The following is a 56,357-nucleotide window of genomic DNA, read 5'->3' on the forward strand; positions in this document are numbered from 1 at the left end:
TCTACCCCACCGTCGATGACGGCGTGAAGGGTGTGGCTTTTGTCGAAGCCTGCGTCGCGTCTTCCAAGAAGAACGGCGCATGGGTCAAGGTCTGAATTTACCGATCCACATCGCCCCATGAAAAGGTGCCGAGGCGGGGTCAAGCCGCCTCGGCGTTTTGTTTATTTTTGATCAGGTAGCAGCCGTGCGGCCGCGCTTCAGCAGATTGTCGACGCTCAACGGTCCGGCACCTGCCGCCACCAGATAGAGAAACACGAAGCAGAACAGGATCGCCGCGACGCCGCCGTTCTGGGCGGGGTAGATGCCTTTCGATGCATGCCCGATGAAATAGGCGAAGGCCATCAGGCCGGAGAGCACGAAGGCTGCGATGCGGGTCTGGAATCCCACCAGGACCAGGAAGCCGAGGGTGAGTTCGAGAAGGCCGGCAATCCAGGGCAGCGAGCCTGCGGGCGGCACGCTTGCTGCAACCGGAAAATGCAGGATCTTCTGCGTTCCGTAGCTGAAAAGCACAAGTGACGAGACGATGCGCAGCAAGCTCAGCAGATGGATCGAAGACAGCATTGGATTCCTTTCATATTTGTGATGCCATTTCCCGTGTAAGGATCGCGGTCTCAACGGCCAAGTCACGACTGCTGACATTGCCGTTATGAGGTCGGCTGCGTGGTGGGGGAGGGGCGGCTGCAGCGGCGTTGCAGCTGTTCTGTTTTTCCTCCTGCAACGTTGCAGTTTTTCTCGCCGCCAGCCTGTACTTTGCCTTCAGGCTTGGCTAAATCCGGCGCAAACGGTTCAACCCGAGAGATAGGATTTCCTGATGATCGATCCGAAAAAACTCGCAGACCGCTTTCCCGGTGACTTCACCTTCGGCGTTGCCACCGCCGCCTTCCAGATCGAAGGCGCCAGCAAAGCCGATGGCCGCAAGCCGTCCATCTGGGATGCTTTCTGCAATATGCCCGGCCGCGTCCATAATCGCGATAACGGCGACGTTGCGTGCGATCACTACAATCGCCTGGAACAGGACCTCGATCTCATCAAGGAGATGGGTGTCGAAGCCTACCGGTTCTCGATCGCCTGGCCGCGCATTATCCCCGACGGTACGGGTCCAGTGAACGAGGCCGGCCTCGATTTCTACGACCGGCTGGTTGACGGCTGCAAGGCACGCGGCATCAAGACCTTCGCGACGCTCTACCACTGGGACCTGCCTCTGTTGCTTGCCGGCGAGGGCGGCTGGACCGCGCGCTCGACCGCCTATGCGTTTCAGCGCTATGCCAAGACGGTGATGAACCGCCTTGGCGATCGCCTCGACCGGGTTGCGACTTTCAACGAACCCTGGTGCATCGTCTGGCTCAGCCACCTCTACGGCATCCATGCTCCGGGCGAGCGCAACATGCAGGCCGCCCTTCATGCCATGCATTACATGAACCTTGCCCATGGTCTCGGCGTCGAGGCGATCCGCTCGGAAGCCCCAAATGTGCCCGTCGGGCTTGTGCTCAACGCCGCCTCGGTCATTCCCGGCTCCGACAGCCCGGCCGATCTTGCCGCCGGCGAGCGTGCGCATCAGTTCCACAACGGCGCCTTCTTCGATCCCGTCTTCAAGGGCGAATATCCTAAGGAATTCGTCGAGGCGCTCGGCGACCGCATGCCCGTCATCGAGGATGGCGACCTGAAGCTCATCAGCCAGAAACTCGACTGGTGGGGCCTGAACTATTACAAGCCCGAGCGGGTCACCGACGATGCCGAACGCAAAGGCGATTTCCCCTGGACGGTGGAGGCGCCGCCGGCAAGCGACGTCAAGACCGATATCGGCTGGGAAATCTATGCGCCGGGCCTGAAGCTCTCGATCGAGGATCTCTACCGCCGCTACGAACTGCCGGAATGCTACATCACCGAGAACGGCGCCTGCGACAACACAGATGTCATCGACGGCGAGGTCGACGACACGATGCGCCTCGACTATGTCAGCGATCACCTCGAAATCGTTGCCGGCCTCATCAAGGACGGCTATCCCCTACGCGGCTATTTCGCCTGGAGCCTGATGGACAATTTCGAATGGGCGGAAGGCTACCGCATGCGCTTCGGTCTGGTCCATGTCGATTATGAGACCCAGCTACGCACGGTAAAAAAGAGCGGCAAATGGTATCGCGAACTTGCGACAAAATTCCCGAAGGGCAATCACAAGCCGGGTTAGAGGCGCGTCCTCAGGCGGCGACACAAAAATAGCTCGTCAGAAACCTGCAACAGCCGGTTGCTTAAACGTTTTTGAACCCTTGGCTGGCAAAGTCCGACGGTCAGGGAGTCGTAATGCAGACCGCCGGAAAGTCGCAGAGAAAAGGATTGGGAATAGGCCGTCACATCACCGTCACGGGCGTGCTTTTTTCCTTCGCCGTCATCGTCGCTGTCGTCACCATCATGGTGCTGACGGCGCTCGAACGCGTGTCCGAAAATGCCAATCTCCTCGATGACGAGCGCTCGCGCGAAACGACGGTCGGCGCAGTGAAGACCTTCGAGGATCAGCTCGGCGCGACGCTCGACGATTACGCCGCCTGGGACGACGCCGCCGTCAACGTCTACGCGCCTGATGGCATGGCCTGGACGGTGAGCAATTACGGCGAGATGTCGGTCAACAGCTCGCTGTTCGACATGGCGATCGTCATCGATGGTGAGAAGAAGGCAATCATGGCCTATCGCGACGGCAAGCCGATGGAGGAGCCGCTCACGGATTTCTTCGCGCCGTCGCTCTGGACCCTGCTCGACACGGTGAAGGCGGCCGGTCCGGCCGATCGTCCTCAGGCGGTCGGTTTCGTCACCACCAAGCGGGGCATTGCCGCCGTCGGCGTGGCATTGGTGCGGAAAAAGTCTGGTGCGCTTGACGTGCCCGCCGACCAGCATCGTTATCTCGTTTTCGCTCGCCATCTCGATGACGACAGGGTGACTGCTCTCGGCCAGACCTATGTCATCGGCGGGCTGAGGCTGGCGCCGCCGAGCTTTGCGGCCGACTATCTCGTACCGATCGTCGATCCGACGGGGGCAACGCTCGGCAAGCTCGTCTGGGCCTCGCGTTCACCCGGCGATATCGCCTATGCACAGGTGCGGCCGATGGTCATCCAGGCGCTCGGTCTCGTCGGATTGTTTTTCGTAGTGCTGCTGGTCATCGGCTGGCTTGCCGGCCGCCGCCTGAAGGCAGAGGAAGGCAGCGCCCGCGAGGAGGCGCTGCGCGACAGGCTGAGCGGCCTTTCCAATCGGGATGGTCTCGGGCTCGCCGTCGATCGTTTTGTCATCGAAGCACGCCAGACAAAGCGCAATGTGCTGCTCCTCTACCTCGACCTCGATGGCTTCAAGGAAGTCAACGACAGCTATGGTCACGGCACCGGCGATCAGTTGATCCGTGCGGTCGCGGCCGGGCTCGCTGTGCTCATTCCGCAGGGTGCGGTTCTCGCCCGTATTGGCGGCGACGAATTTGCGATCGCCTTTCTCTCCGACAGCGAAAATGCCGCCGCCCTGCAGCTTGCCGAACAGATCCTCGATTTTCTCGTCGAGCCATTGGAGATCGGTCGCCGTGTCGTCGTCGTCGGGGCAAGCATTGGTATCGCCATGTCGCCTTTCGGTGCGATCGGGCGTGAGGAGCTGGTGCGCCGTTCCGACCTTGCCATGTACAAGGCAAAGGAGGCCGGCCGCGCGCGCATGACGCTCTACGATCCGTCGATGGATGCCGATCGAGAGCAGCGCAATGCGCTGGAACTCGACCTTCGGATCGCTATCGAAAGCGGCGACCTGACGCTTGCCTACCAGCCGCTGATCGATGCGGCGACGCATGCGATGACCGGCGTCGAGGCGCTGGTGCGCTGGAACCGTCCGGGCCATGGCCCTGTATCGCCCGAACTGTTTATCCCAATTGCCGAGACCAGCGGCCTCATCGAATCGCTCGGTCTGTTCGTGCTACGCAAAGCCTGCGAGACGGCGAAACAATGGCCGGACCTCAACGTTTCGGTCAACGTCTCGCCCGGCCAGTTCCGCAATCCCGCCTTTACCGACTATGTGCGCTACGTGCTGAAGCAGACGGAGATTGAGGCCGGCCGCATCACGCTCGAGATCACCGAAGGCTACATGATCCAGAATCCGCAGCGCACCCGCCAGTCGATCGAACGGTTGAAGGGGCTGGGGGTCAAGGTGGCGCTCGACGATTTTGGTTCTGGCTTCTCCTCGATCGGTTATCTCAGGCAGTTCGGCTTCGACCGCATCAAGATCGACCGTTCGCTGGTCATGGGTGTCAACGAAGACAAACGCCAGCGCGAGATGCTGCAGGCGACGGTGGCGCTCGCCCGCTCGCTCGACATTCCGGTGACGGCCGAAGGCATCGAGACCGAGGAGCAGGCAATAGCCATGCGCCTTTTCGGCTGCGACTGCCTGCAGGGCTATTGGTTCGGAAAGCCTGTGACATCAGACCTTATCACCGAGATGCTGAACGAGCGGCGTGCAGCCGGGCCGGAAACTCGGCGCCGTATCGGCGCAGCCTGACCGGCGGCCCGATCATCCTCAGGCAGCAAGGCTGGTCCAAACGGAACCCCGGCTCAGCTGCCGATATGCCGTTGGCCGCGCTTTTTCGCGAGGGCGATCTGGTGCTGCCGCTGACGGTAGCGCAGCCGGTCTTCCTCCGTGCGCGAGTGGTAGCAGTGGCTGCAGGAAACGCCTTCCTCGTAGAGCGGCGAGCTGATTTCCTCGGCGGTGATCGGGTTGCGGCAGGCGTGGCACAGCCTGTGTTCGCCTTGCTTCAGACCGTGCTCGACGGAGACGCGCTCGTCGAAGACGAAGCAGGCGCCATCCCAGAGGCTTTCCTCCTGCGGCACTTCCTCCAGATATTTCAGGATGCCGCCCTTCAGATGATAGACCTCGTCGAAGCCCTCAGCCTTCATGAAAGCGGTGGCCTTCTCGCAACGTATTCCGCCGGTGCAGTACATGGCGACCTTCGGCTTGTTGTGCAGGCCGGTATTGTTGCGCACCCAATCGGGAAATTCACGGAAAGTCTTGGTCTTCGGGTCGAGCGCGCCGCGAAAGGTGCCGATTGCCGTCTCGTAATCGTTGCGGGTGTCGATGACGATGGTATCAGGATCGGAAATCAAAGCGTTCCAGTCCTTGGCCGCCACATAGGTGCCGACCACCTTGTTGGGGTCGATGTCCTCCACGCCCATGGTGACGATTTCTTTCTTCAGCTTCACCTTCATGCGCAGGAAGGGCATTTTCGAGGCGCGGCTTTCCTTGTGCTCCAGGCCCGAAAATTCCGGCTGGGCGCGCAGGAAGGCGAGCGCGGCGTGAATGCCGGCATCCGGGCCCGCGATCGTGCCGTTAATGCCTTCATGCGCCAGAAGCAGCGTTCCCTTGACGCCGTTCTCCTCGCAAAGCGTCTGCAGCGGCGCTTGCAGGCTGGCAAAGCGCGGCACGGAAACGAAATGGTAAAGTGCGGCCACGAGGAACGGGCTGGTGTGGGTCAGGCTGTCGGTCATGGGCCGGAAATACAGAAAATCGGCGGGCCGCGCAATTGCCTTCGCCAGCGGCGGCCTTGATCGCTGATCGATTACGCTCGCGCCTGCCACGCGGAAAACGGCCGCACGCCGAAACTCCGGTCGGGGATGTCGTCGAGAACGTTGATGAACTCGATCGAGTGCCCGTCCGGATCCTTGAAATAGATCGACAGCGCCGGCATCCAGCCGAGAACCACCGGTTCCGTCACCGGTTCACCGGCAAAGCCGAGAGGTTCCACACCCTTTGCCCTGAGAATGGCGGGCGCCTGAAGCACGCCGTTGGCGGTCATGCGGAAGGCGATATGCAGCCGCATCTTCAGCGGCCCGGTTCCTGTTTCCCAAAGGCCGAGCATGCCGGTCTTCCTGTCGTCCACCCAGAGGAAAGCGACTTTACGCTCCTCGAATGAGGCGGCAGGTTCGAGCCCGACGACATCGCGGTAGAAATCCGTGGAGGTCTTGAGATCGGCAACGGTCAGATGGGTCTCGTAGAGCCCGAGCACCTTCGGCATCGCGGCATTTTCGGCGGTCATTTTTTCCTCGCGGATCAAGTCTCTGCTTGTTCGACCACCGCAGGCTAGGACCTCAAGATTGGTTGAGGTCAACAGGTTTCCCCGCGAAAATCTTCAGATGCTGAAGCAATCGGAAATGCAGAGCAGCGCACAAGCACTTCCGGTTTCGCCGTCTCTCAACTCCCGGCCATCAGCCAGAGAAGCTCGATGCGCTGCGCTTCCTCGTCGGCATCATCGGCGAAGACGGCTTCGGCTTTGATCAGCGCTTGCCGCCGGTCTTCCTGCTGGCGGAAGATGATGATGTCGAGCAGATGCGCCAGGTCGTCATTGCGAGTGAAGAGCTGCGGTTCGGCCTCGACCAGTTCGGAGAGCACGGTGAGATCGTGGATGTGACCGAGATCCTCGACGAGTTCCTTGGCCGCATCCCGCTTGGCCTTCATCGCGCCCGGCCAGACGTCGCGCAAAAGGGTATGGTAGAGCCGATAGTCGTAGGTGCGTTTGCGCAGATCGTGGAAATCGTCGGCCGATGCCTCGCCGTGGCAAGCCGCAAGCGCGGCCTTGGCCTTGCGCGCAGTGCGGCGCCAGCTCTTCGCCAGCATGCGTGCATTCTTGCGGTGGCCGCCATCAAAGGAGACTGCGTCCAATGCGGCGATCGCCTCCTTCAGAACGCCGGAGGTTTCCGCGAGCCGCTGTTCCAGGCCGCTTTCGGCTTCGGCCATCCAGTCACGGCGTCCTTCGAGAATGGTGACGATGCGGCCGAGCGCCTCGCTCTCCTCGTTCCCGCGGGCTGCATGATGCAGATATTGAGCGGTGCCGATGAGGGCGGTAGCGTCGCGGATCGCCGAAAGCGAGCGTGCGGCATCGCGCAGCCGCGCATTTTCCTGGGCCTGAAAATCCGGCGTCTCGCGGGCCACGAGGCGATAGAGCGAGCGTAGTCGCTTCAGGTTCTTGCGGAAAGAATGGATCGCCTCATGCGCGCCGTCCGGGCGTTCCCCGAGGACAGTGACGGCGTGTTCCAGCTGCTTGGTCGCGACGCTGCGGAACGCTTCGGTGAAATCGGCGTCAGGCCGAATGCGATAGGCCATGCCTGTCGTGCCCGTATTCTGTGGCAAGCGCCTGGTTGGAATAACGGAAATCGCCGGTCACTTCGCGGCCGAGCCAGGCGGGCAGGGCCGGATCATCGGTTTCCGCCGTCATTTCGACCTCGGCGATTACCAGTCCACGATGCTCGCCGGTAAAGACGTCGACTTCCCAGACGAACCCCTCATGCGGAACGCGGTAGCGCGTCTTCTCGATGACGACGCCGATCGCGTTCTGCAACAGCTCTTCGGCGTCGGCGATCGGTATATCGTATTCGAATTCGTCACGGGTGATGGTGCTGCGGCCGATCTTGATCGTCAGTCTCGCCTTCTTGCCGTCGAGGACGCGTACCCGCACGGAACGATCGTCCATCGAGGCGATGTAACCCTGCCTGAGGACAGATTTCGTCTCGACAGCGGAACGCCATCCATCGCTGCGTACGAGAAACTTCCGCTCGATCTCTTTCGCCATACCGGTGAACCTTTTGTGACGATTGCGGCACGGTAGACCAATTTCCGCGCATTTCCTACCCATCTTGTCATATGGCCTGGTTTTATCTCGACAAGGTTCCGCCGGGGCGTTATTCGGGATCCGAATTCAATCGTTTCAAGGAAGTCGCACGACCATGGGCGAGAAAACAGAGAAGCTCCTTTCCATCCTGAAACTCCAGCCGGTCGTTCCGGTTTTGATCGTCGACGATGCCAAGTCGGCGGTGCCGCTGGCCCGGGCGCTCGTCGCGGGCGGGCTGAAGGCGATCGAGATCACCATGCGCACGCCGGCAGCACTCGAGGCCGTGCGCGCTGTCGCAGCCGAGGTCGAGGGCGCCGAAGTCGGCGCCGGCACGATCCTCAATGTCGCCCATTGGGAGGCTGCCGTCGCGGCCGGTTCGAAGTTCATCGTCAGCCCGGGCACGACGCAGGAGCTGCTCGATGCCGCTGCCGATTCCGACGTGCCGCTGCTTCCGGGGGCCGCGACCGCCAGCGAAGTCATGGCGCTGCGCGAAGAAGGCTACCAGGTGCTGAAATTCTTCCCGGCCGAGCAGGCCGGTGGCGCCGCCTATCTCAAGGCGCTGTCCTCGCCGCTTGCCGGCACGCTATTTTGCCCGACCGGCGGCATTTCGCTGAAGAACGCCGATGATTATCTCTCGCTGCCGAACGTCATCTGCGTCGGCGGCTCGTGGGTGGCGCCGAAGGAACTGGTCGCGGCCGGCGACTGGGCTGGCATTACCAAGCTCGCGGCAGAGGCGGCAGCGCTGAAGGCCTGAGTTTCGGCAGGGGGCGGGCGAGCCTGACGGCTCGATCCCGCTCCCCCTATTTGTATTTCAGCCGTCGCAAACCTATGTTCTCCTCCAGTTTCAAACAGGGAGACGACGAGGAATGTTCGACGCAAAGAAGCTTCTCGACCAGTTCTTGGGTTCACAGATGCCGGGTCTCGGCGGTTCGGTCCGCGACAGGGCCGGCGACGCCGTGCAGACGGCAAAGAACAATCCGCTGGCGACTGGCGCCATTGCCGCCGTGCTTCTCGGCACCAAGACCGGCCGCGGTATTGCCGGCAATGCACTGGCGATCGGCGGTCTTGCCGCGATTGCCGGCCTCGGCTACCAGGCCTACAAGAATTACCAGGCGGGACAGGCGCCCGCAGCCCCCTCGGATGCACCGTCGGCAAATAATCCGGTTCTCCTACCGCCGCCTGCCGAATCCGGTTTCGGACCGACATCGCCTGCCGGCAGCAATGAATTCGTCCTCGTGCTGATCCGCGCGATGATCGCCGCCGCCAAGGCCGACGGCCATATCGACGATGCCGAACGCGCCCTCATCATGGACAAGGTCAAGGCCGCCGATGTCAGCGGCGAGGCAGCGGCCTTCATCGAGCATGAACTCGCTTCGCCGACGGATATTGATGCGCTCGTTGCCGCCGCGACGACGGAAGAACAGCGCGTCGAGCTTTACACCGCCTCGCGGCTGACCATCGACCCGGATTCGCGCGCCGAGCGCGGTTATCTCGATCTGCTTGCCGGCCGCCTCGGCCTTGCCGACCAACTGGTCGACCATATCGAGGCAACGGTGTCCTCGGCCAAGGTGACCTTGTCACAGTGACATCTAAAGCATGTCGCGCAAAACTGTGCAGCGGTTTTGCGACAACGACATGCGTTGGAAATAAGGACCGAAAGCGCGAGGAGCGAATCTGAAAGATTGCGACGCGCTTTAGGCCGGTTGCCTTTGTTGGGTGGCTGGCCTATCCACTCTTGCGAAAAAGGGAGTGGACATGCGCGATCTTGCAAATTTCAAGGGCTGCCCGGCGCCGAAGCCGGTCACACTGAAGGGCCGTTTCGTTACCGTGGAGCCCTATCGGCGCGCCGAACATCTCGAGGCGCTGTGGGACGGGCTCGGCGGCATGGGCATCAATCCGCTGCTTCTCTATTTCGCCCAGGACGACTTCTCCGGTATCGACGATTTCGCCAACTGGCTGGAAAGCGCCTACACCAAGTCCGGCTGGCTCACCCATATCTTCCGCGACAACGCCACCGGCAAGATTCAAGGCATGGCCAATTACATGCGCGCCGACCCGGCGAACGGTGTCGTCGAGATCGGCGGTGTGGCGCATGGCGTCGAGATGAAGCGTTCGCCGCTTTCAACCGAGGCGCATTATCTGATGGCCAAACACGTCTTCGAGGATCTCGGATACCGCCGCTACGAATGGAAATGCGACAATAACAACGAAGCGAGCAAGACGACGGCCGCCCGTTACGGCTTCAGCTTCGAAGGGGTCTTCCGCCAGCACATGATCTCCAAGCATCGAAACCGCGACACCGCCTGGTTCTCGATGATCGATGCCGAATGGCCGATGATCAACGATGCCTTCGAAGCCTGGCTTTCGCCTGGGAATTTCGACGCCGAGGGCAACCAGATCCGCCGCCTGCAGGATGTCCGCGCCGATCTTGAAAAGGAAAGGCTCGTATGAGCCCGGAAAGCCGCTCGCAGGCAACCGCCGCCGGCATCATCCTGCTTGGCGCCGCTCTCGTCATCTATTTCCTGCCGACCATCGTGCTGTGGATCGGCAATTTCTCGCCGACGCTGGCGATCGTCGTCGGCGTCTGCCTGATCCTGGCATTTTTTGCAGTTTTCTGGCTGCGGGCGCGCTACCAGCGCAGCCGGGGGAAATAGGTCCAGAGCATTTCCGTTGCTCTCCGAGTCACGGAAATGCTCGATCGTTGTTTTGCGCAAGTCCGGACGCAAAACCGCTGCGCACTTTTGCTGGAATTGCTCTAGCCCTGCAGCGAGGCCCCGAGCAGCAGAGCGCCCATCAGCATGACAAGCACGGCGCCGAGGATTTCGATGGCGTTGCCGATCCAGATCGAGGCGGTCGAGCCGCGTCCGGAGAGGCGGACGGCCGCACTCTTGGCGGTGACGGCAAGTGTGGCAAGCAGGGAAACGGTGATCGCCGTGCCAAGCGACATGGCGGCGACCGAAAGCACGCCGCCGAGATAGAGCCCGTTCAATAGCGAGAAGGTCATGACCAGAAGTGCGCCGGAGCAGGGGCGCAGACCGACGGCAACGATCGCCGACCAGGCCTCGCGGACGCTGAACCTGTCGCCGCCGAGCAGGGCCGGATCGGGCACATGGGCATTGCCGCAGGTCTCGCAGACAATGCCGGGAACGAAGGTGTGGCCGGCTTCCACAGCCTGCGCCTTGCCGTTGAAGGCATAGGCCTGGCGTTCGGCGGCATTGTCCTTCCAGTCGAGCATCATGCTGACCGGACCGGCAGGCGTCGCCATCAGCCGGCGGCGCGGCATGTTGCCCACCATCGAGCGCAGTTTGCGGAACAGCAACCAGCCGCCGAACAGGATGACCATGACGAAGCTTGCGATCTCCATCGCGTGCGTCGCCGCCGTCAGCGTGATGCCGGTGCCGCGCAGCACCAGCCAGGCGCCGCCGACCAGCGCCACCGCTACCACGCCCTGGACGAAGGCCGAAATGAAGGAAATCACCACGCCGCGCTTCAATTCTACCTCGTTGGCGATCATGTAGGAGGAGATGACCGCCTTGCCGTGGCCCGGACCGGCGGCATGGAAGACGCCATAGGCGAAGGAGAGGCCGATCAGCGATGCCAGCTGCCACGGGTCTTGGCGCATCGCCTTCAAGGCGCCGGTCAGCGCCCGATAGAAGGCCTGCTGCTCATAGTTCACATAGAGCAAAAGCGGTGCGAGTGGCCCGCCTGTCGGCTGGAAGCTTGGTTCCGCCGTGCCGATGCCGAGCGGCGATTGCGCATGAGCGAGACTTGCAGCCGTCACCAGCGTAAGGGTCGCTGCGGAAAGGATGAGGGGCAGGCGTTTTGTCAGCATGTGACCTCCAGCCGGGTGGCGAAGAGTTTGGACATGTTGGTGCCGGTCGGATCGTTGAAGAAGGCGTCGGTCAGCGACTGTTTGTTTTGCGAGATCACCTCGTCGGCATCCGGCCGCACCACCTGATGTTTGCAGGCCTTGAAGCCGTCTCCGACGATTGCCAGCTCGTTGTCTGTGGGAAAATCGATCGAGGTGTAGAGCGTCGGGTCGTAGACGCCGAAGGTGAGCCTGCCCTTCAGCGGCATCTTCTCCACCGGCTTCACCGCGAAGAACATCAGCAGCTGGCCATCCTTGTAGTCGACATGGATGATGTCGGGCTTCTGGACGGTGATGTTCTTCCCGTTGATCGTCAGGTTCATGTAGTAGTCGTAATCGGCAAGCGACTTCTTGACCGTGTTGCCGACGTCGGTCAGCTCGTTCGGCTCCAGCTTCAGGTCGGTGTTCTTGTCGAAATCCATGACCACAGAGGACGAAAAGACCTCGTCGAAGCGCCAGACATTGCGCAGTTCCTCGACATTGCCGTCCTTGCCGGCCACGACTTCGAGACGCGCCTCCACGAAGATGTGCGGATGGGCAAAGGCTGCGGCCGGTGCCAGCGAAAGAAGCGCGGCGATCAGTATCGTTGATTGTCTCATCTATCCCGCTGCTCTGTTCGCTGCCCCTGACTTCTTGCCAGAAATTGGGACGGAATTGGGACCGGGCTCGGCATCGGATTCGCCGGACCGGATGTTGATCCGGGGCGGAATGTCGCATCGCTCCGTGAGGCCGTCGCCCTACGGATGCTTCTTGAACCAGTTGTGCAGGTAATCGACGAAGATCCTTACCTTGGCCGGCAGGTAGCGCCGGTGCGGATAGACGGCATAGATGCCGCGGTCGGTCGGGATGTAATCATTGAACAGCGTTACCAGTTCGCCGCTCTCGATCGGTTTGCGGGCGATGAAATCCGGGATGAAGGCTATGCCGATACCGGCGAGTGCCGCGCGTAATGTCGCATGCGGACTGTTGACCTCTATCGGTCCGGAAACGGCGACGGCGAACGAGGTGTTGTCGGGATTGTGGAAACGGATGCTCGCCTGGGTGCGCGCATTGGTGTCGACGATGAAGGGGACGTTGGAAAGGGCCGTCGGGTGATCGAGATCGGGATAACGCTCGAGAAACTCGGGTGTGGCGCAGATATGGATGCGGAAATCCGAGATCTTGCGGGCGATCATGCCGGAATCTTCGAGCTTGGTGATGCGGATCGCCACGTCGAAGCCTTCCTCTATCAGATCGACGAACCGGTCATCGGCAGCGATCTCCAGCGAAAGGTCGGGGTTCTCCTTGGCGAAATCGATCAGCGACTGGCCGACATCGGCATCGACGAACGTGCGCGGCACGGAAATGCGCAGCCGTCCCTTGAGCTGTGCATTGTTCTCACGCACGAGATCGGCGAGGTTGTCGATCTCCTTGAGGATATCGGAAGCGGTGCGATAATAGGTGTGGCCAGCTTCAGTCATCGAGAACTGCCGGGTGGTACGGTTGAGCAGCAGCGCGCCGAGCTCATCCTCCAGTTCACGCACATATTTGGAGAGCAGCGCCTTCGAGCGGCCGGTGCGCCGCGCCGCAGCGGAAAAGCCCTCGGCTTCGACGACATCGATGAAAGCACGTATGCGGGTCAAGGTATCCATGGCACCCCTCGGGCTGTTTCGGAATGTTGAACAAATTGGCTTGTTTTGTTCAATTATTTTTTTGGCCCAAGATCAAAAAATCGCTTGATTATGAAGGCGAATATTCTTATTTCCCACTCAGCCCAAAGTCGCACGTGCCCATGGGTGTCCGCCGAACCCTCGAATTGGTGAGGAAATCGGTAAGGTACCTGGAATTAACCCCTCCAGTCGCTATTCCGGCCAACCGGAAAATGCGAGGACGCCTGAAGCAACGACGGTGCGGGCCTTTTTGTTCTCTCCCTGCTTTCCATCAGCGGGGGTTACTGAAGAGGCACACCATCATTGCCGGAAGTGCGGTTGGGATTCTCCCTCCAATCCATGGCAGACAAAGCCGAACTTACACCGCATCGCGGCGTTGGTTCACTATCCGCGCATCGAGCGCTTGCTATGGTTCCGGGGTCTCCACCGGCTGGTTCCAATGCGAGCTATCGTATGCCCTTTGTCCTCCGGTTCAAACCGGAGCTCTGGAATTGGAAGAGGGAATCGATATGACCACCCAGCGCATCCGCGACTTTCTCGCAACCCGACGTCCCGATGGTCCCTGCCTCGTGGTTGACCTCGACGTCGTTCGCGACAATTTCCACGCCTTCCGTCACGCCATGCCGGACAGCGCCATCTACTATGCCGTCAAGGCCAACCCGGCCCCGGAAGTGCTGAAGCTGCTCGCGGGCCTCGGCTCCAATTTCGATTGCGCATCCGTTGCCGAAATCGAAATGGCGCTCGAAGCCGGCGCGACTGCCGCCCGCATTTCCTACGGCAACACGATCAAGAAGGAACGTGACGTTGCCCGCGCGCATGCGCTCGGCGTCAGCCTCTTTGCCGTCGACAGCCATGAGGAAGTCGAGAAGATTTCGCGCGCCGCTCCCGGCGCCCGTGTCTTCTGCCGCGTGCTCACGGATGGTGAAGGCGCTGAATGGCCGCTGTCGCGCAAGTTCGGCTGCGTTCCGCAGATGGCTGTCGACGTTCTCGTCTACGCCCATCAGCTTGGCCTGCACTCCTACGGCGTCTCGTTCCATGTCGGTTCGCAGATGACCAAGGTCGATGCCTGGGATTCGGCGCTCGCCGATGCCAAGCGCGTCTTCGTATCGCTTGCCAAGCAGGGTATCCACCTGCAGATGGTCAACATGGGCGGCGGCTTCCCGACCAAGTACCTGCGTGACGTTCCGTCCGCAGAAGCTTACGGCAAGTCGATCTACCAGGCGCTGCGCACGCATTTCGGCAACCAGATCCCGCAGACGATCATCGAGCCGGGCCGCGGCATGGTCGGCAATGCCGGTGTCATCAAGGCGGAAGTCGTTCTGATTTCGAAGAAGTCGGACAATGACGATGCCCGCTGGGTCTTCCTCGACATCGGCAAGTTCGGCGGTCTCGCCGAGACGATGGACGAAGCCATCCGCTATCCGATCCGCACGGATCACGACGGCGATGAGATGGAGCCCTGCGTCATCGCCGGCCCGACCTGCGATTCGGCCGACGTGCTCTACGAGAAGAACCTTTATCCGCTGCCGATCTCCCTTTCGATCGGCGACGAGGTTCTGATCGAAGGCACCGGCGCCTATACGACGACCTATTCGGCGGTCGCTTTCAACGGTTTCGAACCGCTGAAGGCTTACGTCATCTAAGGTCGTTTCCGCCGGCCCCGTAACCAGCCGGGGCGGCAATTTCACAATTTTCCTTCATCGCCGCTGATAACGGTATTGGGTACGGGAGGCCAAGATGGCCGCTGTTCTTGATTCTGTCCGCGCATTCTTTGCGCCCACCACTTTCACCATCGACGCCGAAAATCCCTCGGATGTCGTTGCTCGTGAAAACCTGCTCGACCGCGTCATGGGCGCGGATCGCCGCAAGAAATCGTCGGAGAAGATCCGCCGCAACCGGGTTCCGGCCGAGGGTCTTGCGCTCGTCGCGCGCGATCGCGACGGCCGTGTCATCGGTACGGTGCGGCTCTGGAACATCGAGGCCGGCGTCAATGACGAAGGCACGCCGATCAATGCACTGCTGCTCGGGCCGCTCGCTGTTGCCTCGCAGCATGGCGGCAAGGGCATCGGCGCGGCGTTGATGCGCGCGGCGGTCCTCGAAGCGAAGAATCGCGGGCATGGCGCCGTCCTGCTCGTCGGCGATGCGGCCTATTACGAGCGTTTCGGCTTCTTTGCCGAAAAGGCCTGCCATCTCGTCATGCCGGGTCCGTTCGAACGCTCGCGCTTTCTTGCGCTCGAACTCACGGAAGGCTGGCTTGACGGCGCGGCCGGCATGATCGTCCCTTCGGGGCGCATGCTGGCCAGCGCGCCGGTTCGCCGCGCAGCCTAGCGGATCGACCCGAAAAGACGCGCGGCTCTGTAAGGCTGCGCCGACCGGCCGGCCAGGTCGGGAATTCTTCCCCCGGCTGGTACTGTCCGCGCCGTTTGACCACCCAGGCAGGCGGGCCTGGTGTGGTTGCGGCGCGGATATCTTTTTGGCGGGTGAAGCGGCGCGTGGTCGCTAGCTCCCCGGCGCACGCGGAAACACAATCGCGTGAAACGGGCCGACGGCACGCGAACATGTCGCGGCGATATCCTATCTTGCGCCGCATGATCCGCCTTCTCTCCCTTCTGCTTCTCCTCTGCCTGCCGCTTGCCGCAACGGAGCCGGTGGCTGCCCAGAGCACGGCTTCCGCCGTTGCCGGGCTTGGTCCGCGTCTCGATCACGCGGCGAGCGACCCTGCGATGGGGTCTCTCAAGACGGTGATCGTCGCTCGCGACGGACGCATGCTCAGCGAGCGCGGGTTCCATGGTCATTCGCCGTCGGAATCGACCAATATCAAATCCGCTTCGAAGTCGATCATTTCGGCGCTGGTCGGTATCGCCATCGACAAAGGCCTGCTCAACGGGCCGGATCAGAAGATCGCGCCGATCCTTAAGGCGGATCTTCCGGCATCACCAGACCCGCGCATCAACGACATCACCATCGGTAATCTTCTATCCATGCAGGCCGGGCTCGATCGCATGTCGGGGCCGAACTACGGCCACTGGGTCTCCTCGCGCAACTGGGTGCGTTTTGCGCTCTCGCAGCCTTTCGTCGATCAGCCCGGTGGCGAGATGCTCTACTCCACCGCATCCACGCATCTGCTTTCGGCCATTCTCACCAAGGTCGGCCGGCGGTCGACGCTGGCGCTGGCGCGCGAATGGCTGGGTCCTGTCGACGGTTTCCGCATCGGTGCCTGGGAGCGCGATCCGCAGGGCATCTATCTCGGCGGCAATCAGATGGCGATGAGCGCCCGGTCGCTGCTTGCCTTCGGCGAACTCTACCGCAACGGCGGCAAGACCGCCGATGGCCGCCAGATCGTCCCTGCCGACTGGATCTCCCAGTCGTGGCAGCAGCGCACAAACTCGCGCTTCTCGGGCGATGAATATGGCTATGGCTGGTTCACGCGGCAGATCGGCGGCGAGCAGGTGCATTTCGCCTGGGGTTATGGCGGGCAGATGCTCTACATCGTGCCGTCGCTCGATCTCACCGTCGTCATGACCTCGGAAGAGAGCGGTTCGTCTGCCCGGAATGGCTACAGGGACTTGCTGCACGGTCTGTTGGCGGACATTATCGGCGCGGTGCGGGCCGCCTGAAGACAGTGCCGCGTGTCTTTGCAGACGCGTAAAGGACGCTGCAACGCTTGAATTGCTGCATTATGCAGCAGGAAAACCCCGAGATCGTTAAATTCTTAGCGAAGCCTCCAATCAAACCGCAAAACGCTTGCTGTAAGTTCCACGGGAATTTCGGGAAAGCGCCATGCTGCTGGATCTCAGGACAATCTATTTCATTGTTGCCGTGAGCTGTTTCGTGCTGGGCATTCTCCAGCTTGCAGCCTATGCGACCGGCCGCTTCGAGAGGTGGCCGCTGTGGTGGGGTCTGAGCAACCTTCTTGTCGGCGTCGGGTCCTTCCTCGTCGCGTTGCGCAATCTCGTTCCCACCTCCGTCTCGATCGACGGCGGCAATATCGTCACCATCGCCGGCTACATGCTGATGTTCTTTGCCGTGCGGGTGTTTTCGGGACGAGCGCTCGACCAGCGCACCTTCTGGCTTGCCATCGTCCTCGTCAGCGTTCCTGTCGTACTCATCGTCAGCGATCCGTCGGCAGTCTCGGCGAGGCTCCTCTACGTCTCCGTCATCTGCTGCCTCTGCGATCTTGCCGTCGCAAGGGAGGCAATTGGCATTGTCCGGCGCGAGAGGCTTTATTCGGCAGCCTTGCTTGTCGGTCTCTATGTCTGCACTGCGGCGATCTTTGCGGTTCGCAGCATTCTCGCGGCGACCGGTGAGATTGGCGGGCCGGATCCTTTCGGCAGCAGTGCAATTCACAGCTGGATGGCGGTGTCGGCGGTCGCGTTCATCATGCTGCTCAGCATGGCCATGGTGCTGATGGCCGCCGAGCGCAGCCGAAATCAGCTGACGGAACTCGCTCACCACGATCCGCTGACCGGCGCGCTCAATCGCGGCGGCCTTGCCCAGCATCTGCCGGCTCTCGGTTCCCAGCCGGTATCGCTGCTGATCATCGACATCGACCATTTCAAGCAGTTGAACGACAGGCATGGCCATGCCGCCGGCGACGACATGCTGCGGCTTTTCGCCAGCGTTTCGAGAGGTATCATGCGCTCCGACGATCTGCTCGCCCGCCAAGGTGGCGATGAGTTCCTGGCGGTGCTGAGAAATGTTTCCTGCGAAGATGCGGTGGCGATTGCCGAGCGCATCCGTCTCGCCTTCGCCGCTGCCGTCATGCAGCAGCCGGACCTGGCGATCTTTCCGACGCTGAGTATCGGCGTTGCCGCGCGCGGGGAACGCGGCGGAGATTTTGAACGGCTGATGCAGAAGGCGGATGAGGCGCTCTATCGTTCAAAGCGCGAAGGCCGCAACCGCGTCGAAGCCTTCTGGGAAAATCAGCAGGCCGCTTAGCGAAAAGGGCCGAACCCTTTATCTCGGAGCGATCCTAGATGTTCTGGTCCATCGTCTCGGCCGGGATTTCATCGGCGCGGTGGATGCGTACGACGGCGGCTGGCACGCCGGCGACCGTGCAATGCTCGGGCACCGATTTGAGCACGACGCTACCGGCGGCAACTTTGCTGAAGGCGCCGATTTCGATATTGCCGAGGATCTTGGCGCCCGCGCCGATCATCACGCCGTGGCGTATCTTCGGGTGGCGGTCGCCGGTCTCCTTGCCGGTGCCGCCGAGCGTGACGTTCTGCAGGATCGACACTTCATCCTCGATCACAGCCGTTTCGCCGATGACGATGCCCGAACCGTGGTCGAGCATGATGGACGCGCCGATCCGCGCCGCCGGATGGATATCCGGGCCGAAGACCAGCGAAACGAGATTGGCGAGCCAACTGGCGATCTCCGGCCGGCCGGCGACCCAGAGCGCATGGGCGATACGATGCGTCTGCAGCGCATGAAAGCCCTTGAGATTGAGAAGCGCGTGCAGAAATGTGGTGCAGGCCGGATCGCGCTCGCGCACGGCGATGAGATCGGCCTCGACCTTCCGCATGATATCGGCATCAAGTGTGGACAGGATGAGATCGAACAGATCACTTGTTTCCACCTGCGCCACGGAGAGCCGCGCGGCCAGCACGCGGGCGATGATCTCATCGTTGTTGGCGGTGTCGGTTACCTCAGCGGCAAGCAGCCGCTGCAATATCGGCTCGCGTGCGGCAAGGTCGGCGGCCTCGGCGCGGATCACGGTCCAGACGGATGCATCGCCCAAAGCCTGCGGCTGTTGCTCGGCCAAACCGAGGCCGATCGATTTCGACATTCCCGCTTCCTCTGTCAGCCAGGGTGGCGCGCAAAGCGCTTCCGGTGCGGTTCATGTTTCGCCCGGGCAAGGCATTTGGCAAGCCCTGATTATCTTCTAGCCGTACGACGGTTGCAGGCCAGGTGTCCGCTCCGGAAGCCGGCGCCAATGATAGAGCACATCAGGCTCCCGTTCTTCGTTGTCGGCGCCATCGGTCTCCTCTTCGGCGGTAAAACCGTGCCGTTGGTAGAAAGCGCGAGCGCCCACATTACGCTGGAACGTCCAGAGCCTGATCTCGTCCATCTCTTCCTTGGCGCAGCCGAGAAGCAGGGAGCCGATGCCCTTGCCTTGAAAGTCGGGGAGAACGTAAAGCTGCTCTATCCAGTTGTCGCCATAGGCGATGACACCCACGAGCCGGTTGCCCGTGGCAGCGCCGAGGATCGAGAAATTCGGCAGCAGATGCATGCGCCAGTACTGCTCCTCTTCCTCGGGCGTATGCACATCCGGCAGCCAGGGCAGCCGCTGCCACAGGGCGACACGTCTGATTTCGGCTGCGGCATGCATGTGGTCGGCCGTCAGCGTCACGATTTCGGGTTCCGTCAGGGCGTCGTCCATTGCCGGCAGCGGGCTCAGGCCGCAATATCGATGACGCCGCAGTCGCCGGCTTCGGAGCCGAAGGCGAGCAGCTTACCGTTTTTGCTCCAGCTCATCGCCGTGATCGCGCCCTTACCAGGTCGGCGCAGCAGCGCTTCCTTGCTGTCGGCGATGCGCACGGCCAAGATCATGCCGTCGATGAAGCCGATGGCGAGGATATCCTCGAGCGGATGGAACTTCACCGCAGTCGCCATGATATTGGCGCGAGTGCCGAGCTCCAGCGGCGCCTTGCCCATCGGCCCGTCCTTGCCCTGGAAGGGCCAGACGATTGCCGCAGGCGCGCCTGAAGAGGCGAGCCACTTGCCCTTGACCGACCAGGAGAGCGATTTCACCTTGGAGGGGTAGCCGGTCATGCGCATGTGGCGGGCTTCGGTGCCGGGCTTGATGTCTAGCTTCCAGCCGTGCAGTGCGTTTTCCTGCATCGAGGTGACAAGGAAATTGCCATCCGGCGAGAAGGTGACGCCGGTATGCGCACCCTTCCATTCCAGATCGACCGGCTTGGCGTTCATGCCGATCCAGTGCAGCGACACGCCGTTGTAGCGCGCCGCCGCGATGCGCAGGCCCTTCGGCGCAAAGGCAAGGCCTTCGACCGTGCGCTCCTCGGGGAATTCCTTGGTCGTGCCATCGGCAAGGCGCACGAGCGAACTCTTGCCGTAGGAATAGGCAACGGCACCCTGCGGGCCGGCTGCGACCTGCGAAATCCACTTGCGCGGCGCGGTCGCGATTTCGCTGACGCTGCCGTCGGCGGCAATGCGCAGCACCTTGCCGTCCTCGCCGCCCGATATCAGGCTCTCGCTGTAGGGATCACGAATGGCGGTGAGCATGCCCTGGTGGGCTTCGGAAACCCTGTCGCCGCCTTCCAGCCGGTGGAAAGTACCGTTTGCGCTTGCGAAGAAGGGAACATCACCTAAAAATTCGACGGCGAGAACGTGGCCGTCGAGATCAAGCGGTGCAACTGTCGGCATTAGGCGGCGGCCCCGCAGGCCTTGAAGGAGGCTTCGAGCTTCTCGCGGTCGAGTTCGCGGCCGATGAAGACGAGACGGCTCTCGTGCTTTTCGCCTTCCTTCCACGGCCGTTGGTGATCGCCCTCGATGATCATGTGCACGCCCTGAACGACGTAACGCTCGGGATCGTCCTTGAAGGCGATGATGCCCTTGAGACGCAGAATATTAGGCCCCTGCGTCTGGGTGATCTTCTGGATCCAGGGGAAGAAGCGCTCCGGGTTCATCTCGCCGCCGCGCAGCGACACCGACTGCACCGTTACATCGTGGATCGCCGACATCGCGCCATGGTGGTGATGGTCGTGGCCGTGATGATCATGGTCATGGTCATGGTCATGATGGTGGTGGTCGTGATCGCAATCGGGGCCGCAGACATGGTCGTCATGGCCCTGCTCAAGGAAATGCGGATCGTTTTCGAGCGCGCGCTCCAGGTTGAAGGCGCCCTGATCGAGCACGCGAGCGAGATCGACGCCCGAGCGGCTGGTCTTGTAGACGCGGGCGGCCGGGTTGATGGCGCGGACGATATCCTCGATCACATCAAGTTCTTCCGGGGTCACGAGGTCGCTCTTGTTGATGATGACGACATCGGCGAAGGCGATCTGATCCTCGGCCTCGCGGCTGTCCTTCAGGCGCAGCGGCAGGTGCTTGGCATCGACGAGGGCGACGACGGCGTCGAGCTCGGTCTTGGCGCGCACGTCGTCATCCATGAAGAAGGTCTGGGCGACCGGCACTGGATCGGCAAGGCCTGTCGTTTCGACGATGATGCCGTCGAAGCGGCCGGGACGGCGCATCAGACCTTCGACGACGCGGATCAGGTCGCCGCGCACAGTGCAACAGACGCAGCCATTGTTCATCTCGTAGATTTCTTCGTCCGACTCGACGATCAGGTCGTTGTCGATGCCGATTTCGCCGAATTCATTGACGATGACCGCATATTTCTTGCCGTGATTTTCGGAGAGAATGCGGTTGAGCAACGTCGTCTTGCCGGCGCCGAGATAGCCGGTGAGCACGGTAACGGGAATGGGCTTCAGGGTGGAGATCGCGTCGGTCATGAGAACCTCTAGGATTAGGCGTGCGGCCGAGCGGCTTGGGATCGGCTGCTTGAACGGTTGGTCTCATATAATGGCTTGAGCGTGGCAGTTCAAAGGGTTTTATAATGTTATAAGATCACATCGTTTGCGCGGCGCAGATGAGCCATATTTACCGCAGCTGAGTGACGTCAAATGCATCGACATCCTCCAGCAGTTCCACCAGTCCCTTGACCGCATGGGTAATCAGCGCCTCACCCTTTTGCGCCGTCGCAGCTGCGGCGTTGCCTGCCACGCCTTCGGCATTAAGGTCCGACATCTTCCAGCCGAAGGCGTGCGGCCCGTGGGCGCGCAGATGCTTGAAACGCTCGGCGAATTCCGTCTGTCGCGAGGGGAAGTCTGCCGCCTTCGCCATATCAACCTTATCGGGATGAAGTGCCAGCATAACCGAGGTCTCGATATCGCCGCCATGGATGCCGATCGCCTTTTCCTCCGACGTGACCACGCCATCCGGCACGCCGAAACGGGTCCAGCTCGTCGCCACCGCCAGCATGGCAAAGCGGACCCGCGCCTCGGTCGCGACGACTGATATGACGGGCGAATTGCCGCCATGGGCGTTCAGCATCACGAATTTGCGGATGCCCTGCTTCGCCAGGCCTTCGGCGATGCCGAGCCAGCGGTTTACCGCTTCGTCGAAGGCAAGCGTCTTCGTTCCTTCAACATCCATATGCTCTATGGAATAGCCGATGGAATCGGCGGGCAGGAAGGTAACCGGCAGGCCAGCGGGCAAGGCTATCTTCAATCGCCCGGCGATGCCTTCGGCAATCAGAGTGTCGGTTTCGAAGGGCAGGTGAGGGCCGTGCTGTTCATGGGCGCCGAGCGGCAGCACGGCGATCAAACGGCGCCCGTCAGGTGCAAAGGCCGGGTTGCTGTCCTCGAAGCGCGGCGAAGGTGTCATCATCCGGTTGTTGCCTCTTGTTTATGACGAGATCCTGGGCAATGTCATATCGCAGCGGCGTCGGGGCTTAAAGATCAAAGGGATGGCTATGGGAAAGAAGCACAAGGACGGTAAAAAGAACAAGTCCAAGAAGAAGGACCAGACCGAGTATACGCTCATCGATCTCTCCCCGGCCCTGACCCAGGCAGCGCGTTCGATGCGGACAGTGCTCTCGCGCAACCTGCTTGAAAGCGGCCTCTATGCCGGCCAGGATGGCGTCATCCTCTCGCTTGCCGAGAGCGACGGCATGACGGCAGGCGGCCTTGCCCAGAAGCTCGGCGTCAAGGCGCCGACGATGACGCGTACCATCGGTCGCATGGAGGCGCAGGGCTTCCTCGAGCGCAAACCCGATGCCGAGGATGCGCGCCTCACCAAAGTCTATCTCACCGACCTCGGCCGTGGCAGCGTTCAGGGGATCGAGATGGCGGCTTCGGCCTGCGACATGCTGGCGACGCAGGAGTTCTCCGAGAAGGAAATCCGCAATCTCGTCCGCCTGCTGAAGGCGATCGATGCCAATCTGCAGGCCGAAGCCATTCCTATCGAAGAACCGGACGAAGACTGAAATTTCCCCGAAAGACGAATTGCTTCCATCGATTAAATCTTTTAATTAAACATTTTAAGGGCCGCGCCGGTTTGACGGCGGGGTCTTGTCGCTTGCGTGCTGCCTGGAGGAGGACACGTGGTCCAGAAGATCAAGCTTTCGACAATCGCCGAAACGCTCGGCATTTCAACGGCGACCGTATCGCTTGCCTTACGCGACAGTCCGCTCGTCGCCAGCAATACCCGGGAGAAGATCAAGGAACAGGCCCGCGCGCTCGGCTATATCTACAATCGCCGTGCCGCCAGCCTTCGCACTTCGCGCTCCGGCATCATCGGCGTCGTCGTGCACGACATCATGAACCCCTTCTATGGCGAGATCCTGAAGGCGATCGAAAGCGAGCTCGATCGCAGCCGCCACACCTTCATCCTTTCCAACCATTACGACAATGTCGAAAAGCAGCGCACCTTCATCGAGACACTCCTGCAGCTCGGCGGTGACGGCGTCATCATGTCGCCGGCGATCGGTACGCCGCCGGAAGACGTGCAGCTGGCGGAAGAGAACGGCATGCCGGCGATCCTGGTCGCCCGCTCGATGGAAGGGCAGGACCTGCCGACCTATCGCGGCGACGACAGCTACGGCATCTCGCTCGCCACCAACCACCTGATCGGCCTTGGCCACCGCTCGATCGCCATGATCGGCGGCACGGACCAGACATCCACCGGCCGCGATCGCTACCAGGGTTATGTCAACTCGCTGCGCAAGGCCGGCATCGAGGTCGATCCGAACCTGCGCATTCCCGGACCGCGCTCGAAACAGGGCGGTTTCGAGGCTGCAGTGCATTTCCTTTCGCTGCCGCAGAAGCCGACCGCAGCCGTCTGCTGGAACGATCTCGTGGCGATCGGCCTGATGAACGGCATTGCACGCGCCGGTCTGGTGCCGGGACGCGATATTTCCGTCACCGGTTACGACGATCTCGAGGAGGCCTCGATCGCTACGCCGGCGCTAACGACCGTCTGGAACGGGCAGGCCGAGGTCGGGCGCCTGGCCGCCCGGGCGCTGCTCGATCGCCTTGCCGGCAGCCATGAGCCTGATGGCATGCATCTGATCAAGCCGGAAATGCGCATTCGCCAGTCCACCAGTCCCCATCGGCCCCGCGCCTGAACCACGACCGCCATCCAAGAGGAAAAGCCATGTCTCGCATCGCCATTCTCGTTCCCGGGAAGATACACGAGCGTGTTCTCGAAAGGCTGAAGGATCGTTTTGAGATTATTGCCGTCGCACGCGAGGAGAAGCTTGCACTGGACAGCGAGACCGCCGGCCGCATCCGCGGCGTCGCCGTTTCCGGTTCCTTCCCAGGCGCCTGGATGGACCAACTGCCGCATGCTGAAGTGATCGCCAATTTCGGTGTCGGTTATGACGGCATCGACGTGAAACGCGCCGCAGAAAAAGGCATCGTCGTCACCAATACGCCTGAGGTGCTGAACGACGAGGTCGCCGATACGGCGATCGGCCTGCTGCTGAACACGGTTCGCGAACTGCCGCGGGCCGAAGCTTGGCTGCGTGCGGGCAACTGGAAGCCGGGCACGGCCTATCCGCTGTCGCGCTTCTCGCTCAAGGGCCGCCATGTCGGGCTTTATGGCCTTGGCCGCATCGGGCTCGAAATCGCCAAGCGGCTGGAGCCGTTCAAGGTGAAGATCAGTTATCACACGCGTTCACGCCATGCCGATGTGTCCTACGATTATCACCCGACGTTGAAGGGGCTGGTGGAGGCCGTGGATACGCTGATCGCCATCGTTCCGAAGACGCCGCAGACGCACAAGACGATCGATGCCGATATTCTGGCAGCACTCGGCCCTGACGGCATCCTCGTCAATGTCGGCCGCGGCTGGACGGTGGACGAGGAGGCGCTGAGTGCCGCGCTTGCTTCCGGCGCGCTCGGTGCTGCCGGTCTGGACGTCTTCTATGAAGAGCCCACGGTGCCGGCCGACCTGTTTGAGCCGACCAATGCCGTGCTGCTGCCGCACGTCGCCTCCGCGTCCGTGCCGACACGCAATGCGATGGCCGATCTCGTCGCCGACAATCTCATCGCCTGGTTCGAGAAGGGTGCGGCGCTGACGCCGGTGCCGGAGACGCCGCAGAAGGCTTAGGTGCGTCGGATAGAACTTGATTCATGCGATATGCTTCAGGTCTCTGATACCGATACCGGCTCTGTCAATCGACTGTTGTTGTTGGACGATATGTTGCTCGGCACGATCCCTTCGGTTACATTCTCGCCGATTTTTACAACTTATGTTCGCAACCTTCCGTACGGCTTGGAGCCGCGTCGACAGGCTAGCCGAAGAAAAGGAATTGACGGCATGTCGGAGCCAAGTGCGTCGAACACGACGACCCTCGAGACCGACCAGGGTCTGATGCCGGCGATTTCGACCGGCAGTCTGCCGGCGGTCGTGACGGTTATTCTTCCGCCTGAGAAAGCCGGCGAGGTCAGCGAGCTTGCAGAGCGGTACCGGCTGGCAACGGCGGAGCCGCATACTTTGATTACCTTCGGCCAGGAGGCCATCGGCGGTTTCGGCGCCAAGCTCGATGCCATCCTTTCGCAGATTACCAATGCGCAGTCGCCGGTGCTGTTCGAATTGTTCCGGACGATCCGGAACGGCATCAACGGCGCCGATCTCCAAGGGCTCGAGGCAAGTATCCGGGAAAAGCTGAAGGGCAGTTTCCTCGAGCGCCTGCTGATCGCTGTCGGCCTTGGTGACCCGGCCAAACGCCTGAAGACGGTGACGGACGAGGTTCGCGGCATGCTGCAAAGCAAGGCCAAGTCCCTCGGTGATCTTGTCAGGCCGATGGAGGCGCAGATCGAGGAGGAGAGCGGCAAGCTCATCCTCGAGGTGTCGCGCATGAGCACGCTGGCGCAGGGGTATCGCGATACGATCGTGTCTCTCGGCGTCTTCGTCGAGGCCGGCCGACGTATCCTTGCCGATGCCGGCCACGAACTTGACCGGTTGACCAACGAGGCGGCCTCCGGCGATCCGCTCAAGGTGCAGGAAGCCCGTGATTTCTCGCAGAAGCTCGATATCTTCCAGAACCGGGTCCTCGTTCTTGAAACCGCCTATGCCAAGGCGCCGGCCGATCTCGATTCGATCGGTATTGCCCGGGGTGCGGCGCTTTCGACCCTTGCGGATACGGTCACCTCGGCCAACGCAGAATTCAACGACATCAAGTCGATCCTGATCCGGCTGCACGCACTCTTCCAGATGCAGTCGATCCAGCAGATGAATGCCATGCGGCGCGAATTGCGCGCATCGCTTCAGCAATATGGATCCGAGGTGCTCGAGGATGTCTCGGTCAATTCAGTCAAGGCTGCCGGGGAGACCCGGCTTGCCGATGCCGATCTGGTGCTTAGCACCGCGCAGCGGCTGCGTAATATCGCCGACAAGGTGGTCGCCGAAGGCGAGCGAAACAAGGAGCGTTATGCCGCCGCCCGCGTCAAGCTCGAGCAAGCGCGCCAAATCGTGACCGATCGCCCGATCTGAGACTTCAGGAGAAATACAGCGCATGGCAACCTTCAAGCTCAACAAGGGTCAGTCATTTCAGATCCAGAAGGAAATCCAGCTCGTCCATTCGGGACTTGTCTGGGATCCGCCCGAAGGTTCGGGCCCGGCCTTCGATCTCGATGTGCATTGTTTTGCGCTGGTCCATCCCGGTGGCGATGCCAACCGTGCGCGGCTCTACAATGAAGGCTCGCATGCGCTGTGTTATGCTTTCGTGCGCAGTTCCGGCAATCCGGAAGGCTCGCTCATCAAGAACGCCGACGGCTCCTTCCAGACGGATGACGGCTCGATGTGGCACGAACGCGATGACCGGACCGGACGTGGCGGCCTGATAAAAGGGTCAGAACCGGACGATGACGGTGACGAAGACGACCATGGCGGCGGTCACCATGACGAGGGTTTCCGCGAGGAGTTCAAGATCGTGCTGGCGAAGCTGCCGGGGGAGGTCTCGGAGCTTGCCGTCTGGGCGACGATCCATGATGCCGAGCGCAAGAGACAGGATTTCGGCAAGGTCAAGAACGCCTATATCGAAGTTTGCGATGCGATGGACGACGAGCTCTGCCGCTATCAGCTTACGGCCGAGTTTGCCGGCAAGACGACGATACAGGTGGCTTCCTTTCTGAAACAGCCGGATGGATCCTGGCGATTCCATGCCGTCGGCGCGGGATCGAACGCCGGACTTGGCGACATCATTCAAGCCTATTTCGGCTGAGCGGGAGCCTCAATTGACAAGCGGCGAGGCAGATGGACCACCGGAAAAGCAGCCGGGCCGGTTGCCAAAGGTGCTTTTTCCGGAAAGCGCATCGCCTGACGTTGCCGCTCCTTCCCGGCCGCCTGCCGAACCGAGAATCCTGTTTGGTTCGCCGCAAGCCCCGACACTCAAAGGCGACACACCGCGCGTTCTTGCGGCCGGCGAAGTTCGCCGGCGCATTCCCTGCAGCGTGGCGGCGCTTCTGGAGATCGACGCCAACGCTGCGGCATCGCTTGCGTCAATGGCGTTGCGCATCGTTGACGGGACCAATCTCGACGACCATCATTTCGACGACGTCGTGCGCTTCGGCGCTAGCCTCCAGACAGAGCATGGCAGGCTTGCCGAAAGCGAACTCGCCCTTGTCGACAGCGAAGTGTTGGCGCGTGGAAAGCGCCTGAGTGCCGAGCTGCTCCAGCGTCTCGGCGATCTCGACCCTGACCGCGTCTTTGCCGTTCGCGGCGGCGTTCTGAGGGCGATCAAAGCGCTGACGGCGCCGCGCGAGCCTGCCGGCCTGTATTCGCAGCTTTACCCTGAAGTGCAGGCCTTGGCGAAGGAACTCGATGCGCTTGCTCCCGAGATTGTCGTCATCGCGAAAGAGCTGCGCGCGGTCGGCAAAGGCTATGCGACGCTCGACCGCAATCTGGCGGCCCATATCCTGGCGGGGCGTTTCCTCGTTCATTACGTCAGCGGGCTCCAACTGTCCGATCACGAGCGGCAGGCCCATTACACCTCGCAAGCCGAAGCGATCGAGACGAGGACTGTCAGTCTCGCGGCCACGAAAGCCACGATCGAGGTGAGCACGCGGACGGTTGCTGCCGTTGCACGACACGTCGAGGCATTGGGACACGCTGCAGAAGGCCTGTTGCAGGAGGAGCTGCCGGCGTGGCATGCGGCCTATTCCGCGGCGCTGACGGCGGCGCGAACCGCTCAATCACCAGCGCAGGCCGGCGCCGCCGGAGCGCCGTTGCGCGGCATTCACGCGCGTATTCTAGGAAAACTCAAATCGGAGGGATGACCCATGACGACATTCAAGCTGCACAAGCCCGAGGAAGAAGTTCGCCGCGTCGGCTTCGTCCTTCAGAAACAGGGCATTCACGAGCGCATTCCGGCGCAGGTCGGCCTCAACATCGATGTCTCGGGCTCGATGAGCGACCTTTTCAAATCCGGTGCGGTACAGGCGGCGCTCGAGCGTATTCTTCCCGTCGCTCTCTATTTCGATGATGACGGGCGTATCGATACCTGGGTGTTCTCCAATCAGGAGAAGATGGCATCGCTCGCGCCGGCTACCGCGAAAAATTACGAAGGTTACGTCGAGCGCGAGATCATCAGCAATAATAAGCTGAAAACCGTGCTCTGGGGTGGCACCGATTACGGCCCAGTCATCCGCTCGAACCTGATGACATATGGTTTGATGGAAGAGGAGGCGGCTGGCGGCCTGCTCGGCATGATCTTCGGGATGAGCCGCGATACATTCGGCGAGGAGACACGTTCGGGTGTTCCGGCGATCAACTACTTCCTGACGGATGGCGAGAATGCCGACCGGGATGCGGCCTGGACGCTGCTGCAGAAGGCCGAGCACGCCGAATCGCAGATATACTATGTCATGGTCGGCGTCGGTGACGAACGCTTCGACTTCCTGCGCAGCGCGGCAGAGCAATTTCCGAATGTCGGCTTCGTCAGCGTCAAGGATCTTGGGGAGTTCGTCGGCAGCGACGATGCCTATGAGAAACTGCTGCCGGCGGAGCTCTGCACCTGGCTCAAGCATGAGCATGATGACGAGGACGAAGATCACCATTGATCGACGCGGTTCAACGCCCGGCGGGTCTGGTGGCTCGCCGGCGTTGTGCCGTCAGGCGATCGACTGCCGCGGGGGAGACCGGCAGCTTGGCCGCAGCATAGCTGCGGACGGCGTCGCCGAAAGCGGCGAACAGCTGGTTCGAGGACTTGTCGGTTTCAGCCCAATATTCCGGATGCCATTGCACGCCGACAGCGAAAGCCTTGGCGTCGATAACGGAAACGGCCTCCACCGTGCCGTCCTCGGCGACCGCTTCCACCTGCAGGCGTGGGGCGGTTCTGGCGATTGCCTGGCGATGCAGGGAATTCACGCGGATCTCGCCCGGACCGAGAATGCCTGCGATGCAGGAACCTTCCTTGACGTGGACGGTCTGGCGAATGGCGTACATGCCGTCCCGGTCGACGCCTTCTGGCCGGCGATGGTCCCAGATGCCGGGCTGCTCCTGGATCTCGCTTGCCAGCGAGCCGCCGAGGGCGACATTCAGCTCCTGGATGCCGCGGCAGATGGCGAGCAGCGGGATGGCGCGGTCGATGGCGCGGCGGATGAGCGGCAGGCTGGTGGCGTCGCGGGCGGGGTCGAAGGGGCCGTCCTTGTCATTCGCCTCGGCACCGTAGAGCGAGGGATGAACATTGCTGGCCGAACCGGAGACCAGCAGGCCGTCGACGCGGTCGAGGATCGCATCGGTATCGTAGCTCTCCTCGAAAGCGGGGATGATGAAGGCCATGACACCGGATGCGTTCAATGCGGCGCGCAGATATTGATGCTGCACGGCATGCCAGGTCGCGCCGTCGAAGCTACGGATATCGGCAGGAATGGCAACGATCGGTTTCGTCATATCAGCCCCGGTCAAAATCATTATGCTCGTCGTTTCTTCCGCCTGAACGGCCGTCAAGTCAACGCTTGGCTGTATCAGGTGGCCAAATTGCGACGGAAGCGGCGTCCTGCCTTTCCGGTTTACCGCTAAGCCGCTGATTCTGATGGATAGGTGCGGGCTGCCTTATTGCCGTCTTGATGCCAAAGGCTAATAGACTAAAGCTTGAATCGCGGCTTGCGCCATGCTTAGCTTTGCCCTTGCTGCGGGTAGGGGTGAGATTGGCCGCGCAGTGTCATCTATATGGGAGGTTTTTGATGGATCGTCGTTCGTTTTTCAAGAAGGCGGGAACCGCCGGCGCCGGTGCGGTCGCCGCAACGGCATTGGCAGCGCCTGCGATCGCGCAGGAGAATCCGAAGATCGCGTGGCGCATGACGTCGTCGTTTCCGAAGAGCTTGGATACGATCTATGGCGGCGCCGAGGATATCGCCAAGCATGTTGCCGCCGCGACAGACGGGAATTTCACGATCCAGCCCTTCGCTGCCGGTGAAATCGTCCCCGGCCTGCAGGCCGTCGATGCGGTTGCCGCCGGTACGGTCGAGGCAGCCCACACTACCTCCTATTATTTCGTTGGCAAGGACCCGACCTATGCCATCGGAACGGCCATTCCGTTCGGGCTGAACAGCCGCCTGACCAATGCCTGGTACTATGAAGGCAACGGCAACAAGCTGATGAACGAGTTTTATGCGACGCAGGGCATGTATGCGCTGCCGGCCGGCAATACCGGTGCGCAGATGGGTGGCTGGTTCCGCAAGGAAATCAATACGCTCGATGACCTCAAGGGAGTCAAGATGCGTATTGCCGGTCTCGCCGGCCGCGTCATGGAGAAGGTTGGCGTCATCCCGCAGCAGATCGCCGGCGGCGACATCTATCCGGCGTTGGAAAAAGGCACGATCGATGCGGCGGAATTCGTCGGCCCCTATGACGACCTGAAGCTCGGCTTCCACAAGGTGGCGAAGTACTACTATTATCCGGGCTGGTGGGAAGGTGGCCCGACGGTGCATGGGTTCTTCAATCTTGAAAAATGGAGCAGCCTGCCCAAGCATTATCAGGCAGCGCTGACCGACGCCTGCGCCTTCGCCAACACCAACATGCTGGCGAAGTACGACACGAAGAACCCGACCGCGTTGAAGCAGCTCGTCGCGGAAGGCGCGACGCTGCGCCCGTTCAGTCAGGAGATCATGGAAGCCTGCTTCCAGGCGGCGACGGGCATCTACAGCGAAATCTCGGGCACGAACCAGTATTTCAAGAAGATCTACGACGATCAGACCGCCTTCAAGCGGGACGCCTATCTGTGGATGCAGCTGTCGGAATACACTTTCGATACGTTCATGATGATCCAGCAGCGGGCCGGCAAGCTTTAAGGCTTTCCGCAGGCAAGCGCGGCGATTTAGACGAAGACGATACCAAAACCCCGGATTTTTGTCCGGGGTTTTGTTTTTGCTGGACTATTTTGCCGGTGGCGGCGGTGCTCCCGGCAGGCCGTTCAACGGCGGCAGGGTCAGGCCGGGGATCTGCGGTGAGCCATTGCCACCGCCGCCCATCGGCGGCAGACCGAGCTGGCCGCCGAAGCCCGGGACTTCGATTTTGATCGAGTTCGGGTCGACCTTCGGGCCGTGATCCAGCCAATAGGTTACCGATTGCGGCCAGAAGATCACGATCGCCACCAGGATCAGCTGCATACCGACCCAGGGGAGAGCCCCCATGTAGATATCCGAGGTCTTGACGTCCTTGCTGGCGATCGAGCGCAGGTAGAAAAGCGCGAAGCCGAAGGGCGGGTGCATGAAGCTCGTCTGCATGTTGACGCAGATCAGGACGCCGAACCAGATCAGATCGATGCCGAGACTGGAGGCGACGGGGGCAAGCATCGGGATGACGATGAAGGCGATCTCGAAGAAATCGAGAAAGAAGGCGAGGACGAAGATGAAGATGTTGACGAAGATCAGGAAACCAACCGGCCCGCCTGGTATGCCCGACAGCATGTGCTCGATCCAGCGCGAGCCGTCCATGCCCTGGAAGACCAGGCTGAAACAGGTGGAGCCGATCAGGATCATCACCACCATGGATGTGATGTGCGTGGTCGATGCCATGGCTTCGCGGATCAGCGGCCAGGTGAGGCGGCGATTCATGGCGGCGAGCAGCATGGCGCCGACGACGCCGAGCGCGCCTGCCTCCGTCGGTGTCGCAAGGCCCATGAAGATCGTGCCGAGCACGAGGAAGATCAGCACGATCGAAGGCACCATGCCCATCAGCACCTTCACGAGCAGCGCCCAATTGAAATCGCCACGTACTTCCTTGGGCAGCGGCGGCATCGATTTCGGCCTGATAATCGACATCACCAGGATGAAGAGCACGAAGATCGCCACCTGCAGGATCGAGGGACCGATCGCGCCGAGATACATGTCGCCGACCGACCTTCCGAGCTGATCGGCAAGAACGACGAGCACGAGCGAGGGCGGGATCACCTGAGTAATCGTGCCGGAGGCCGCGATGACGCCGGTGGCAAGGCGCGGATTGTAGCCATAGCGCAGCATGATCGGCAGCGAGATCACCCCCATGGTGATGACGGAAGCGGCCACCGTGCCGGTGATCGCTCCGAGCACGGCACCGACGAGGATGACCGCATAGGCGAGGCCCCCGGGTATGCCACCGAAGAGTTTGCCGGTGCCTTCGAGCAGGTCCTCTGCCAGCCCGCAGCGCTCCAACACCGCGCCCATGAAGGTGAAGAAGGGGATGGCGAGCAGGAGGTCGTTGGAAAGAATACCGAAAAAGCGCAGCGGCAGAGCCTGCAGGAAGACCTCGCCGAAATGGCCGGTGGCGATGCCGACGATGGCGAAAAACAGGCCGACGGCGGCGAGCGAAAAGGCGACCGGAAAGCCGTAGAGCATGAAGATGACCATGCCCAGGAACATGGCCGGAGGAATGATACCGAAATCAAACAAATCCGCTTCTCCCAGCCGGCGTTACTGCAGCGGCTTTTCGTATGTCGTGTCGATGGTGATGTGGCCGGTGAGCGCTGCGATCCGCTTGACCAGTTCCGAGACGCCCTGAAGAGAGAGCAGCGCGAAACCGGCGACAAGGATCAGCTTGACGGGCCAGCGGATCAGCCCGCCGGCATTGCCCGATATTTCCCCCTGATGGTAAGAGAGCGTGAAGAAGGGCCAGCACAGCCAGGTCAGATAGACGCATGCGGGAAGCAGGAAGAGGATGAGGCCGACGATGTCGATCCAGATCTTCGCCCTGTCGGAAACGGAACCATAGATCAGGTCGACGCGGACATGTTCGTTGTTGCGCAGCGCATGCGAGGCACCGAGCATGACGACGAAGGCGAAGAGATACCACTGGATCTCAAGCCAGCCGTTCGAACTGTAGTTGAAGGCATAGCGGACGATGGCGTTTCCGGCGCTGATCATACAGCAGAACAGCACCATATATTCGGCAAGTTTACCCATGAACTGACTGATCGAGTCGATCAGCCGGCTTGCTGCCAGAAGTACCGACATTCGCCTCCCCTTGTTCTTATCCCGCCGGTTTCCGGCAGCTTTCCCTCTTGCAATCGATGTAGACCACGGCCTTTGAAATTGGAAGGATAAATGCCTCGGGTTGGAGTATAGTCTTAGATGCACCGGCCCGGCTGTAGGGCCGTCGAATATTTCAACAACCCAGGCGTGGATAAATTATTTCAATAATCTCGCCGGCAGGCTGTATTAACGCGCGTAGGCTGTGCGGTTCACCCTGTGGTTTTAGAAAATTTGACCAAATGTTTGATTCCATTGAAATCAATTTTTAAAGGGTTGGGCTTAGAATTCCCGCGCACAGGGAAAGTGTGGATGAAGCCAGATAACCCGAACAGGGTCCCTTTAGATGTGTATCTGTCGTTTGTGAGCTCCCTTTCCGGGAACCGCATGACGTTGCTTGCTGGCGTGATCGTGCATGTCGCGACCTGCCTTGCCGTTGCTGCCAAGACGCAGTCCTTCGTCTACATCCTGCTGGCAGCCGCCTTCCTCCTGGTCTTCTGCGTTCGCATGGTCGTCTTCCGGCAGTTCGACCGCGTCGACAAGGAGAGCCTGTCGCACGCTGGAATCGAGCGTTGGGAGCGGATCCTGGTTGCCGGTGCGGCCTGCACTACCGCCCTGCTTGGCATCGCCAGCGGCTACGCCATCTTCGTCGTGCATGATTCCTTTGCGGAACTTGCCTGCATTGCCGTCACCATGGCGACCATGGTTTCCGTTGTCGGCCGCAATTACGGTTCGCGCCTGGCGGTCGACCTCCAGACCTTCTCCTGCTGTCTGCCGATGATCGTCTGCAGCCTGTTGGCGCTGGATTTTTATCGTGGCCTGCTGTCGATCTTCCTCATTCCCTTCTGGCTGACGACGCGGGCCATGGCGAACGGCGTCCGCGAGTTCCTCTATGAGAATGTCATCGCGCGCCGGGAAATCACCATCATCGCCGACCGCTTCGATACGGCGCTCAACAACATGCCGCATGGCTTGGTCATGGTCGATGCCGAAAACCGTATCCAGGTCGTCAATCGCAAAGCCTGCGAGCTTCTGAAGATCGGTGCGCCGGAGCGGTTGAAGGACCGCGACCTCGGCGCCGTGCTGCGCTACGGCGCGCGCTACAGCTTCATGGACGCCTCGCAGCCGGAGCTCATCCTGCGCCAGCTCACCCAGGTCGCCGAAGGTAACCTGTCGCGCACGCTCATTCATTTCCCCGAGGGCCTGTCGCTCGAATTCTCCGCCAGCCGAAGGGCCGACGGCGGCGCGGTGCTGATCTTCGAGGACGTGTCGAGCCGGGTGAAGGCAGAGCAGAAGATCATGCACATGGTCCGCTTCGATGCGTTGACCGGCCTGCCGAACCGAGAATATTTCGGGCAGCTGGTGCAGGAGTATCTCGCCAAGCATCAGAGGAAGTCCGGGCCGCTCGGCTTCATGGTCCTCGATATCGACGAGTTCAAACATGTCAACGACATGCGCGGCCACGTCACGGGCGACCATCTGCTCTGCGCCATCGCCGCCCGCATCAAGCAGGCCTCCGGCAATGCCATCCTCGGCCGGTTGATGGGAGACCAGTTCATCCTGTTCTTCCCGCATGCCAAGGAGCCGGCTTCGCTCGATATCGAGATCCGCCGCGTGCACGCCGCAATCCAGGGCAATTACGCGGTCGACGAACTGACCTTCCTCGTTTCGCTCAGCGCCGGCTACGCGATCCTCGAAAGTGCCGCGTTTGCGATGGACGAATGGAGCGTCAAGGCGGACCTAGCGCTGTTCGAAAGCAAGTCGCGCTTCAAGGGCGGCATTTCCGGCTTCGAGCGGGAGATGGATGGCCGCTATATCGAGCAGCAGAAGCTGAAGGCGGATCTGCGCGACGCGGTCTCGGCGCAGGCGCTGCATCTCGCCTTCCAGCCGATGTTCCGGGCAGACGGCTCGCGGATCGAATGCGCCGAGGCGTTGGCGCGCTGGGTGCATCCGGAGAAGGGCTCGATCCCGCCCGACGTCTTCATCCGGCTCGCCGAGGATATGGGGATCATCTCCGACATTACCCGGTTCGTCCTGTTCAAGGCGTGCAGCGAATGCATGAACTGGCCGGAGCATATCGCTGTCTCGGTCAACCTCTCGGCGCGGGACCTGCGCGATGCCGATATTGTCTCGGTGGTCGCCGAAGCGCTTGCTCATTCCGGCCTCGACGCGGCGCGGCTACATCTCGAAGTCACCGAAAGCTGCCTGATCGACGAGCCGGCGGCCGTGCGCGCCATCCTGGCGGAGCTCAGGGCCCGCGGCATCACCATCGCTATCGACGATTTCGGTACCGGCTTCTCCAGCCTCAGCTATCTCGACACGCTACCGCTCGATATCGTCAAGATCGATCGCTCCTTCGTGCGCAACATCGTCGAGGATAACCGCCGCCTCAAGCTGCTGCGCGGCACGGTCCATCTCGCCCGCGAACTGGGCCTGAAGATCGTCATCGAAGGCGTCGAAACCGAGGAGCAGCTCGCGCTGCTCAACAAGCACCGCAGCGCCGATCTTGTTCAGGGCTATGTTTTCTCGCCGCCGGTGCCTTCGCAGAATATCCCGCTGTTGCAGCAGGGCATCGGCCGCCGCGTCGTGCAACGCCGCCGCAACAAGGTCGCCTGAGCGCTCTGCGACGGCCGGTTTTCCCCTGAAGAGCGCGCGGCGCGTTAACCTTAACACTTTAAAAACAACGGAAATTATCGGATTTCCTTGCCTAAATTTCGCTGGCGTATGATTAATGATCCGTTAACGAGCGGATCGAGAAATGTCAGAGACACTGTTCAAGCGTAGTGATTTCAGCACAAAAATTTTGGAAGTTTTGGATCATGTCGAGTATCGCCGCGTCGAAAGCAGCGAAGACATGGAGCAGGTGGAACGGTTGCGCTACAAGGCTTACAAGGCCCATGACGTGCTGGCGCTCGCCCCGAAAGGGCTGCTGGACGACAGCGATTTCGACAGCCACGCCTATATTTTCGGTCTGTATTATTATGGGGAACTGGTCAGTACGATCCGGGTTCATTATGTGACACCCGAGCATCGCCTCAGTCAGTCCGGTGGCGCCTTTCCCGAGGCGATGGATGAACTTCTGGATGCCGGGTTGACCTTGATCGATCCGGCACGTTTTGCCGCCGACCCCGAGCTCACCGCCGATCTGCCGTGGGTGCCCTATCTGACGCTGAGGCCCACCATCGTGGCGGCGGCGTATTTCCGTGCGGACCGCGTTCTTCAGTTCGTTCGGCCTCCGCATGCGGCCTTCTACAAGCGGGTCTTCTATGCCGATACAGTCGTGCCGGGCCGGCTTGCGAAGAATTACGGGATCGACATGACGCTGATGGCGACGAATGTGATCGAGGTCGGGCGGAAGCTGTTGACGCGCTATCCCTTCTTCATCTCCAGCGCCAGCGAGCAACGCATGATGTTTTCGCGTAATCCCAACGACACCTTGCCGCCGCTGACCATCATTCCGACGGCGCGTTTCGTGCCGCAAGGCGAACTCGGCACCGACCTGCCGCTATAATTTGTCCTTGTCCCCGAGGGGGAGGTGAAGGGCAGCTGACGTGGCGACGGAGGCAGGCGAATCGGCCGTCCTTCAGGCCACGTTCCGGGCCGCTGACATGGCCGTTGCGGCGTGTGCCTGCGGCATTCTCATGGATTGCGCTTTCGCCTGTCATTGTGTAATCCCTGCACGTAGGGATTTCCCTCGCCTAGAGGGAAATCAGGCAGCGCAGAGGCATTTCAGGGAGACGATATTTATGGCCGAACATCATACCGGACCGGTCGAGACCGGCGCGCCGATGGATTACAAAGAACATGAAAAGACCTACGACATGTTCATCGCCAGCGCGAAATACGGCTCGATGCTTCTCATCGTCCTCCTGCTTGCGATGACCGCCGGTTTCTTCGGCGGCGCCGGTCTTCTCGGCGGCCTCTTCGTCTTCATCATCCTTCTCGCCGCCGGCATCTTCCTGTTCCGCTGATCGCGTAGATTCAGAGGGTCAGAGCGTCCTTTGTGCGTCCGAAAGGACGCACGGCGCTCTGAGGGGAGGAGAGCTTCTCCGAAGCTTTGTGAATGAGGTGCTTGGCCCGCGCAGGTGAGCCTGCGGCGGTCCGGCTGACCCGGAGGAGGGGGCAGTTGGGCAATATCGTTTTCGTTGCAAGGGAAATTGCGGGCGAGGAGACACGTGTCGCTGCCTCCGCCGAGACCGTGAAGAAGATGAAGAATTTCGGCTTCGACGTCGTCGTCGAAGCCGGTGCCGGTGCGGCTTCGCGCATTCCAGACGGGGAGTTCGAGGCCGCGGGCGCCAGGATCGGCAGTTTTGCGGATGCAGCCTCCGCGGATGTGGTGTTGAAGGTGCGCCGGCCCAGCGGATCGGAAATCTCCGGCTATAAAAGCGGCGCCGTGATCATCGCCATTATGGATCCCTACGGCAATGACGAAGCGATTGCGGCTTTGGCAAGTGCCGGGCTTTCGGCTTTCGCGATGGAACTGATGCCGCGCATTACCCGCGCCCAGTCCATGGATGTGCTGTCGTCCCAGGCCAATCTCGCCGGTTACCAAGCCGTCATCGAGGCGGCCGCGGTTTATGACCGCGCCATGCCGATGATGATGACGGCGGCCGGCACCGTGCCGGCCGCCAAGGTCTTCGTCATGGGCGCCGGCGTCGCGGGTCTTCAGGCGATCGCGACCGCGCGCCGCCTCGGCGCGGCGGTCTCGGCCACCGATGTTCGCCCCGCCGCCAAGGAGCAGGTCGCCTCACTCGGCGCCAAGTTCATCGCCGTCGAAGACGACGAGTTCAAGGCGGCGGAAACGGCCGGCGGCTATGCCAAGGAAATGTCCGCCGACTATCAGGCGAAACAGGCGGCTCTGATTGCCGAACACATCGCCAAGCAGGATATTGTCATCACCACCGCGCTGATCCCCGGTCGTGCGGCACCGCGGCTCGTTTCGCGCGCCATGCTCGCCTCGATGAAATCAGGTGCGGTCGCCATCGACCTCGCGGTCGAGCGCGGCGGCAATATCGAGGGCGTCGTCCCCGGCGAGATCGCCGATGTCGAAGGCGTCAGGGTGATCGGTTTCGCCAACATGCCGGGCCGGGTTGCTGCCAGCGCCTCGGCGCTCTACGCCAAGAACCTCGTGACCTTCCTCGAGACCATGGTCAACAAGGAAACCCGGAGCGTCGTCGTCAATCTTGACGACGAGCTCGTCAAGGCGACGATGCTGACCTATGCCGGCGACGTGGTTCATCCCGCCTTCGGCGGCGCGAAGAAGGGAGACATCTGATGGCCAGTGAAGCAATGGACAGGGCGCTGGAGCAGCTCGACCAGGCGGTGACTGCCGTCATCACGGCGGCGGCCCAGGCGCCGGAAGCGGCAAGCGCTGCGACCGGCGGGGCGATCGATCCTTTCGTCTTCCAGCTCGCCATCTTCGTATTGTCGATCTTCGTCGGCTATTACGTCGTGTGGTCGGTGACGCCGGCACTGCATACGCCGCTGATGGCCGTCACCAATGCGATCTCCTCCGTCATCGTCGTCGGCGCGCTTCTGGCGGTCGGCATCTCGACCAGCGGGCTTGCGGCCGGCTTCGGTTTCGTCGCCCTCGTGCTCGTCTCGGTGAACATCTTCGGCGGCTTCCTCGTCACGCAGCGGATGCTTTCGATGTACCGCAAGAAGGACCGGTGAGGGACCGATGACCAATATCGCAGCCTTCCTCTACCTTGTCTCTGGGGTGCTCTTCATCCTGGCACTGCGCGGCCTGTCGCATCCGGCCACCAGCCGCAAGGGCAATCTCTACGGCATGATCGGCATGGGGATCGCGATCCTGACGACGCTGGTGCTGGCCACCCCGAATTTCGGCGGCTTCGTGCTGATCGTCCTTGGCCTTGCCATCGGCGGCAGCGTCGGCGCCTATGTCGCCCGCACCATCCCCATGACCTCGATGCCGCAGCTCGTCGCCGGTTTCCATTCGCTGGTTGGCCTTGCCGCCGTGCTGGTCGCGGCCTCCGCGCTCTACACGCCTGCCTCCTTCGGCATCGGCGAGATCGGCCAGATTTACACCGAGGCGCGTATCGAGATGGCGCTCGGCGTGGCGATCGGAGCGCTGACCTTCACCGGTTCGATCATCGCCTTCCTGAAGCTCGACGGGCGCATGTCCGGCAAGCCGATCCTGCTGCCTTACCGGCATGTGATCAATGCGAGCCTGCTGGTGCTGATCGTGCTCTTCATCATCGGGCTTGCCGCCACCGAAAGCCATTTCGACTTCTGGGCCGTCGTGGCCTTGTCGCTGGCGCTCGGCGTTCTGCTGATCGTGCCGATCGGCGGGGCCGATATGCCCGTCGTCGTCTCGATGCTGAACTCCTATTCAGGCTGGGCCGCGGCCGGCATCGGCTTCACGCTCGGCAATCTGGCGCTGATCATCACCGGCGCGCTCGTCGGTTCCTCCGGCGCGATCCTCTCCTACATCATGTGCAAGGGCATGAACCGTTCCTTCGTCTCCGTCATCCTCGGCGGTTTCGGCGGCGAGACGGCGTCCGGCGGACCCGACACATCAGACAAGACCGTCAAGCTCGGCTCGGCCGAGGATGCGGCTTATCTGATGGCCAACGCATCGAAGGTCATCATCGTGCCGGGATACGGCATGGCCGTCGCCCAGGCCCAGCATGCGCTGCGCGAACTTGCCGACACTCTGAAGAAGAACGGCGTTGAGGTGAAATATGCGATCCACCCGGTCGCAGGCCGGATGCCCGGCCACATGAACGTGTTGCTCGCCGAAGCGAATGTTCCCTATGACGAGGTTTTCGAGCTCGAGGATATCAACTCGGAATTCGCCCAGGCCGACGTCGCCTATGTCATCGGCGCCAATGACGTCACCAATCCGGCGGCGCGCGACGACAAGACTTCGCCGATCTACGGCATGCCGATCCTCGACGTCGACCGGGCAAAGACCTGCCTCTTTGTCAAACGCTCGCTCGGTTCAGGTTATGCCGGCATCGACAATACGCTGTTCTACAAGGATGGTACGATGATGCTGCTCGGCGATGCGAAGAAGATGACCGAGGATATCAACAAGGCGATCGCGCACTGATCGACGCAGATACAGCCGCCCTTCGGGCGGCTGCTTCGTTCACGCGGCAGGCCACTGCTGTCTGCCTTGGCTGGGCGGCCGCTTTCGTCAGGTTTCGCCCGGCACGAGTGTCATCTTTTCGACGCCGATCGCCAGGTTCAGGCCTTCCTGAGCCTGGACGTTCAACGGCTGCAGCATGAAGGCCTTGTCGGTGCCGCCGGCGATGACCTTGGCGCCGGCGCCTGCACCGATGCTCGCATCGGCGCCGATCCCGTAATATTCGCCGGCAAGGGCGAATTGCGGGATATCCGTGCCGGTCTTTGCCAGCACCTGCCAGATCATGACGCTCTTGCCGGTCTGGCCGATATCGAGGCCGAATTTCTCGATTTTGCCGGCATAGACTGCCTTTGCGCCGCCAGCCGCCGGCGTATAGGTGCAGATAAGGTTCTTCTGCGAGGTGACGATCAGACCCTGACCGCCATCCGATCCGCAGACCAGACGGCCAAGCGTGACATAGTTTTCCGCGCCCGCCGGGCTCGCCCAGGCAGTGGCCGTCAGCGCCGCGGCTGCGATCATCGTTTGCTTGAACATGGTCTTTCTCCTTTGGAACGACCTGTCCGAAACGGGTGGAGGTAGCGATTGTTCCCGGGGCTTAGTCCCGCTCCAGCGTGGCGCGCTGCGCCGTCAGCACCCATAACAGGCCTTCGGGCCGGAAATCGATCTCGACCGTGCCGCGGAAGGCGGAGGCGGCATGGGCTTTGATAACGGTCGTGCCGAAGCCCGAGCGCGATGGCTGCTCGGTGACCGGTGGGCCGCCGCGCTCCTCCCAGGTGAAGCGAAGCAGGGCATCCGGCTTGTCTTCTTCGCTGACGTCGCGCCACTCGAAGCGGACACGGCCTTGCGGTACGGAAAGCGCACCGTATTTCACCGAATTGGTGGCGAGTTCATGCAAGGCGAGGCCGAGATTCTGCACGGCATCCGGCTTCAGCACGAAGTCTTTGCCGCTGATGTTGATCTGCTCGCGCGATTGCGGGAAGGCCTGCAGATGGATGTCGACGACCCGCCGCAGCGACACGCCTCCCCATTGCTCGCTGGTCAGCAGCTCGATCGAACGCACCAACCCCTCGAGGCGGTCGGAGACGGCGGCGCGGAAGGACTCGACGCTGTCGGACTGCTTGGCGAGCTGGCGCATCATTGCCTGGGCAAGCGTCAGGAGATTCTTGGTGCGGTGGACGAGCTCGTGCATGACGAAACGCAGCCGGTCCTCGGTCTGGCTACGATCGAAAGAGGCATTCGAAAGGGCAATCGCCACCTGGTTCGCCTCGATGACGCTGGTTTCGACCGGTGAGACGATATGGCCTTCGCCCATGCGGTTCGCCATGTCGGCGATATCGCGGATGGTGGTGCGCACCTGCCGTGCGACGGCATAGGCGGCCAGCACGGCGACGAGCACCAGTGCCACGCCGCCGATGATGAGGAAACGCCAGGTGCTGAGGATCGAAGCCTGGGCGATCGGTCCCCAGATCACCGTCTTCCACGACCAACCGGGAATTTGGGCATAACCGAGGAGCATGTGCGGCAGGATCTTCTCGTCTTGGAAGACGCCGCGGGACACGGTGAGCGCCGGTAGAATGCGTGGGTCGAAGGGCGTGCCGGGTTCGAGATTGGCAGGGCCGGTCGCTGCAACGACGTGGCCGCTCTCATCGATGACGGCGGCCGACCAGCCGGGCGCAAGGCCTTCGGTGGTCACGAGCTTGCCCAGATCCTTGGCATCCTGCGTGATGATGAGGGCCGCGACCGGATCATTCTTCCGTGGCAGGGTGACGTTATAGACCCATTCGCCGCTGGTCCGGCCGCGAAAGACGTCTGATGCCTCGATGCGACCGGAAGCCATGACCGCTTCGAGGGATGTCATGTTCGCCGTTTTGCCGAGCGGCGTGCCGAACGCCCGGCGCGTGTTCAGCAGCTGCTGGCCGGTGCGGTCGACGGCAATGACGAAAAGAGTGTTGTCTCTAAGGGCCGTTTCCGTGCGCTCGTGGAAGGAGGCGAGATTGCCGTTTTCAAGCTCGGGCGAACTCGAAAGCAGCCGCAGGGTCGTCGCCATGTCCTGAAGCTGGCGGTCGATGATGCGTGAAAGGGCAAGCGCATCCTGGGCCGTCTCGCGCTTCAGCGTCGAACGCTGGTTGTCCTCCAGCTGCAGCAGAAGCAGCGCCACGAAGGCGAAGATCGGCAATGCGATCGCCACCGCCATGGCGACGAGGTAGGTTCCGATCGAGGCTTTCGGAAAGAACAGCGCGACGATCTTCATCTGTCGCAATTCAAAATGTTGCAATGTCCTTTGCGCGTCTGAAAAGACGCGCGGCGCTGTGATGCGCGTGGCCCGCAACGTTTTTCGCTTGCGGCCAGGACAGCAAAGATCCACATCTCTCGCAAACCGCCCCCAACACGTGTTCAAACGTCCGATAGCGGGCTATCGAAGCAGGTCCATGTTAGGGGGAGCAAGAGCAGGTTGCAACATACTATGACAGGCCATCGACGACGACGGACGCTTTTCGGCGTCGTGTCTTAATGGCGATGCGGCCGCCCTTGCGCCACGTCGCGTCCACCGCCTGGCGTGGCACGATATCACCTCGATGATATCCAGAGCCGGAAGATTCGTTTGAATCATCAGGGCCTTTGCCGGTGTCCGATGGGTGGTGCGACCGGCAAGTGGTGGTTGCGGGCCGCCCGATGCTCCGGGCCGCCCAATTATGTCTTTAGCCGGCTGGGGCCACGCCGACGCGGGCAAGGCCGTCGCGAGCCGGCTGGTATTTGGGGTCGAGGCCGATCGCGTGGCGATAGGAGCGGGCGGCCTTTGCCTTGTCGCCGCGGCGTTCGTAGACGAGCGCCTGGTTGGCCCAGGATTCGGCGATGTTGCCGTTGAGCTCGATCGCATGGTTGAAATCGGCAAAGGCGTTGTCGTCGTCGTTCAACGCGATATAGGAAATGCCGCGGCCATTATAGGGCTCGGGCGAATTCGGCGCGAGCGAGATCGCTTTCGAGAAATCGTCGATCGCCTTATCCTGCTGATTACGCTTCTGATAGATCAGGCCACGATTGTGATAGGCGCGGCCATCGGTGGTGCCGAGCTGGATCGCCTTGCCGAAATCGTTGAAGGCCTGGTCGTCCTGGCCGGCCATGCGATAGACATTGCCGCGGCCGATATAGGCGACGTCGTAGCTCGGATTGATCTGCAGAGCGGCATTGTAGTCGGCAATCGCCTGGGCCTGCTGGCCCATATTGCGATAGACGAGGGCGCGGTTGGCGTAAGCCTGGAAAAACCGCGGATTGATCTGCAGCGCCGTGTTGAAATCGTTCAGCGCCGGGCGGAACTGGCCGGCGCGGCCATAGGCGGAACCACGGACGTTGTAACCTTCCGGATCCCGCGGATTGGCGTTGATAACCGCCGTCAGGGAAGCGATATTCTCTTCCGAACCCTGCGCCTTATCGATGCGGATCACGGCATCCGAGGTATTGGTCGTGTCGCAGCCGGCGAGGCCGAACATTGCCGCCAGCGCCAAAGCGGTCAGGAACGCCGTTTTCTGCAAGCGCAAAGCGCGGGACGGATTGAAGGTGTTGACAGCCATTCGGGCTCGCTTTCCCCATGCGGCATACCCGGTGCGCGGATATGCGATCTTCAGCGGCAAACTAAAAAAGCGGCGGCGAACCCATCGCCCCCGCCACAATGCATCTGAAAACGTCGAAAAAACGACGGAAACGCTCAGCGTGCGACCACACCTTCGCGCTGGGCGCGCTTGCGGGCCAGCTTGCGAACGCGACGAACAGCCTCGGCCTTTTCGCGAGCGCGCTTCTGCGACGGCTTCTCGTAGTAGTCGCGCATCTTCATTTCGCGGAAAATGCCTTCGCGCTGCATCTTCTTCTTGAGAGCGCGGAGAGCCTGATCAACATTGTTATCGCGGACAAGTACCTGCACGAGAATCACGTTCCTTTGGTTGGTTGATGCCGGAGGCGGCGCAGCGGCCAGAGGCAAAACAATAACGTTCGCGCGGCCGCAGCCTTGCGATTGGTGATGCGGGATAGCAGATTGGGCACGGGAAGTCCAGATGGATATGGGAGGCGCACGGAAAAATCATTCTTGCCCGATATCCGGTCACGATCCGGCGGTTTCGGGCAGGGTTTCGTCCAGCGCGTCGATCGCCTCCTTGAGAGCCGTTCTGACCCGGAGGCGATCGGCAGGCTCCAGCCGGCTCATATCCAAATGCAGGTCAAGGCCCGAGATGTGCTCGCTGAGAACGCGGCTCTTGTGGTCAACACCGAGCGTCAACCCATCCACTGCATAGGGTACGATCTCGCGTTGTATGCCCTTCATCGTGATCGGCGGCAGGGGATGGGCGTCGACGATTTCGTTCACCAGCGCGTAGGTTTCGTAGCTGATGACGATCTCCCCTCCTTGGGCGATCGATTGCAGTCGGGCTGCGAGATTGGCCTCCGCCCCGATGATCGTATAGTCCATGCGGTCGTTGCTGCCGAAATTGCCGACGTTGCAATAGCCGCTGTTTACCCCCATGCGGACGACGAAAGGCTCTTCGGTGCCGTTTCTGCGCCATCTGTCCTTGAGTTCGCCGAGACGGCGCTGCATGTCGACGGCCATGCGCAGACATGCTTTCGCATCCTCTTCCGGGCCCTTGGTTTCGGGATCGCCGAAGAAGACCAGCATCGCGTCGCCGATGAATTTGTCCACCGTGCCGCCATGCTCCAGGGCAATGTTCGACATCTCGGTCAGATATTCGTTGAGCATCTCCGTCAGGGCTTCCGGTTGCAGGCGCTCGGTCGTCGCCGTGAAGTCCTTGATGTCGGAGAAGAAGATCGTCAGGCGCTTGCGCTCGGTATGGACGACGACATCCTTCTGCCCGGAGAAGATGCTCTTGTAGATCTGCGGCGAGAGATAGCGCGAAATCTTCATCGAAACGCTGGCGAGGAATTCGTTCGCCGCTTCCAGATCCTGGTTGGCGCTATGGATCGCGCGCGTCTGCTGCCGCTGGAGCACAATGAAGCTGATGCCGATGACGGCGACGAAAAGAAAATAGCAAAGCAGGTATTTGAAGGCGAAGACGTTGCTCGCGTAGGGTTGCCTGATGATGACTTCCTGAATGCCGCGCACATCGCCCACCTTCCAATCGGTCTTCGGGCTTTCAGGGTGGGTATTGTGGCAGGCAACACAGGCCTGGCCCATGACGACGGGGGTGATGAACCGCAAGGTATCGGTCAATCCGACGCGGGTGAGATCGTTCAGGGTCTGCTGCGGATTGGCGCGCAAGGCGGCGAGCGCTTTTTTCTCAAAGTCATCGAGCTCGTGGGATGCGCGGCTCTTGAATGGCAGGTCGGAGACGAAACGGTAGGTGATATTGGCCTGCTGTTCCTTGATGACGTCGCCGAGCTCCAGGGAAAGCGTGGCCGGCAGCGGGATGGCGCCTGGAATATTCGCATAGTTGTGAGAGACCACCGTGCCTTCGGTCGTGCTGCTGGCATGGGCGGCCAGAACGCGCCCCACGACATTCGTGGAATAATAGGAGCGGATGCTCGATATCAGCGAGCTCATGTCGCGGGCCTGGCGCCGCAGGGTATTGCCCGAGAGATCGCTGATATCAAGCCAGACGGCAAGCGGCAGCCCGGCGAGCATTGCCAGCACGACGACAATCAGCCAGTAGCCGCTTCGGCGTGCGGCGGATTCGGAAATCACGGCGACCTTCATCCTTCTCTCGAAAGAGCATCCGATTTTCGATCGTTACAAGAGCATTTCACCGCGCGCCGGGCAAGGTTGAAGCCTTTTCATCCAGGCAAAAGTCCGGCGAAAACTGGAGGCGTGGCCGTATTGAAGACGGTTCCCTGCCGTTCGCCGGAAAGCGAAATGCGGGAGGCTGAAAAGAGAGCGCCCGGGATGCATCTGCGAATGGCGTTTGGGAGGAAAGCGGCGTAGCTTGTCTGCCGGCAGGTGCGGGTCGCCCTGCCGGCCGTGGGAGGGGACACCCGGTGAGATTATGACGCGTGCGCAGCAAATCGGTGTCGTTCTCGGCCTGGCGATCGTGACTGCGCTGACGATCCTTCGAGCAAGTGATCCCGGGATCTTCAAGTTGATCCGCGGCGTGACCTTCGACGAGTATCAGCGGCTGGTTCCCAGAACCTTCGAGCCGATGCCGGTCCGCGTGATCGACATCGACGAGGCCTCGTTGCACGAATTCGGCCAATGGCCTTGGCCGCGCGACCGGATGGCCTTGCTGGTGAACCGGCTTTCCGAGATGGGCGCCTCGGCCATCGCCTTCGATATTCTTTTCGCCGAGCCGGACCGGCTGTCACCGCGCAATGTTGTCCGCGACGTCGCGGGGATAGACCCTGCGCTTGCCGAGAAACTGCCTGATAACGACGAGATATTCGCTCGATCGATTGTTGAAAAACCCGTCGTGCTCGGCTTCGGCCTTTCCAATGAAGGCAATTACCGGCCGCCGGTGAAGGCGGGCTTTGCCTTTACAGGCGAAAGCCCCGTTTCGGCTCCGCCCTATCTCGGTGCTTCGACGCCGCTGCGGCCGCAATTGGAGACCAACGCGGCGGGGCTCGGCCACATCAGCCTCAATCCCGGCAATCCCTCGCCGGTGGTACGGGCGGTCCCCCTGTTCCTGACCGACGGCGAGCAGCTCTATCCAAATCTCGCGATCGAGGCGCTGCGTGTCGCACAGGGGGCATCGACCTATGTGCTATCGGGCGCGCCCGATCGCGCCGGCATCATGACATCGGTAAAGATCGGGGATTTCGTCGTGCCGCTGACGGCCGCCGGCGAGCTCTGGCTCTATGTCACCCCCGACCGGGCAGAGCGTTATATATCCGCCCGGCAGGTGCTTGCGGCCAACGGGGCCTCTCCAGATGTCGCCGCCGCCATCGACGGCAGCATCGTCTTCGTCGGGACATCGGCGGCCGGCCTGCAGGACATCCGCGTCACCGCGCTCGGCGAGAACGTTCCCGGCGTTTCGCTGCATGCGCAGGCCGTCGAGCAGATCCTCTCCGGCCGCTTTCTCTCGCGGCCCGACTGGGCGGACGGGCTGGAAATCCTGATGATCGCCGTGCTCGGATGCCTGCTCGTCGGGGTGACGACCTTCGTCAGTCCCGCCGTCGCTCTGGCCTGCGGCCTGCTGATTACGGCCATGGCGCTGGTGGCGTCCTGGCTCTCCTTTCTTTATGCGGGGCTTCTCCTCGATCCGCTGGCTCCGATCATCAGCGGATCGATCACCCATTTCGCCTCGACCTCGTTCCGGATTCTGGTGATCGACAGAGAGCGGCGCGAGGTGCGGCGCGCCTTCGGGCATTATCTTTCCCCGTCGCTGCTCCATCGCATCGAGCATTCCCGCGACGCGTTGCGCCTCGGCGGAGACGACCGAGAGCTGACGGTCATGTTTGTCGATGTCAGGAGCTTCACCGAGATCAGCGAGCGGCTGGCGCCGACTGCCGTGGTCGCGTTCCTGAATACGTTGCTCGATGCGCTGAGCCGCCATGTGGTGGCCAATGAAGGCACGCTCGACAAGTTCATCGGCGATTCGATCATGGCGTTCTGGAATGCACCCGTCGATGTGGCGGACCATGAAACCAAGGCCGTTCGCGCAGCGCTTGCCATGCGCGAAACGCTGGCCGAACTGAACGCCGGCGACGCTTTCGGCTTCGGATCCGGACAAGAGGTCGGGATCGGCATCGGCATCCATACCGGCCTTGCCTGCGTCGGCAATATGGGCGCCAAGACGCGCTTCAACTATTCGGCGGTCGGCGATGCCGTCAACATTGCGGCGCGGCTGGAATCATGCTGCAAAGAGGTCGGTTTCGATATTCTGATATCAGACAGCACGGCGAGATCGGTGCAGGGAATGGCGCTGATCGAGGCCGGCGCCATTCCGCTCAAGGGGAAGAGCAGCCGAACGCAGATTCTCGCCGTCGTCGGCGACGAGCGCGTCGCAGCCTCCGCCGAGTTCGCCGCGCTTGTGGTGGTTCACGAGCAGCTGACGCAGGCGCTGCATTCGCATTCGAAAAATACGCGCAAGCTTATCGGCGCGGCAAAGCTCAGGGCGGCGCAGGTGATCGGCGGGCTGGCGGAATTCTACCGGCGGATATCCGGCAGAAGCGATCACTTCCGCGAGGTGGCTGATGGGTTCGAGAAGAGCGTCGCCGATTGACGGCATCAGCGGTTGCGATTGAAATTCCGGCCCCTGTCGTGGTTCCTGTCCCCATCACGATCGCGATCTTTATCGTGATCGCGGTCACGGTCTCGATGATGCCCTTGATCGTGATAGTCGTGATCATCGTGCTGATCGTGATGTTCATGCCGGCCACGGCCATCATGCTTGTCGGGTTTATCCGGTTTGTCGTGATGCGGCGTGTCAGGCTTGGTCGGCCGCTCCTTCTGCGGCTCGGCCTGTTTCTGCGGCGGATCCTGCCTCTGCGGCACGGGCGAAGCCGGAGGCGGGGGCCGTTTTCTGTCCTTTCTTTCCGGCGCGACGGAGGCCATATTGCAGCCGCCGAGCATGCCTATGCCGCCAGCAAGCCGCTGATTGCCGGAGAGGAAGGGCAGGGCGCGCTCATTTCCGAGCGTCTCGAAGATGCTCGGATCGACCCGGCGCGCCGCCGACATATTGCCATTCGGCTTGGCCACCACACAATCGCAGCGCTGCTGCAACTGCCGGCAGCCGCCCGGACCGCAGAAACGGGCAGCACCATTCAGCAGCACGACGGCGGTCGTGCCGTCAGGGCCGACGTAGAAATCGAAAGCGGTGCCGCGTACGCCGATCGTGCCGGCCGGCGTCAGGATCTGGTAGGCTGAAGAATTGGAACTGCCGCTGACCCAGCGGAACGTACCCTTTGCCGCCCTGATGGTCAGTTTCTTGACCGATTGGGAATCATCGAAGACATATTTGTCGATGACGACCGACGAACCCCAGCCGACCGCGAGCTTCGTGCCGTCACGAAACAGGAACTGGCCAAGCCCCGATTGCGATGTCTTGATGCGTTCGTTGCGATGAACGCTGGTGTCGACCTCGATCGGGCCGCTCTGTCCTGTCACCTCTGTCTTGATGACGACAGCCTGGCCGACCGGCTCGGCGGCGGGTGCCGGCCATGCGCTGCTTAACGCGATGCAAAGCGTCGCGACTGATACTGAGCGCCAACCCCACATGATACACATACCCCACAACATGTGATTGTTAACATTTTAGCAATTGCTTGTCTTCTAACCCTGTTGGGTTAGGCCCCAGGGTCGGCGGTTAAGCGCAAATGCCGTCGGCGGCGTCATTCGCCTGAAGCGGCATTCTCTTCAGCGTGTCGAAACCAAAGCTCTCGCGCGTCGCAAAAGAACCGTTGTGCCGCATTTGGATTTGCGATTTGTATGAGCGCGGAGAACAAGCCCTTTCCCGAAGGAGAAGAAGGCGGATGCGGAAATATTCGGTTTTTGCCGTGGCACGGGAGGCCCTTCGCGGCCACAAGGGCTGGGAGAAGCAGTGGACGTCACCGGAGCCGCGTGCCGAATACGACGTCGTCATCATCGGCGCCGGCGGCCACGGCCTGGGTGCTGCCTACTATCTCGCCAAGGAGCACGGCATCACCAATGTGGCGGTGATCGAGAAGGGCTGGCTCGGCGGCGGCAATACCGGGCGCAACACCACCATCATCCGCTCGAACTATCTCTACGAAGAGAGCATGCACATCTACGAGCATTCGATGAAGCTCTGGGAGGGGCTTTCCCAGGAGCTCAACTACAATGTGATGTATTCGCCGCGTGGCGTGATGATGCTCTCGCACAACATTCACGACCAGCAGTCCTTCAAGCGGCATATCCATGCCAACCGGCTCTATGGCATCGACAATGAATGGCTGACACCGGAACAGGCGAAGGCCTATTGTCCGCCGCTCGACATCTCGGCCAGCGCGCGCTACCCGATCAACGGGGCGGCCCTGCAGCGGCGCGGCGGTACGGCGCGGCACGATGCGGTTGCCTGGGGTTATGCACGGGCGGCTTCAGACCGCGGCGTGCACATCATTCAGAATTGCGAAGTGACCGGTATCCGGCGCGGCGCAGATGGGCGGGTGACCGGGGTCGAGACCTCGCGTGGCTTCATCGGCGCCAGAAAGGTGGCGGTGTCGGCGGCCGGCCATACGACCACTGTCATGCAGATGGCTGGCGTGCGCGTGCCGCTGCAATCGAGCCCGCTGCAGGCGCTGGTTTCCGAACCGCTGAAGCCGATCTTTCCCTGCGTCGTCATGTCGAACACGGTGCATGCCTATATCTCCCAGTCCGACAAGGGAGAGCTCGTCATCGGCGCCGGCACCGACCAGTACAATTCCTATTCCCAGACCGGCGGGCTGCAGATCATCACGCACACGCTCGACGCCATCTGCGAGCTCTTCCCGATGTTCCGGCGCGTCAAGATGATGCGGCAATGGGGCGGCATCGTCGACAATACACCGGATCGTTCGGCGATCCAGTCGAAGACGCCGGTTCCCGGGCTCTACGTCAATTGCGGCTGGGGCACCGGCGGCTTCAAGGCGACGCCGGGTTCGGCCAATCTCTTCGCGCATCTGATTGCCCGCGATGAGCCGCACAAATTCAATGCCGGGCTGACGCTGGAGCGCTTCCGCAGCGGCCGGCTGATCGACGAGGCGGCGGCGGCGGCGGTGGCGCACTGATGTTGACGGAGGCTCTCCTGACGATCGGGATCAGCGGCGCGGCCATGCCGGCCGGTGACGTCTTTCCCGGCGTCGGAGATTTCCGCCTGCAGAAGATCCACAGGGCTGCCGGCGAAAGCGAATGGCCCTTCGTTGCCGAGAGCCGCACGCTGCTTTGCGCAATGATCCTGCGCAAGCCAGCCGTCTATTTCGTGCCTGAGGCCGGCGGAACGCCGGGACGTGCTTTCGCGATCGACAATGATATTACCATGATGGCTTTTGCGAATATCGGCATGACCGATGTGCTGGAGCCCTACGACAATTTCGAACAGCTTCTCAAGCGCCTCATTCCCTATGTGACGATGGGAAAGCGTCTCTGCAATCAACCTCCCGGAACCAATGTTTCCGGATCGGAACTCTAAGACGGGTAACACATGCTGCTGATCTATTGCCCCTACTGTCAGGAAGAGCGCTCCGAACTCGAATTTCGTGGCGCTGGTGACGCGCATATCGCGCGACCCACCGATATCGCCTCGATCTCGGACGAGGAATTCGAGGCCTATTTCTTTCTGCGCGACAATCCGAAGGGGCTGATCTTCGAACGCTGGCGGCATATTCACGGCTGCGGGCGCTTCTTCAACGCGGCGCGCGATACGGTGAGCGACAAGTTCATCGTGACCTACAAGGCGGGTGAGCCGAAGCCTGCGATCGGTGCGGCGGCCGAGCAGCATGGACCTGTCGAAACATATGAAGCCGTGGAAGGAGAGGCGCAATGAGCGGCGTGAACCGTATCGCCGGCAAGGGGCGTCTGACACCGGCCAAGACTGCGCGTTTCAGCTTCGACGGCAAGAGCTATACGGCGCTCGAAGGGGATACCGTCGCCTCGGCGCTGATTGCCAATGGCGTGCATCTTCTGGGACGTTCGTTCAAATATCACCGGGCCCGCGGTATTCTGTCGGCGGGGGCCGAGGAGCCGAACGCGCTGATCGACGTTTCCCGCGATACGGCGCGCAAGCAGCCGAACGTACGCGCCACCGTGCAGGAAGTCTTCGACGGCATGATCGTCAGCTCGCAGAACCGCTGGCCCTCGCTTGCCTTCGATGTCGGCGCGGTCAACAATCTGATGTCGCCGTTCTTCGCCGCCGGTTTCTACTACAAGACCTTCATGTGGCCACGCGCCGCCTGGAAACACGTCTACGAACCGCTCATCCGCCGCGCCGCCGGCCTCGGCGTTGCGCCGACGGAGGAGGATCCGGACCATTATGCCAGCCGTTATGCCCATTGCGACGTGCTGGTGGTCGGCGCCGGCGTGGCCGGGCTTTCGGCGGCGCTGGCTGCGGCCGAGACCGGTGCCCGGGTGATCCTTTGCGACGAGCAGGCGGAAGCCGGCGGGGCGTTGCGCTACGATACCGGCGTGACGATCGACGGACAGGACGGCAATAGCTGGGCGCAGACGGCCGTGGCGCGGCTGAATGCGATGGACAATGTCGAAGTGCTGGTCCGCACGACCGCCTTCGGTTACTACAACCACAATTTCGTCGGTCTTGCCGAGCGCGTCACCGATCATATCGCCAAGCCTTCCCGCGACCTACCGCGCGAGCGGCTTTGGCAGGTTCGGGCCAAGCGGGTGATCCTCGCCACCGGCGCGATCGAACGGCACATGGTATTTCCGAACAATGACCGGCCGGGCATCATGCTGGCCGCGGCCGGGCGGATGTATCTCAATCATTACGGCGTCGCCGTCGGGACCAAGGTCGGCATCTACACGGCGCATGACTCGGCCTACGAGGCGGCCTTTGATCTGAAACGATCGGGTGTTTCGATTGCCGCCATCGTCGACAGCAGGCAGGCGCCGGGAGCGGCGGTGCTGGAAGAGGCGCGTGCGCTCGGCATCGATGTTCTGGCCGGCCAATCGGTCGTCAATACGTCGGGGCGGCTGCGCATCACATCGATGACGGTGGCGCGCAACGGCGGCGGTTCGCCGCGCAAAATCGCAGTCGATGCGCTCTTGGTTTCGGCCGGCTGGACGCCGTCCGTGCATTTGTTCTCGCAGTCGCGCGGCAAAGTGGCCTTCGATGCCGAAAGCCAGCGTTTCCTCCCCGGCTCCTATGCCCAGGACTGCCTCTCGGTCGGCGCCTGCAACGGCACCGACGACCTGCAGCGGACGATCGAGGAATCGCTTGCCGCCGGCGAACTGATGGCGCAGGCCACCGGCAAAAGCAGCGGCGAGAAGATCGCAATTTCGGCCGAGCAAGCCTATGACTGGACGGGCGGCATGATCGGCGCTGCCGAAGGCGCCGGACCGAAGACCAACGCCAAGGCCTTCATCGATTTCCAGCATGATGTCTGTGCCAAGGATATCCGCCTTGCCGTGCGCGAGGGCATGCATTCGATCGAGCATATCAAGCGCTTCACGACCAACGGCATGGCCTCGGACCAGGGCAAGCTCTCCAACATGCATGGCCTGGCGATTGCCGCCGAGATGCTCGGCAAGGAAATCCCGCAGGTCGGGCTCACCACTTTCCGCGCGCCCTATACGCCGGTCACCTATGGGACACTGATCGGCCATTCGCGCGGAGAGCTGTTCGATCCGACGCGCAAGACGCCGCTGCACGGGTGGGAGGAAGCCCATGGCGCGGTCTTCGAGGATGTCGGCAACTGGAAGCGTGCCTGGTTCTATCCGCGGGCCGGCGAGACCATGCATCAGGCGGTTTCTCGCGAATGCCGGACGGCACGCGAGGCGGCCGGTATCTTCGACGCCTCGACGCTCGGCAAGATCGAGGTGGTGGGGCCGGATGCAGCGGAATTCCTCAATCTCATCTACACCAATGCCTGGGACACGCTGAAGCCCGGCAAGGCCCGCTACGGCATCATGACCCGCGAGGACGGCTTCGTTTATGACGACGGTGTTGTCGGACGCCTGGCGAACGACCGTTTCCATGTGACGACGACGACCGGCGGCGCGCCGCGCGTGCTCCATCACATGGAAGATTACCTGCAGACGGAATTCCCGCATCTGAAGGTCTGGCTGACCTCGGTGACCGAACAATGGGCTGTCATCGCCGTGCAGGGCCCGAAGGCGCGTGAGATCGTCGCGCCGCTGGTCGAAGGGCTCGATCTTTCGAACGAGGCCTTCCCGCATATGAGCGTGGCCGAGTGCACGGTCTGCGGGGTGCCGGCGCGGCTCTTCCGTGTCTCCTTCACCGGTGAAACCGGCTTCGAAATCAATGTGCCGGCCGATTACGGCCAGTCGGTGCTCGAAGCGGTCTGGGCCAATGCCGAACCGCTCGGCGCCTGCGTTTATGGCACGGAGACCATGCACGTTCTTCGCGCCGAGAAGGGTTACATCATCGTCGGGCAGGATACGGATGGGACCGTGACCCCCGATGACGCCGGACTTTCCTGGGCGGTTTCGAAGAAAAAGACGGATTTCGTCGGCATTCGCGGGTTGAAGCGGCCGGATCTCGTCAAGGACGGGCGCAAGCAGCTCGTCGGCCTCGTCACCAAGGACCCGAAGCTGGTGCTCGAAGAAGGCGCGCAGATCGTCGCGAGCCCGAACGAGCCGAAGCCGATGACCATGCTCGGCCACGTCACATCAGCCTATTGGTCGGACAATTGCGACAGGTCGATCGCCTTCGCGCTGGTCGCCGGCGGCCGGGCGCGGATGGGCGAGACACTCTATGTGCCGATGCCGGACCGGACGATCGCCGTCGAAGTGACGGATCTGGTATTCTTTGACAAGGAAGGGGGCCGCATCCATGGCTGATGTCGCAATTCGCAAACCGGCGCTTGCCGGCCGTCTCGGCGGCTCCGCAACGGTGCGGCTGACGACCGCACGCACTGCCAGCCGGGTAGCGCTGCGTGCGCCCGCAGAATCGCTCGCAGCACTTTCCGCTGCTCTCGGCGTGTCTCTGCCGGCCGCCCCGAAAACATCCGGCCGGGCTGGCGCCCGATCGGCACTCTGGCTCGGGCCGGACGAATGGCTGGTGATCGATGAGGATGGCGCCGACCTGATGGCGGCATTTTCCGGCGCCGGTGCGCTGCATTCGGCGACCGACGTGTCCCACCGCAATGTCGGGATCATCGTCTCGGGACCGGGTGCGGAGGCGACGCTTTCGGCCGGCTGCCCGCAGGATCTGTCGCTTGCTTCCTTCCCGGTCGGAGCCGCATCGCGCACGATCCTCGGCAAGGCGGAGATGGTGCTTTTCCGTACGGAAGAAGACACCTTCCGGGTCGAGTGCTGGCGGTCATTTTCGGACTACGTCTTCGGGTTGCTGAACGAGGCCGCCGAAGACGCGGGGCATTGAGCCCGGGCCAATCCCGGCTGGGTAGGCCTTCATTCAAAGGGTAGACCAATGCTGCACCATGCCTCCCTCGGCGTTTCCGATATTGAACGGTCGGCGGCATTTTACGATGCCACGCTGGCCGCGCTCGGTTATGTCAGGGTCTGGGACGACATCAGGCCGGGGCAAACAGGGCAGGCAATCGGCTACGGCCATCCCGGCGGCGGGGACAAATTGGCGATCAAGCATCGGCCGGATGGCCAGCGCCCGCCCGGTCCGGGCTTTCATCTGGCGTTTGCCGCTCCGAGCCGCCAGGCGGTCGATCGGTTTCATGCCGCGGCAATCGCGCATGGCGGCAGTGACAATGGCCGGCCCAGCCTGCGGCCTCACTACGGTGAGCACTATTATGCGGCGTTCGTCATCGATCCCGACGGACATGCTCTCGAAGCCGTGTTCAATTCGGCCGAGTAACAAAAGCAGTTTTGCTCAGACGTCCTCGGGGCGGTCCTTCGGGTCGAATTGGATGATGGTGATCCACTTTGCCGTGAGCGCCGGCTTCTTCTCGTTTTCGATCTCGATCGAGACGTCATAGGTGGTCATCAGCATGCCGGCGCCGCGGAAGCGGGCGTCGGAGAGCAGGAAGCGGCCGCGGACGCGGGCGCCGCTCTTCACCGGCGTCATGAAGCGGACGCGCTCGAAGCCGTAGTTGATGCCCATGGTCT

The 56,357-nt window shown here is 61.8% G+C and carries 54 protein-coding genes (1 of these 54 running past the window's edge); 31 read left to right on the top strand and 23 right to left on the bottom strand.

The window, feature by feature from the left end; all coding sequences use genetic code 11:
• Positions 1-171 precede the first annotated feature (171 nt).
• On the bottom strand, positions 172-561 hold the full coding sequence (locus C3Y91_RS01430; protein ID WP_168275424.1) for a DoxX family protein: 390 nt from the start codon (positions 559-561) through the stop codon (positions 172-174).
• A gap of 250 nt (positions 562-811) precedes the next feature.
• Between C3Y91_RS01430 and C3Y91_RS01435 the strand changes: the two genes are divergently transcribed.
• A complete protein-coding gene (locus tag C3Y91_RS01435) occupies positions 812-2,185 on the top strand; it encodes a GH1 family beta-glucosidase (protein WP_130665131.1) in 1,374 nt (457 codons plus the stop codon).
• 113 nt (positions 2,186-2,298) lie between these two features.
• The gene (locus C3Y91_RS01440; protein ID WP_130656255.1) at positions 2,299-4,512 is read left to right on the top strand and encodes a putative bifunctional diguanylate cyclase/phosphodiesterase; all 2,214 of its coding nucleotides are present in this window, start codon (positions 2,299-2,301) and stop codon (positions 4,510-4,512) included.
• A gap of 53 nt (positions 4,513-4,565) precedes the next feature.
• Here the strand turns inward: C3Y91_RS01440 and trhO are convergent, their stop codons facing one another.
• From trhO to C3Y91_RS01460, 4 genes are all read right to left on the bottom strand, one after another.
• Entirely contained in the window at positions 4,566-5,495 is a 930-nt protein-coding gene (trhO, locus tag C3Y91_RS01445; protein ID WP_024322914.1) for an oxygen-dependent tRNA uridine(34) hydroxylase TrhO, read from the bottom strand.
• Positions 5,496-5,566: 71 nt separating this feature from the next.
• Positions 5,567-6,043, bottom strand: a complete 477-nt coding sequence (locus tag C3Y91_RS01450) for a VOC family protein (protein WP_018072735.1) — start codon at positions 6,041-6,043, stop codon at positions 5,567-5,569.
• Positions 6,044-6,198: 155 nt separating this feature from the next.
• Positions 6,199-7,107 carry a CHAD domain-containing protein gene (locus C3Y91_RS01455; protein ID WP_024322282.1) on the bottom strand — a complete coding sequence of 303 codons (909 nt, stop codon included), beginning with the start codon at positions 7,105-7,107 and terminating at the stop codon, positions 6,199-6,201.
• Positions 7,085-7,573 carry a CYTH domain-containing protein gene (locus tag C3Y91_RS01460; RefSeq protein WP_024322283.1) on the bottom strand — a complete coding sequence of 163 codons (489 nt, stop codon included), beginning with the start codon at positions 7,571-7,573 and terminating at the stop codon, positions 7,085-7,087. Before C3Y91_RS01460 ends, C3Y91_RS01455 begins: the two co-directional genes overlap by 23 nt.
• 154 nt (positions 7,574-7,727) lie before the next feature.
• Here C3Y91_RS01460 and C3Y91_RS01465 point away from each other — a divergent pair, with 154 nt between their 5' ends.
• The 4 genes from C3Y91_RS01465 (at position 7,728) to C3Y91_RS01480 (ending at position 10,266) form a co-directional block, all read left to right on the top strand.
• Positions 7,728-8,366: a 2-dehydro-3-deoxy-phosphogluconate aldolase gene (locus C3Y91_RS01465; RefSeq protein ID WP_024322284.1), complete on the top strand. Its 639-nt coding sequence runs from the start codon at positions 7,728-7,730 to the stop codon at positions 8,364-8,366.
• 112 nt (positions 8,367-8,478) lie between these two features.
• Entirely contained in the window at positions 8,479-9,198 is a 720-nt protein-coding gene (locus tag C3Y91_RS01470) for a tellurite resistance TerB family protein (RefSeq protein WP_018072739.1), read from the top strand.
• A 169-nt stretch (positions 9,199-9,367) separates the two neighbouring features.
• The gene (locus C3Y91_RS01475; protein ID WP_024322285.1) at positions 9,368-10,063 is read left to right on the top strand and encodes a GNAT family N-acetyltransferase; all 696 of its coding nucleotides are present in this window, start codon (positions 9,368-9,370) and stop codon (positions 10,061-10,063) included.
• Positions 10,060-10,266 (top strand): hypothetical protein, encoded by a 207-nt coding sequence (locus C3Y91_RS01480; protein ID WP_018483508.1) that lies wholly within the window; start codon positions 10,060-10,062, stop codon positions 10,264-10,266. The genes C3Y91_RS01475 and C3Y91_RS01480 overlap by 4 nt, the downstream gene beginning before the upstream one ends.
• Before the next feature lie 101 nt (positions 10,267-10,367).
• Here C3Y91_RS01480 and C3Y91_RS01485 read toward each other — a convergent pair whose 3' ends face one another.
• The 3 genes from C3Y91_RS01485 to C3Y91_RS01495 all read right to left on the bottom strand — a co-directional run bounded on the left by C3Y91_RS01485 (position 10,368) and on the right by C3Y91_RS01495 (position 13,111).
• On the bottom strand, positions 10,368-11,444 hold the full coding sequence (locus tag C3Y91_RS01485; RefSeq protein WP_024322286.1) for a nickel/cobalt transporter: 1,077 nt from the start codon (positions 11,442-11,444) through the stop codon (positions 10,368-10,370).
• The gene (locus tag C3Y91_RS01490; protein WP_024322287.1) at positions 11,438-12,079 is read right to left on the bottom strand and encodes a DUF1007 family protein; all 642 of its coding nucleotides are present in this window, start codon (positions 12,077-12,079) and stop codon (positions 11,438-11,440) included. Before C3Y91_RS01490 ends, C3Y91_RS01485 begins: the two co-directional genes overlap by 7 nt.
• Before the next feature lie 138 nt (positions 12,080-12,217).
• On the bottom strand, positions 12,218-13,111 hold the full coding sequence (locus tag C3Y91_RS01495; RefSeq protein ID WP_018483511.1) for a LysR family transcriptional regulator: 894 nt from the start codon (positions 13,109-13,111) through the stop codon (positions 12,218-12,220).
• A 527-nt stretch (positions 13,112-13,638) separates the two neighbouring features.
• On the opposite strand from C3Y91_RS01495, the gene odc2 reads away from it, so the two are divergent.
• The 4 genes from odc2 (at position 13,639) to C3Y91_RS01515 (ending at position 18,067) form a co-directional block, all read left to right on the top strand.
• On the top strand, positions 13,639-14,772 hold the full coding sequence (gene odc2 / locus C3Y91_RS01500; RefSeq protein ID WP_018072744.1) for an ornithine/lysine decarboxylase: 1,134 nt from the start codon (positions 13,639-13,641) through the stop codon (positions 14,770-14,772).
• Positions 14,773-14,866: 94 nt separating this feature from the next.
• Positions 14,867-15,457, top strand: a complete 591-nt coding sequence (locus C3Y91_RS01505) for a GNAT family N-acetyltransferase (protein ID WP_024322288.1) — start codon at positions 14,867-14,869, stop codon at positions 15,455-15,457.
• 260 nt (positions 15,458-15,717) lie between these two features.
• Complete coding sequence (locus C3Y91_RS01510; protein WP_130792047.1) at positions 15,718-16,746, top strand: serine hydrolase domain-containing protein; 1,029 nt, start codon at positions 15,718-15,720, stop codon at positions 16,744-16,746.
• A gap of 163 nt (positions 16,747-16,909) precedes the next feature.
• Entirely contained in the window at positions 16,910-18,067 is a 1,158-nt protein-coding gene (locus C3Y91_RS01515) for a GGDEF domain-containing protein (protein ID WP_168574900.1), read from the top strand.
• 34 nt (positions 18,068-18,101) lie between these two features.
• On the opposite strand, the gene cysE is transcribed toward C3Y91_RS01515, so the two are convergent.
• The 5 genes from cysE to C3Y91_RS01540 form a co-directional block, all read right to left on the bottom strand.
• The gene (gene cysE / locus C3Y91_RS01520) at positions 18,102-18,920 is read right to left on the bottom strand and encodes a serine O-acetyltransferase (RefSeq protein WP_024322291.1); all 819 of its coding nucleotides are present in this window, start codon (positions 18,918-18,920) and stop codon (positions 18,102-18,104) included.
• A 96-nt stretch (positions 18,921-19,016) separates the two neighbouring features.
• Positions 19,017-19,514, bottom strand: a complete 498-nt coding sequence (locus tag C3Y91_RS01525) for a GNAT family N-acetyltransferase (RefSeq protein ID WP_168574901.1) — start codon at positions 19,512-19,514, stop codon at positions 19,017-19,019.
• 14 nt (positions 19,515-19,528) lie between these two features.
• Entirely contained in the window at positions 19,529-20,518 is a 990-nt protein-coding gene (locus C3Y91_RS01530) for a WD40 repeat domain-containing protein (protein ID WP_075224432.1), read from the bottom strand.
• A complete protein-coding gene (locus tag C3Y91_RS01535) occupies positions 20,518-21,606 on the bottom strand; it encodes a CobW family GTP-binding protein (protein WP_024322294.1) in 1,089 nt (362 codons plus the stop codon). Before C3Y91_RS01535 ends, C3Y91_RS01530 begins: the two co-directional genes overlap by 1 nt.
• A gap of 148 nt (positions 21,607-21,754) precedes the next feature.
• Entirely contained in the window at positions 21,755-22,543 is a 789-nt protein-coding gene (locus C3Y91_RS01540) for a creatininase family protein (RefSeq protein ID WP_168574902.1), read from the bottom strand.
• An 85-nt stretch (positions 22,544-22,628) separates the two neighbouring features.
• On the opposite strand from C3Y91_RS01540, the gene C3Y91_RS01545 reads away from it, so the two are divergent.
• From C3Y91_RS01545 to C3Y91_RS01575, 7 genes are all read left to right on the top strand, one after another.
• Positions 22,629-23,141 (top strand): MarR family winged helix-turn-helix transcriptional regulator, encoded by a 513-nt coding sequence (locus C3Y91_RS01545; protein ID WP_168574903.1) that lies wholly within the window; start codon positions 22,629-22,631, stop codon positions 23,139-23,141.
• Positions 23,142-23,258: 117 nt separating this feature from the next.
• Positions 23,259-24,281: a LacI family DNA-binding transcriptional regulator gene (locus C3Y91_RS01550; protein WP_018072753.1), complete on the top strand. Its 1,023-nt coding sequence runs from the start codon at positions 23,259-23,261 to the stop codon at positions 24,279-24,281.
• 29 nt (positions 24,282-24,310) lie between these two features.
• Positions 24,311-25,267: a 2-hydroxyacid dehydrogenase gene (locus tag C3Y91_RS01555; protein ID WP_168574904.1), complete on the top strand. Its 957-nt coding sequence runs from the start codon at positions 24,311-24,313 to the stop codon at positions 25,265-25,267.
• Between the two features lie 210 nt (positions 25,268-25,477).
• A complete protein-coding gene (locus C3Y91_RS01560; RefSeq protein ID WP_168574905.1) occupies positions 25,478-26,653 on the top strand; it encodes a Toxic anion resistance protein (TelA) in 1,176 nt (391 codons plus the stop codon).
• A 22-nt stretch (positions 26,654-26,675) separates the two neighbouring features.
• The gene (locus tag C3Y91_RS01565) at positions 26,676-27,383 is read left to right on the top strand and encodes a TerD family protein (RefSeq protein WP_024322300.1); all 708 of its coding nucleotides are present in this window, start codon (positions 26,676-26,678) and stop codon (positions 27,381-27,383) included.
• Between the two features lie 13 nt (positions 27,384-27,396).
• Positions 27,397-28,437 (top strand): hypothetical protein, encoded by a 1,041-nt coding sequence (locus tag C3Y91_RS01570; RefSeq protein WP_168574906.1) that lies wholly within the window; start codon positions 27,397-27,399, stop codon positions 28,435-28,437.
• Between the two features lie 3 nt (positions 28,438-28,440).
• Positions 28,441-29,220 (top strand): VWA domain-containing protein, encoded by a 780-nt coding sequence (locus tag C3Y91_RS01575; RefSeq protein WP_024322302.1) that lies wholly within the window; start codon positions 28,441-28,443, stop codon positions 29,218-29,220.
• A gap of 10 nt (positions 29,221-29,230) precedes the next feature.
• Here the strand turns inward: C3Y91_RS01575 and C3Y91_RS01580 are convergent, their stop codons facing one another.
• On the bottom strand, positions 29,231-30,052 hold the full coding sequence (locus C3Y91_RS01580) for a gamma-glutamyl-gamma-aminobutyrate hydrolase family protein (protein ID WP_168574907.1): 822 nt from the start codon (positions 30,050-30,052) through the stop codon (positions 29,231-29,233).
• Positions 30,053-30,345: 293 nt separating this feature from the next.
• Here C3Y91_RS01580 and C3Y91_RS01585 point away from each other — a divergent pair, with 293 nt between their 5' ends.
• Positions 30,346-31,452, top strand: coding sequence for a TRAP transporter substrate-binding protein (locus tag C3Y91_RS01585; RefSeq protein ID WP_003552852.1), 1,107 nt, complete (start codon positions 30,346-30,348; stop codon positions 31,450-31,452).
• 84 nt (positions 31,453-31,536) lie between these two features.
• Here the strand turns inward: C3Y91_RS01585 and C3Y91_RS01590 are convergent, their stop codons facing one another.
• Both C3Y91_RS01590 and C3Y91_RS01595 read right to left on the bottom strand, forming a co-directional pair.
• Positions 31,537-33,030, bottom strand: coding sequence for a TRAP transporter large permease (locus C3Y91_RS01590; RefSeq protein WP_024322304.1), 1,494 nt, complete (start codon positions 33,028-33,030; stop codon positions 31,537-31,539).
• A gap of 21 nt (positions 33,031-33,051) precedes the next feature.
• Positions 33,052-33,591: a TRAP transporter small permease subunit gene (locus C3Y91_RS01595; RefSeq protein ID WP_018497531.1), complete on the bottom strand. Its 540-nt coding sequence runs from the start codon at positions 33,589-33,591 to the stop codon at positions 33,052-33,054.
• Positions 33,592-33,918: 327 nt separating this feature from the next.
• Between C3Y91_RS01595 and C3Y91_RS01600 the strand changes: the two genes are divergently transcribed.
• The 6 genes from C3Y91_RS01600 (at position 33,919) to C3Y91_RS01625 (ending at position 40,681) form a co-directional block, all read left to right on the top strand.
• The gene (locus tag C3Y91_RS01600) at positions 33,919-36,222 is read left to right on the top strand and encodes a putative bifunctional diguanylate cyclase/phosphodiesterase (RefSeq protein ID WP_018497532.1); all 2,304 of its coding nucleotides are present in this window, start codon (positions 33,919-33,921) and stop codon (positions 36,220-36,222) included.
• Between the two features lie 142 nt (positions 36,223-36,364).
• A complete protein-coding gene (locus C3Y91_RS01605) occupies positions 36,365-37,117 on the top strand; it encodes an N-acyl amino acid synthase FeeM domain-containing protein (protein WP_003542957.1) in 753 nt (250 codons plus the stop codon).
• A gap of 235 nt (positions 37,118-37,352) precedes the next feature.
• Positions 37,353-37,577: an aa3-type cytochrome c oxidase subunit IV gene (locus C3Y91_RS01610; protein ID WP_003552834.1), complete on the top strand. Its 225-nt coding sequence runs from the start codon at positions 37,353-37,355 to the stop codon at positions 37,575-37,577.
• Positions 37,578-37,732: 155 nt separating this feature from the next.
• The gene (locus tag C3Y91_RS01615; protein ID WP_024322305.1) at positions 37,733-38,881 is read left to right on the top strand and encodes a Re/Si-specific NAD(P)(+) transhydrogenase subunit alpha; all 1,149 of its coding nucleotides are present in this window, start codon (positions 37,733-37,735) and stop codon (positions 38,879-38,881) included.
• On the top strand, positions 38,881-39,279 hold the full coding sequence (locus tag C3Y91_RS01620) for a proton-translocating transhydrogenase family protein (RefSeq protein ID WP_168574908.1): 399 nt from the start codon (positions 38,881-38,883) through the stop codon (positions 39,277-39,279). Before C3Y91_RS01615 ends, C3Y91_RS01620 begins: the two co-directional genes overlap by 1 nt.
• A gap of 7 nt (positions 39,280-39,286) precedes the next feature.
• Positions 39,287-40,681, top strand: a complete 1,395-nt coding sequence (locus C3Y91_RS01625; RefSeq protein WP_024322306.1) for an NAD(P)(+) transhydrogenase (Re/Si-specific) subunit beta — start codon at positions 39,287-39,289, stop codon at positions 40,679-40,681.
• An 87-nt stretch (positions 40,682-40,768) separates the two neighbouring features.
• Here C3Y91_RS01625 and C3Y91_RS01630 read toward each other — a convergent pair whose 3' ends face one another.
• The 5 genes from C3Y91_RS01630 to C3Y91_RS01650 all read right to left on the bottom strand — a co-directional run bounded on the left by C3Y91_RS01630 (position 40,769) and on the right by C3Y91_RS01650 (position 46,412).
• A complete protein-coding gene (locus C3Y91_RS01630; protein ID WP_018072768.1) occupies positions 40,769-41,251 on the bottom strand; it encodes a DUF992 domain-containing protein in 483 nt (160 codons plus the stop codon).
• Between the two features lie 61 nt (positions 41,252-41,312).
• Positions 41,313-42,968: a sensor histidine kinase gene (locus C3Y91_RS01635; protein ID WP_018072769.1), complete on the bottom strand. Its 1,656-nt coding sequence runs from the start codon at positions 42,966-42,968 to the stop codon at positions 41,313-41,315.
• A 448-nt stretch (positions 42,969-43,416) separates the two neighbouring features.
• A complete protein-coding gene (locus tag C3Y91_RS01640) occupies positions 43,417-44,286 on the bottom strand; it encodes a tetratricopeptide repeat protein (RefSeq protein WP_024322307.1) in 870 nt (289 codons plus the stop codon).
• Positions 44,287-44,420: 134 nt separating this feature from the next.
• Positions 44,421-44,633, bottom strand: coding sequence for a 30S ribosomal protein S21 (gene rpsU / locus C3Y91_RS01645; protein ID WP_018072771.1), 213 nt, complete (start codon positions 44,631-44,633; stop codon positions 44,421-44,423).
• Positions 44,634-44,810: 177 nt separating this feature from the next.
• A complete protein-coding gene (locus C3Y91_RS01650; protein ID WP_024322308.1) occupies positions 44,811-46,412 on the bottom strand; it encodes an adenylate/guanylate cyclase domain-containing protein in 1,602 nt (533 codons plus the stop codon).
• A 286-nt stretch (positions 46,413-46,698) separates the two neighbouring features.
• Here C3Y91_RS01650 and C3Y91_RS01655 point away from each other — a divergent pair, with 286 nt between their 5' ends.
• Entirely contained in the window at positions 46,699-48,870 is a 2,172-nt protein-coding gene (locus tag C3Y91_RS01655; protein ID WP_024322309.1) for a CHASE2 domain-containing protein, read from the top strand.
• Positions 48,871-48,875: 5 nt separating this feature from the next.
• On the opposite strand, the gene C3Y91_RS01660 is transcribed toward C3Y91_RS01655, so the two are convergent.
• The gene (locus C3Y91_RS01660) at positions 48,876-49,865 is read right to left on the bottom strand and encodes a FecR family protein (RefSeq protein ID WP_024322310.1); all 990 of its coding nucleotides are present in this window, start codon (positions 49,863-49,865) and stop codon (positions 48,876-48,878) included.
• Between the two features lie 254 nt (positions 49,866-50,119).
• Here C3Y91_RS01660 and C3Y91_RS01665 point away from each other — a divergent pair, with 254 nt between their 5' ends.
• Genes C3Y91_RS01665 through C3Y91_RS01690 form a run of 6 tightly spaced genes read left to right on the top strand, consistent with a single transcriptional unit; the run spans position 50,120 to position 56,106 of the window.
• A complete protein-coding gene (locus C3Y91_RS01665; RefSeq protein WP_018072777.1) occupies positions 50,120-51,373 on the top strand; it encodes a sarcosine oxidase subunit beta family protein in 1,254 nt (417 codons plus the stop codon).
• Positions 51,373-51,774: a hypothetical protein gene (locus C3Y91_RS01670; protein ID WP_130656240.1), complete on the top strand. Its 402-nt coding sequence runs from the start codon at positions 51,373-51,375 to the stop codon at positions 51,772-51,774. Before C3Y91_RS01665 ends, C3Y91_RS01670 begins: the two co-directional genes overlap by 1 nt.
• A 12-nt stretch (positions 51,775-51,786) precedes the next feature.
• Positions 51,787-52,128, top strand: coding sequence for a sarcosine oxidase subunit delta (locus tag C3Y91_RS01675; RefSeq protein WP_018483536.1), 342 nt, complete (start codon positions 51,787-51,789; stop codon positions 52,126-52,128).
• On the top strand, positions 52,125-55,118 hold the full coding sequence (locus C3Y91_RS01680) for a sarcosine oxidase subunit alpha (RefSeq protein ID WP_168574909.1): 2,994 nt from the start codon (positions 52,125-52,127) through the stop codon (positions 55,116-55,118). The genes C3Y91_RS01675 and C3Y91_RS01680 overlap by 4 nt, the downstream gene beginning before the upstream one ends.
• The gene (soxG, locus tag C3Y91_RS01685; protein WP_075224416.1) at positions 55,111-55,659 is read left to right on the top strand and encodes a sarcosine oxidase subunit gamma family protein; all 549 of its coding nucleotides are present in this window, start codon (positions 55,111-55,113) and stop codon (positions 55,657-55,659) included. The genes C3Y91_RS01680 and soxG overlap by 8 nt, the downstream gene beginning before the upstream one ends.
• Before the next feature lie 48 nt (positions 55,660-55,707).
• Entirely contained in the window at positions 55,708-56,106 is a 399-nt protein-coding gene (locus C3Y91_RS01690; protein WP_018497543.1) for a VOC family protein, read from the top strand.
• Positions 56,107-56,121: 15 nt separating this feature from the next.
• Here the strand turns inward: C3Y91_RS01690 and C3Y91_RS01695 are convergent, their stop codons facing one another.
• Positions 56,122-56,357, bottom strand: partial view of a MaoC family dehydratase gene (locus C3Y91_RS01695; RefSeq protein ID WP_018483540.1) — the 3' end only. The gene runs 253 nt beyond the window's last position; only the last 236 of its 489 coding nucleotides appear in the window; its start codon lies beyond the right edge, outside the window — the gene reads right to left on this strand; the stop codon is at positions 56,122-56,124.

Origin of the sequence: Rhizobium ruizarguesonis, assembly GCF_012349115.1 — a bacterium.
In the GTDB taxonomy this organism is placed as follows: Bacteria; Pseudomonadota; Alphaproteobacteria; order Rhizobiales; family Rhizobiaceae; genus Rhizobium; species Rhizobium ruizarguesonis.

Coding starts and splice junctions, on each gene's coding strand:
- C3Y91_RS01660 (WP_024322310.1), bottom strand. CDS start 49,865: ATGTGGGGTTGGCGCTCAGTATCAGTCGCGACGCTTTGCATCGCGTTA.
- C3Y91_RS01620 (WP_168574908.1), top strand. CDS start 38,881: ATGGCCAGTGAAGCAATGGACAGGGCGCTGGAGCAGCTCGACCAGGCG.
- C3Y91_RS01470 (WP_018072739.1), top strand. CDS start 8,479: ATGTTCGACGCAAAGAAGCTTCTCGACCAGTTCTTGGGTTCACAGATG.
- C3Y91_RS01460 (WP_024322283.1), bottom strand. CDS start 7,573: ATGGCGAAAGAGATCGAGCGGAAGTTTCTCGTACGCAGCGATGGATGG.
- C3Y91_RS01665 (WP_018072777.1), top strand. CDS start 50,120: ATGCGGAAATATTCGGTTTTTGCCGTGGCACGGGAGGCCCTTCGCGGC.
- C3Y91_RS01535 (WP_024322294.1), bottom strand. CDS start 21,606: ATGACCGACGCGATCTCCACCCTGAAGCCCATTCCCGTTACCGTGCTC.
- C3Y91_RS01530 (WP_075224432.1), bottom strand. CDS start 20,518: ATGCCGACAGTTGCACCGCTTGATCTCGACGGCCACGTTCTCGCCGTC.
- C3Y91_RS01540 (WP_168574902.1), bottom strand. CDS start 22,543: ATGATGACACCTTCGCCGCGCTTCGAGGACAGCAACCCGGCCTTTGCA.
- C3Y91_RS01430 (WP_168275424.1), bottom strand. CDS start 561: ATGCTGTCTTCGATCCATCTGCTGAGCTTGCTGCGCATCGTCTCGTCA.
- trhO (WP_024322914.1), bottom strand. CDS start 5,495: ATGACCGACAGCCTGACCCACACCAGCCCGTTCCTCGTGGCCGCACTT.
- C3Y91_RS01600 (WP_018497532.1), top strand. CDS start 33,919: ATGAAGCCAGATAACCCGAACAGGGTCCCTTTAGATGTGTATCTGTCG.
- C3Y91_RS01490 (WP_024322287.1), bottom strand. CDS start 12,079: ATGAGACAATCAACGATACTGATCGCCGCGCTTCTTTCGCTGGCACCG.
- C3Y91_RS01635 (WP_018072769.1), bottom strand. CDS start 42,968: ATGAAGATCGTCGCGCTGTTCTTTCCGAAAGCCTCGATCGGAACCTAC.
- C3Y91_RS01610 (WP_003552834.1), top strand. CDS start 37,353: ATGGCCGAACATCATACCGGACCGGTCGAGACCGGCGCGCCGATGGAT.
- C3Y91_RS01605 (WP_003542957.1), top strand. CDS start 36,365: ATGTCAGAGACACTGTTCAAGCGTAGTGATTTCAGCACAAAAATTTTG.
- C3Y91_RS01555 (WP_168574904.1), top strand. CDS start 24,311: ATGTCTCGCATCGCCATTCTCGTTCCCGGGAAGATACACGAGCGTGTT.
- C3Y91_RS01655 (WP_024322309.1), top strand. CDS start 46,699: ATGACGCGTGCGCAGCAAATCGGTGTCGTTCTCGGCCTGGCGATCGTG.
- soxG (WP_075224416.1), top strand. CDS start 55,111: ATGGCTGATGTCGCAATTCGCAAACCGGCGCTTGCCGGCCGTCTCGGC.
- C3Y91_RS01675 (WP_018483536.1), top strand. CDS start 51,787: ATGCTGCTGATCTATTGCCCCTACTGTCAGGAAGAGCGCTCCGAACTC.
- C3Y91_RS01485 (WP_024322286.1), bottom strand. CDS start 11,444: ATGCTGACAAAACGCCTGCCCCTCATCCTTTCCGCAGCGACCCTTACG.
- C3Y91_RS01690 (WP_018497543.1), top strand. CDS start 55,708: ATGCTGCACCATGCCTCCCTCGGCGTTTCCGATATTGAACGGTCGGCG.
- C3Y91_RS01640 (WP_024322307.1), bottom strand. CDS start 44,286: ATGGCTGTCAACACCTTCAATCCGTCCCGCGCTTTGCGCTTGCAGAAA.
- C3Y91_RS01515 (WP_168574900.1), top strand. CDS start 16,910: ATGCTGCTGGATCTCAGGACAATCTATTTCATTGTTGCCGTGAGCTGT.
- C3Y91_RS01650 (WP_024322308.1), bottom strand. CDS start 46,412: ATGAAGGTCGCCGTGATTTCCGAATCCGCCGCACGCCGAAGCGGCTAC.
- C3Y91_RS01495 (WP_018483511.1), bottom strand. CDS start 13,111: ATGGATACCTTGACCCGCATACGTGCTTTCATCGATGTCGTCGAAGCC.
- C3Y91_RS01630 (WP_018072768.1), bottom strand. CDS start 41,251: ATGTTCAAGCAAACGATGATCGCAGCCGCGGCGCTGACGGCCACTGCC.
- C3Y91_RS01545 (WP_168574903.1), top strand. CDS start 22,629: ATGGGAAAGAAGCACAAGGACGGTAAAAAGAACAAGTCCAAGAAGAAG.
- odc2 (WP_018072744.1), top strand. CDS start 13,639: ATGACCACCCAGCGCATCCGCGACTTTCTCGCAACCCGACGTCCCGAT.
- C3Y91_RS01480 (WP_018483508.1), top strand. CDS start 10,060: ATGAGCCCGGAAAGCCGCTCGCAGGCAACCGCCGCCGGCATCATCCTG.
- C3Y91_RS01595 (WP_018497531.1), bottom strand. CDS start 33,591: ATGTCGGTACTTCTGGCAGCAAGCCGGCTGATCGACTCGATCAGTCAG.
- C3Y91_RS01560 (WP_168574905.1), top strand. CDS start 25,478: ATGTCGGAGCCAAGTGCGTCGAACACGACGACCCTCGAGACCGACCAG.
- C3Y91_RS01435 (WP_130665131.1), top strand. CDS start 812: ATGATCGATCCGAAAAAACTCGCAGACCGCTTTCCCGGTGACTTCACC.
- C3Y91_RS01585 (WP_003552852.1), top strand. CDS start 30,346: ATGGATCGTCGTTCGTTTTTCAAGAAGGCGGGAACCGCCGGCGCCGGT.
- C3Y91_RS01505 (WP_024322288.1), top strand. CDS start 14,867: ATGGCCGCTGTTCTTGATTCTGTCCGCGCATTCTTTGCGCCCACCACT.
- C3Y91_RS01625 (WP_024322306.1), top strand. CDS start 39,287: ATGACCAATATCGCAGCCTTCCTCTACCTTGTCTCTGGGGTGCTCTTC.
- C3Y91_RS01450 (WP_018072735.1), bottom strand. CDS start 6,043: ATGACCGCCGAAAATGCCGCGATGCCGAAGGTGCTCGGGCTCTACGAG.
- C3Y91_RS01510 (WP_130792047.1), top strand. CDS start 15,718: ATGATCCGCCTTCTCTCCCTTCTGCTTCTCCTCTGCCTGCCGCTTGCC.
- C3Y91_RS01680 (WP_168574909.1), top strand. CDS start 52,125: ATGAGCGGCGTGAACCGTATCGCCGGCAAGGGGCGTCTGACACCGGCC.
- C3Y91_RS01580 (WP_168574907.1), bottom strand. CDS start 30,052: ATGACGAAACCGATCGTTGCCATTCCTGCCGATATCCGTAGCTTCGAC.
- C3Y91_RS01475 (WP_024322285.1), top strand. CDS start 9,368: ATGCGCGATCTTGCAAATTTCAAGGGCTGCCCGGCGCCGAAGCCGGTC.
- C3Y91_RS01670 (WP_130656240.1), top strand. CDS start 51,373: ATGTTGACGGAGGCTCTCCTGACGATCGGGATCAGCGGCGCGGCCATG.
- C3Y91_RS01455 (WP_024322282.1), bottom strand. CDS start 7,107: ATGGCCTATCGCATTCGGCCTGACGCCGATTTCACCGAAGCGTTCCGC.
- C3Y91_RS01440 (WP_130656255.1), top strand. CDS start 2,299: ATGCAGACCGCCGGAAAGTCGCAGAGAAAAGGATTGGGAATAGGCCGT.
- C3Y91_RS01525 (WP_168574901.1), bottom strand. CDS start 19,514: ATGGACGACGCCCTGACGGAACCCGAAATCGTGACGCTGACGGCCGAC.
- C3Y91_RS01565 (WP_024322300.1), top strand. CDS start 26,676: ATGGCAACCTTCAAGCTCAACAAGGGTCAGTCATTTCAGATCCAGAAG.
- C3Y91_RS01575 (WP_024322302.1), top strand. CDS start 28,441: ATGACGACATTCAAGCTGCACAAGCCCGAGGAAGAAGTTCGCCGCGTC.
- cysE (WP_024322291.1), bottom strand. CDS start 18,920: ATGTCGAAATCGATCGGCCTCGGTTTGGCCGAGCAACAGCCGCAGGCT.
- C3Y91_RS01465 (WP_024322284.1), top strand. CDS start 7,728: ATGGGCGAGAAAACAGAGAAGCTCCTTTCCATCCTGAAACTCCAGCCG.